Origin of the sequence: Azospirillum brasilense (assembly GCF_008365405.1) — a bacterium.
GTDB lineage: Bacteria > Pseudomonadota > Alphaproteobacteria > Azospirillales > Azospirillaceae > Azospirillum > Azospirillum brasilense_D.
The window spans coordinates 220,547-276,173 of record NZ_QOKV01000005.1; the positions used below are offsets into that span (position 1 = coordinate 220,547).

The window sequence follows — 55,627 nt, forward strand, 5'->3', positions numbered from 1 at the left end:
CCGTGGGTGAAACGTCACCGGGCGGTGGTGCCTTGCGCCTGCGGCAGGGCGGCGCCGGTGACCGGACAGGAGACGTGTTCGACTTTGTCCTTGACCTTCCAGCGGCTGGAAGGCGCAGGGTTCTTCCTGTGGCATCTCCGGCCCGGTCGAAAGTGCGGGGGACATTCCGACGCACTCCTTCTCCGACGCTTGGCAGGGATCGTTGCCGAAGCCATCTGTTGTTGCAGGGGCCTGGAAACGGTCGTAGGTTTCCATAAGGGTGCGGTGGGCACTGGGGTGCCGCACGGCTCCCACAAGATGAGGCAAACGCCATGTGGCGTGCGACGCGGTCGTCGGTGAGGAGGGTGGTGGTGAGCCTGCTGATGCTGGCCACGCTGCTCGTCTATGCCGCGCCGAGCCACGCCAACCTGGGGCCTCACCATGCGTCCCAGACTCCTCACGAGCACGTTCTGGTCGACAACCATGGCGACGCCATCGCGACCGTCCCGGACCACGAGCACAAGGAAGCTCCGTGTGGGGACCTTGGCCTGCTCGACGAAGGGGCCTGCTGCAGCGTCGCTCAGTGCATTACCATGCACGGAGGCCTCCCCGCTGCGATGGCCGAGGCGTTCACCCCGCGCCTGAACACGTCCCAGCATCTGCCTGCCCTGGCCACGCCGGACGGCATCGGCATCGACCCGGCTTTCCGCCCCCCGCTCTGACCATCTGACGCCACGAGTCCGCCCGCGCCCGACCTGAGCCTCGGCTCGGCGAAGGGCGCCGGTCCCGGCCCTCGTGCGCTTGGCTTTTGCGTCCCCGGCGCTCCCGCGTGGAGTCCGTCCGGGATGGCTCGAACCCGATGTTCAGATGGAGGACGCCATGTCGTCTCTCACCCGCAAGATGCTCCCGGTTCTCGCGCTGACCGCCATGATGTCGGTCGCCCAGGCCCAGACCACCACAGACCAAGACCACAACGCCCATCATCCGGACGGGGCCGCGGCCACGACGCAGGCCCAGCCCGCTCCGGCCCCCACCCCGGCCCCCACGCAGCCGACCCCGGGCGCGAAGCCCGGCGCGCCCGGCAACGCGCCGATGATGGGTCAGGGCATGGGCAGCGGCATCGTCGTCCAGCCCGGCGCCCAGGCGCAGGGTGGCCAGCCCGGCATGATGATGAACATGGACCAGATGCGCTCGATGATGGGCGGCATGTCGGGCCAGCAGGACGGCCAAGCCGGGATGATGGGGCCCGGGATGATGGGGCCCGGCATGATGTCCATGATGCGACAGATGATGATGGGCCAGCAGGGCGGAATGGGCTTGCCCTTCGAGCACGTCGAGGGCCGCATCGCGTTCCTGAAGGCCGAACTCAAGATCACCGACGCCCAAGCACCGCAGTGGAACGCCTTCGCCGACAGCCTGCGGGCGAACGCCAAGGCCCATCAGGCCATGCACGAGCAGATGACCAAAGGCGGCATGCCCTCCTCCTGGCCCGACCGGCTCGCTTTCCAGCAGAAGGCGCTGTCCACCCGGCTCGACGCCCTGAAGGCGCTGGAGTCCGCCGCCAAGCCGCTCTACGCCGTGCTGACCGACGAGCAGAAGGCGCTCGCGGACCGGCTGCTCCCCGGCCCCATGGGCATGATGTGAGGAGGCGGCCATGACGCACCACGAACACACCCTTCACGCTCCCGGGCCGCAGGCGCGCACGCCCTGGTACCGGACCTGGACCGGCTTGGCCGGACTCGGCGGTGCCGCCTTGGCGGCTGTGTACCTGTCGCTCTTCCACGTCGACCATGCGCTCGACGCGCTTCCGCTTCTCGTCCTGCTCCTGTGCCCGCTGATGCACCTGTTCATGCATGGCGGTCACGGGCATGGCGGCCACAGCGGGAACGGTGACACCGACCGGCCGAACAAGCGGGGCACGCCATGACGCACGAAGCCTCGGCCTACGGGCTTTGGATGCTGGTCGCCCTCAACTCGGCCATCTTCATCATCTTCGCCTTCAGCTTCGGCAAGCCGCAGTCGCCCCGGGACTGGCGGTCCTTCGGGGCGTTCAGCGCCTTCATCGTGGCCCTGTTCACCGAGATGTACGGCTTCCCGCTGACCATCTACCTGCTCTCGGGCTGGCTCCAGACCCGCTATCCGGGCCTCGACATCCTGTCGCACGACGCCGGGCACCTCTGGTCGACCGTCCTCGGCTTGGCGGGCAACCCGCACTTCAACGTGCTGCACATCCTCAGCAACCTGCTGATCCTGGGCGGCTTCGTCCTGCTCTCGGCGGCCTGGAAAGTGCTTCATGCGGCGCAGAAGCAAGACAGGCTCGCCACAACGGGCGTGTACGCCCATGTCCGGCACCCGCAGTACATCGCCTTCATCGGCATCCTGTTCGGCTTCCTGCTCCAGTGGCCGACCATCCTGACGCTGGCGATGTTCCCGCTGCTGGTCCTGATGTACATCCGTCTGGCCCGGTCCGAGGAGCGGGAAGCCCTCCGGGTGTTCGGCGCCGAGTACGAGCGTTACGCCGCGGTCACGCCGGGTTGGCTTCCGCGTCTCTCCTCCCGTGGGCCGAACCACCCCAGAGTGGGAGGGTCGTTCGGTGCGTGATTCTGGGTGGAAGCTCATGAAGCAAGCGGCGGCAACGACCGTCGCCGTGTGCCTGCTGGCGCTCCCGGCCGGAGCGCAGACGCTTCGGGACGCGGTCGAGGGCGCCTGGAAGCTCAATCCCGAGGTCAGGAGCCTGGAGGCCCAGAGGGCCGTGGCCACCGCCCGGCGCGGCGCCGGGGAGGCGCTGGTCCCGGCCGCCCCGGCGGTCACGCTGCGGCACACGAGCGACTACCTGAACCGGAACATCGGACGGCGCGAGTACGAGGCCGAACTCGGCGTCCCGCTCTGGCTGCCCGGCCAGGGAACGGCGACCGTCCGGGCGGGCGACGCGCTGCTGGCGCGCACCGACGCCGAGATCGCCGCGCGCCAGCTGGCGGTCGCCGGGGAGGTCCGGACGGCCCAGTGGCAGGTCGCGCTGGCCGAGCGCCGCGCCGAGCTCGCCCGGCAGCGCCTCAAGGTCGCCCGCCAATTGGAGGCCGACACCCGACGGACCGCCCGGGCCGGGGAGACCTCCGAGGCCGATCACCAGTTGGCCCGGGCCGAAGCCCTCTCCGTCGCCACGGACCTCCGCGACGAGGAACTGGCCCTGGAGGAGGCCCGCCAGGCGTTCCGGACGCTCACAGGGATGGCGCCGCCGAAGGCGGCACCGGAGCCGGACATCGGCGAACCGCCGCTCGACCGGCACCCGTCGCTTCTGGCGGCGCAGCTGGGCGTGCGGGCCGCGCAAGCCCAGCGCCAGCTGGTCGACCTGACGACGCGCGACAGCCCGGAGGTCGGGCTGATGGCTCGCCGCGAACGCGACAGCCGCGAGGAACGCTACGACACCGTGTTCGGCGTCTCCGTCCGCATCCCGTTCGCGGTCGAGGCCGTGAACGCGCCCAAGCGGGCCGAGGCGGCGACCGAGGTCGTCCGCTCCGAGGCCGAGCAGGCCAACGCGGCCCGCACGGTCGAGTCGGACATCCGGCAAGCCCGCCTCGCCCATCAGGCGGCGAGCGAGCGCCTGTCGTTCGCGCGCGACCGGGCTGCGGCCCTCAGGGCACGCCTGTCGAACATCGAGCGCGCCCGGAGGGCGGGCGAGATCAGCCTCGTCGAGCACGTGCGCGCCCAGGAGGCGGCCTTCGAGGCCGACCTCGCCCGCGCCACCGCCGAAATCCAGGTCAGCGCCGCACGCGCCCGTATGAACCAGTCCCTCGGAGTTCTTCCATGACCACCCGACGCCTTCTTGCCGCGACCGTCGTCGCCGCGAGCCTTGCCGCGCCGGTCGCCGCTCCCGCCCTCGCCCACGAGGGCCACGCCCATGGCAGCGAGGAGCCGAAGCCGGTCGTCACGACGGCCGCCCCCACCCTGGAAACGTCCTCGTCCGACTTCGAGCTCGTGGCGGTCGCCCGGGGAAAGACCCTGCTCGTCCATCTGGACCGCTTCGCCACCAACGAGCCCGTGAACGGCGCCACCATCGAGGTGAGCGCCGATGGCGAGGCCGCGACGGCCTCGCCCGTCTCCGGCGAGGAGGGCGTCTACCGCCTCGACCCGTCCTGGCTCTCCAAGCCGGGATCCCATGAAGTGACCGTCTCCATCACCGCGGCCGACGCGGCCGACCTGCTGATCGGTACCCTGGAGATCCCGGCAGATGCGGCTAAAGCACAGACCGGCGGTGCGCAGGGTGTTTCCGCCGTCCTCGGGCAGGTCCGGAACGATTCGGGCCTGATGCTGGGGGCGGTCATGGTCTTCCTGCTCGGGGTCCTGACCACCGTCGCCCTGACCCAGCGTGGACGCACGCGGACGGTCGCGGGCGCCGCGCTGGTCGGCCTCGGCCTGCTGTTGGCGAGCGGCGCCGCCTTCGCCCACGGCGGCGAGGACCACAGCCACGGCGACGAGGACAAGGGCAAAGCATCGGCGGCGGCCGTCCCGATGGGGGCGACCGGCGCTTCGGAGAGCCCGCGGCGCCTGCCGGACGGCAGCCTGTACGTGCCCAAGCCGTCGCAGCGCCTGCTGTCGGTCCGAACCATCGTTGCCAAGCCGCAGGAGGCGGCGCAGACGGTGCAGTTGATCGGCCAAGTGATCGCCGACCCCAACGGCGGCGGCCACGTCCAGGCCACGCAGAGCGGTCGCATCGAGCCGGGGGACAAGGGGCTGCCCTACGTCGGCCAGCGGGTCGAGGCCGGGCAGATCCTCGCCTACATCGCCCCCGCCGTGACCTTTGTGGACCGCAGCGGCATCCAGCAGCAGATCGCGACGGTCGAGCAGGAACTGGTCATCGCCGAATCCCGCCTCCAGCGGCTCCGGAAGCTGGAAGGCAGCGTGCCACAGCGCGACATCGAAGAGGCGGAGGCCAATCTCAACGGTCTGCGCAAGCGCCGGGCCGCTCTGTCCCCCGCGCTGACGACCAAGGAAGCCCTGCGGGCGCCCATCTCCGGGGTGGTCACGGCCAACAACATCAAGGCCGGACAGGTGGTCGAGGGGCGCGACCAGGTGCTGTTCGAGATCGTCGACCCGTCGCGGCTGATGGTTGAAGCGGTCGCCTTCGATCCCCGGGTGGCGAACGCCATCAAAGCGGCCACGGCGACGACAGCCGACGGCACCAGCCTATCCCTGGAACTCCTCGGCTCCAGTCTCGCGCTGCGCCAACAGGCGATCCCGCTGCTCTTCCGGATCGGCAATCCGCCGTCGGGGCTCGGCGTCGGCCAGCCGGTCCGGCTCGTCGCCCAGGTGCAGGGCACCGCGTCGGGCATCGTCCTGCCGCGGCAGAGCGTGGTGCGCAACGCCAGCGGCCAGCCCATCGTCTGGCAGCACGACACCCCGCAACGCTTCGTCGCCCGCCCGGTGCGCACGCAGCCCGTCGACGGCGACACGGTGCTGGTCCTGGCGGGCGTCGAGCCGGAGGCGCGCATCGTCACCGACGGCGCCGGTCTCCTCAACCAGATCCGGTGAGGAGCCCCCCGCCATGTTCAACTTCCTCGTCAACACCAGCCTGCGCAACCGGCTCTTCGTCCTGGCCGCCGCGGCGATCCTTGTCGTCTACGGCTCGTTCGTCCTCAAAGACCTGCCGATCGACGTCTTCCCCGACCTGAACAAGCCCACGGTCACGCTGATGACGGAGGCCGAGGGGCTGGCGCCGGAGGAGGTCGAGCAGTTGGTCTCCTTCCCGCTGGAAACGTCGATGAACGGCATGCCGGGCATCACCCGCGTGCGCTCGGTGTCCGGCGTCGGGCTCAGCATCGTCTTCGTCGAGTTCGATTGGGGCACGGACATCTACCGCAACCGCCAGCAGGTCGCCGAGCGGCTGGCCATCGTCCAGGGGCAGCTTCCGCCCAACGTCCGGCCGCAGATGGGGCCGATCTCCTCCATCATGGGCGAGATCATGCTGATCGCCATGTCCGGCGACGGCGTCGGCCCGATGGAGGTCCGTGAACTCGCCGACTGGGTGGTGCGGCCGCGGCTGCTCGCCATTCCCGGCGTCAGCCAGGTCATCCCGATCGGCGGGGAGATCCGGCAGTACCGCGTCGCGCCCGACCCGGCGCGGCTGCACGACCTGGAGATCACCACCGACGAACTGGTGAAGGCGCTGCAGCAGTTCTCGGCCAACACCGGCGGTGGCTTCATCGACCAACATTCCCAGGAGTACCTGATCCGCAACATCGGCCGGACGACCCGGCTGGAGGACCTCCGCAACCTCGTCGTCGCCTACAAGACGGGGCAGCCCATCCTGCTCCACCAGATCGCCGCCGTGGATTTCGCCGCCCGCGTGAAGCGCGGCGACGCGGGCGTCAACGGCAAGCCCGCCGTGATCCTGTCCGTCCAGAAGCAACCCGGCGCCGACACCACGACATTGACCGCCGAGGTGGAAGCCGCCCTGGGCGACTTGGCGAAGTTCCTGCCGAAGGGCGTCCACGCCGACGAGATCCTGTTCAAGCAGGCCAACTTCATCCAGACCTCCATCGGCAACGTGGAGAAGGTCCTGCTGGAGGCGGTTGCCGTCGTGGCGGTGATCCTCTTCCTGTTCCTGCTGAACGTGCGGACGACGTTCATCTCGCTGACCGCCATCCCGATCTCGATCCTGATCACCGTGCTGGTGTTCAAGGCGTTCGGCATGTCGATCAACACGATGACGCTGGGCGGCCTCGCCATCGCCATCGGCGAACTCGTCGACGACGCCGTGGTGGACGTTGAGAACATCTACCGGCGCCTCGGCGAGAACCGGCGGGCGGGCAACCCGCGGGGCATCCTGGAGGTGGTCGCCTCGGCCTCGCAGGAGGTGCGCTCGGGCATCGTCTACGCCACCATCATCATCATCCTGGTCTTCGTGCCGCTGTTTGCGTTGACCGGCATCGAGGGACGCCTCTTCGCCCCGCTGGGCGTTGCCTACATCGTCTCCATCCTGGCCAGCCTCGTCACCGCCATCACCGTCACGCCGGTGCTGTCCTACTACCTGCTTCCCAGGCTGAAGCGGCTAGAGGAGCACGACAGCTGGCTGGTCCGCAAGCTGAAGGCCGGGAACGCCCGGCTCCTGGGCTGGGCCTTCGCCAACCCGGGGACGCTGTTCGCCACGGTGGGGGCCGCCGTCCTGATCGCCGCGGCGACGGTGCCGAGCCTGCCGCGCGCCTTCCTGCCGCCGTTCAACGAGGGCACGCTGACCATCTCCATGGTGCTGAACCCCGGCATCTCGCTGGCCGAGTCCAACCGGGTCGGGCTGGCGGCGGAGAGGCTGATCATGCAGGTGCCCGAGGTGGCCTCCGTCGGGCGCCGCACCGGCCGCGCCGAACTCGATGAGCACGCCGAGGGCGTCCATTCCAGTGAGATTGATGTCGACCTGAAGCCGTCCGAACGCAGCCGGGCTGAGGTGCTGGCCGATGTCCGCGCCCGGCTGGCCGCCCTGCCGGTGTCGGTGAACATCGGCCAACCGATCTCGCACCGGCTCGATCACATGCTCTCCGGGGTCCGCGCCCAGATCGCGTTGAAGGTCTTCGGCGAGGATCTGGACACCCTGCGCAGCCTCGCCGGGCAGCTTCAGCAAAAGCTCGCAGTGGTTCCGGGACTGGTGGACCTCCAGATCGAGAAGCAGGTGCGCATCCCGCAGGTCCAGGTGGTCGTGGACTACGAGCGGGCGGCGCTCTACGGCGTCACCCCGTCCATGGCGACGGAGGCGCTGGAGAGCCTGTCCAACGGCCGCGTGGTGTCGGAGATCGTCGACGGCACGCGGCGTTTCGACGTCGTGCTGCGCCTGTCGGACGAGGATCGCACCACCAGCGGCCTGGCGAATCTGCTGGTCGAGACCCCGGCGGGCCGGGTGCCGCTCAGCCTGTTCGCCTCGGTCGAGGAGACGGACGGCCCCAACCAGATCCTCCGGGAGAACGGCAAGCGCCGCATCGTCATCCTCGGCAACTCCGACGGCCAGACGGACATGGCCCGGATCGTCGCGGGCATTCGCGACGTGGTCGCCCGGTCGCAGCTGCCGCCGGGCTACTTCACCAGCTTGGAAGGCACCTTCCAGGCGCAGGAGGAGGCGTCCAAGACCATCGCCGCGCTGTCGATGGTGTCGCTGGCGATGATCTTCCTGGTGCTCTACAGCCGGTACCGCTCGGCGGTGCTCGCTCTGATCATCATGGGCAACGTGCCGCTGGCCCTCATCGGCAGCGTCGCGGCGCTGTGGATCGCCGGACAGCCGCTGTCGGTGGCCTCAATGATCGGCTTCATCACGCTGACCGGCATCAGCACGCGCAACGGCATCCTGAAGATCAGCCATTACATCAACCTTGTCCTGCACGAGGGCGAGACCTTCGGCAAGGCTATGGTGATCCGGGGCAGCCAGGAGCGCCTGACACCCGTGCTGATGACCGCACTGTCGGCGGGCGTGGCGCTGGTGCCGCTGATGATCGGCGCCGACGCGCCGGGCAAGGAGATCCTGCACCCGGTCGCCGTCACCATCTTTGGCGGGCTGGTCAGCGCGACCCTGCTCGACACGGTCCTGACCCCGGTCCTCTTCCTCAAGCTCGGCGAGAAGCCGCTGAACCGTCTGGTCGCCGCCCAGGCCGGTTCGCTGCGTCCGGCCGAGGCCTACTGATCCCCCTCACCCGGTCCATCCAGAAGGAAACCACACCGTGAAGTTCTCGACCCTCCTCCTCGCCACCGCCCTCTTCACCGCCCCGGCCACGGCCTTCGCCGACGGCCCGAAGATTGGCCCGAACGGTGGCCAGCGCGCCGACGCGGGCCCCTACCACGTCGAAGTCGTGCTCAAGGGCAACGACGTCGTCCTGTACGTGACCGATGGTGCCGACAAGCCGGTCGATGTGACCGGCGCCAAGGCCGAGGCGACCGTCCTGGCGAACAAGCAGACCCAGAAGGTCGCGCTCGAACCCGCGGGCGCCAACGCCCTCAAGGGGCAGGCGAACCTCGGCGGCGCGCACGACAGCGTGAAGGTGGTCACCGCGCTGACCATGCCCGGCCAGAAGCCGGTGCAGGCCCGCTTCGAAATGGGCCACGCGGGTCACTGATACGGTCGGAAAATGATCGCTTTCATCATTCTCCAACCGTGAAACCCGGCAGATCAATGCTTTAGCATTGATCGAGAGGGTCATGCCGACGGCGCCTTCAGGTGCCGTCGGCATGAGATCGGCATGGGCGGCATCAGGATTTCCGCTCCATGCCGCCCCGCAAGCAAGGAGATGCGCGATGAGCGCCAAGAAGAAACTCGCCACGATGGCTGCCGCCCTGCTGGTCGGTGCCGTGGTCGCCGGACCGGTCTGGGCGGCCGAGACCCTCAAGCTGAACGAGGTCTCGCACCTCCACGGGATTGCCGTGGGCCCCGCAGACCCGTCGCGCCTGTATCTCGCCTCGCATCACGGCGTGTGGCTGACCAACCCCGACGGCACGGCCACGCGGGTATCCGACAACCGTTGGGACTACATGGGATTCACACCGAATCCGGCGCAGCCCGACGCCTTCTTCGCCAGCGGTCACCCGGAGAAGGGCGGGCACCTCGGCGTCCTCGTCTCGACCGATGGCGCGAAGACCTGGAAGCCGATCTCGGCGGGTGTGAACGGACCCGTGGACTTCCACGCCATGGACGTCAGCCCGGCCGACCCGACGGTGCTGTACGGGCACTACGGCAGCGTCCAGATCAGCCGCGACGCCGGGAAGACCTGGGAGGTGACCGGCAAGCCGCCCGCCGACATGTTCGACCTGGCGGCCTCCTCGAAGGACCCGAACACCGTGTACGGCGCCACGCGCGCCGGACTTATGGTGAGCCGCGACGCAGGCAGGACCTGGCAGGCCGCCCACATCGTGCGGCGCCCGGCGACCATGGTCACGACCACGAAGGACGGCGCCGCCTACGCCTACCAAGTCGGCACCGGTCTGCTCAAGACGACCGAGCCGAGCCTCGCGTGGCAACCGGTCAGCAACACCTTCGGTGACGCCGTCCTGCTGCACCTTGCGGTCGACCCGACCAACCCCGAGCGGCTCTACGCCGTGACCGACAAGAGCGCCATCCTGACCAGCCAGGACGGCGGCAAGACCTGGAAGCCGTTCCGGTCGTGATGTGCCGGGGGATGTGGTGATGAAGGCGATGAAGATTGGCGTTGGCTTGGCGATGGGTGCGGCGATCACGGTGGCTGGCGTCGTCCTGTTCGCTGGCCCCAAGGCAGGCGCCGATCCAACCGACGCCGCCCAGGTTGCCCAGGGCAAGGCGGTCTACGCGGAGCAGTGCGCGTCGTGCCACGGCGCGCGGCTCGAGGGCCAGCCGGAGTGGCAAAGCCGCAAGCCAGACGGCCGTCTGCCCGCGCCGCCGCACGACGCCTCCGGGCACACGTGGCACCACCCCGACGCCGACCTCTTCAAAATCACCAAGCAAGGCGTCGTTGAATTCGCCCCGCCCGGCTACGAGAGCGACATGCCCGCCTTCGGCGGCGTGCTGAGCGATGCCGAGATCTGGGCGGTCCTGGCCTTCATCAAGAGCTCCTGGCCCGAGGAGATCCGTCTTCGCCACGCCGCCCTGAGCGAACGCGCGAAGAAGTGAGGAGAGGACGCGAGCGGGCCACACAACGCGCTTGACCTTCCAGTCATTGGAAGGTGGAGCCTTGGTTTCATGGATGCCATCGCACGCCGGTGCCGGGAAGCGCGAACGAACGCGGAGGCACCGACGCCTGCATGCGAAGGGAGAAGCGAACATGAACGACCAGCACCGCAGCCACGCACACCATCCTGACCACCACAGTCACGGTGGGCACGACCACCACGCCGGTGCCGACGACCGGCCCAAGGTGAAGGACCCCGTGTGCGGCATGATGGTCGATCCCGAGCGGACCGGGCACCAAGCCGGGCATGGCGGCCAGACCTTCCACTTCTGCTCGGCGCGCTGCCACGACAAGTTCGTCGCCGACCCGGAGCGGTACCTGAAGCTGGAGGCAAAGCCCGCCGCTCCCGAGAAGGCCGCCCAGGCGTCGCCGCAGAAGGGCATGATCTACACCTGCCCGATGCACCCGGAGATCCGCCAGGAGGGGCCGGGCAACTGCCCGATCTGCGGCATGGCCCTGGAGCCGGTCGGAGCCACCCTTGCGGAAGGGCCCAACCCGGAACTCGTCGACATGACGCGGCGGTTCTGGATCGGCTTGGTCCTGAGCGTGCCGCTGCTGGTGCTGGAGATGGGCGGCCACATCCCGGGGCTTGGGCTCCATGACGTGGTGCCGCCCCGCGTCTCCGTCTGGGTGCAGTTCCTGTTGGCGACGCCGGTGGTGCTGTGGGCGGGTTGGCCACTGCTGGAGCGCGGCTGGCGGTCGTTCGTGAACCGCAGCCTGAACATGTTCAGCCTGATCGCGCTGGGCGTCGGAGTGGCCTACGTGTTCAGCCTGGTCGCGACGTTCCTGCCGGGCGTCTTCCCGCCGAGCTTCCGCGGCATGGACGGCGTGGTGGCCGTCTATTACGAGGCGGCCGCCGTCATCACGGTGCTGGTGCTGCTCGGGCAGGTGCTCGAGCTCCGCGCCCGCGAGCAGACCGGCGGCGCCATCCGCGCGCTGCTCAACCTCGCGCCCAAGACGGCGCGGCGCATCCGTACCGACGGCGAGGATGAGGAGGTGCCGCTCGAGGTGGTCCAGGTCGGCGACCGGCTGCGCGTCCGTCCCGGCGACGGCGTGCCTGTCGACGGCGAGGTCCTGGAGGGCCGCAGCGCCGTCGACGAGTCCATGGTCACCGGCGAGAGCATGCCGGTCGGGAAGGAGCCGGGCGCCAAGGTCATCGGCGGCACCGTGAACCAGACGGGCGCCCTGGTGATGCGCGCCGAGAAGGTTGGGTCCGACACCATGCTGTCGCGCATCGTCACCATGGTGGCCGAGGCCCAGCGCAGCCGGGCGCCCATCCAGCGCATGGCCGACGTGGTGTCTGGCTACTTCGTTCCGGCGGTGATCCTCGTGGCCGCCCTGGCCTTCGTCGCTTGGATGGTCTGGGGGCCGCAGCCCGCCTTCGCCTACGCGCTGATCGCGGCGGTCTCGGTGCTCATCATCGCCTGCCCTTGCGCGCTGGGGCTGGCGACGCCGATGTCGATCATGGTCGGTGTCGGCAAGGGGGCGACCGCGGGCGTCCTGATCAAGGACGCGGCGTCCCTTGAGCGGTTCGAGAAGGTCGACACGCTCGTCGTTGACAAGACCGGCACCCTGACCGAGGGCAAGCCAAAGGTGACCGCCGTGGTTCCGGCGCCGGGCATCGACGAGGCGGACCTTCTGACGCTGGCGGCGAGCCTGGAGCGGTCGAGCGAGCACCCGCTGGCGGCCGCCATCGTCGCCTCCGCCAAGGAACGGGGCCTGCCGCTGCGGGACGTCGCCGACTTCGGCTCCGTCACCGGCAAGGGCGTCGTCGGGACGGTCGGCGGGCGCACAGTGTCCCTCGGCAACGCCGCGATGATGCGGGACCAGGGTGTCGCGCTGGGCGACCTGGAAACGCGCGCCGACGACCTCCGGCGCGAGGGTGCCACCGCTCTCTTCGCCGCCATCGACGGCCAGCCGGGTGGCGTGATTGCGGTCGCCGACCCGATCAAGGCGACCACGCCGCATGCGCTGGAGACGCTCCGGAACGATGGTGTGCGGATCGTCATGCTGACCGGCGACAACCGGACCACGGCCGAGGCGGTGGCGCGTCGCCTGGGCATCGACGCGGTCGAGGCCGAGGTGCTGCCGGAGGACAAGAACCAGGTGGTGAAGCGGCTGAAGGCGCAGGGCCGGGTGGTGGCGATGGCCGGAGACGGCGTGAACGACGCCCCGGCGTTGGCCGAGGCCGACGTCGGCGTGGCGATGGGCACCGGCACCGAGGTCGCGATTCAGAGTGCCGGGGTGACGCTGGTGAAGGGGGATCTGGCGGGCATCGCACGGGCGCGGACTCTCAGCCGGGCAACGATGCGCAACATCCGGCAGAACCTGTTTCTGGCGTTCGTCTACAACGCGCTCGGCGTGCCGGTCGCGGCGGGTGTCTTCTACCCGCTGTTCGGGTGGACGCTGTCACCGATCATCGCCGCGTCCGCGATGGCCCTGAGTTCGGTGTCCGTGGTCGGGAACGCGCTGCGGCTGCGTAGGCTCAAATTGTAGGAGGATCGACGGGTGTCGCCCGCGCGAAGGCCGGACGCCGGTCTTCCCGGACCATGCTCCTGACCGTCATCCGTGGGTGTCGGGAATTCCCATTGGTATTGTCTGCCGAGTTCCTACCGCGGCCTGCTTTCCCGCGCATGGAAGGAACTGGGCTACCCGTTTGAACGCTGACCGGTTCGATCGGCATCGAGGGTCCTTCCAAGGGTTGTCAGGCGAGTCCGGATCCAGCACCTCCAACACGCGGTCCATAGCTTCGACCGGCGGCGCCTCTCTCTGGCCCACGCCATTCCACCCCTTCGTCAGCGGCACCTTGGCTTTCAGCCTGGCCACCATTTCGTCCAACTGCGCCTTGCGCTTCGACGCGGCCTCCAGATCGAGGTCATTGCTGCCCTCCTGTCCGAGCCATTGGGGGGAACGGGCAACGGTCCGCACTCGATTCGCCGTGGTATGCTGATGGACCGTTTTGGTGGTCACCGGCGCCCCCATACGGACCTGTTCGAGCGACACCACCTTGCGAGCATTCGTAGGCTTGGTACAGGCGTCACCGCCCACCTCGTCCAGATGCCGCACTGCTGCCCCGGCGACGCTGGCGACCTCGTGGCTCTTGAGGAATTGGCCGGAGAGCATCCGGCTTTCGATGTCGATGCCGGTCTCAGCAGCCCATTGATACAGGAACTTCAGGGACTGGCAGTTTGCCTGCAGGGCGTTGCTGGCCCGATGGGCGGTGCGCCGAATTGTCAGCCGCCAAGCGTTCCACCAGATAGGAGGCACGCCAACGGAAGCGATCAAGAGGGAGATTCGCTCCCCCTCCATCACGATGATGCGGACCTGAAGCCGTGCAATTCTTTACAGGCTTCCCCGGTAACAATCTCACAGGCAGAAAAACACCACAGCCGGTAAGGTATGCAACCGGGGAAACCAGTAAACACAAAGGCCTCAGGCTGGAAACCTCACACGACCACCCCTGGTAAGTTTTAGAACGGGATTTCGTCGTCCAGGTCGTCGTGCTTGGGCGGAGCACCGCCGCCGCTACGACCGCCACCACCGTAGCCGCCACCACCGCTGCCGCCGCCGCTGTAGCCACCGCCACCACCGCCGCCACCGCCGCCACCGCCGCCACGCGACTCGTAGCCGCCGCCGCCGTAACCGCCGCCGCCGCCACCTTCGCCCTCACGGCCGCCGGTGAAGTCGATCTCGGCGACACGCACCGACAGGCCGGCGCCGCGGGTGCCGTCGCGCTTCTCGAACTCGCGGAGCGTCACCTCACCGGAGATGACCACGGCCTTGCCCTTGGTCAGGTGCTGCGCCAGAGCCTCCGCACGGCGGCCCCAGATGGAGCAGTCCACCCACTGGGTGGTCTTGCGGTCGCCGAATCCGACGTCGTTGGCGACGCGGAAGCCCAGAACCTTTTCACCGCTCTGCGTGGAGCGAAGCTCGCCATCCGCGCCGAGGCGCCCCGTAAACGTCCATACATTCATCGCACGTGTCTCCTAGCGCGGGTTCCCGGTATCCCATCCGACCCGTTCGGGCGCCCGGCGGAAGGGCGTCCGGATACCGGGGGTGTCTGTTCGCAGGGCCGGTTTGATCCATGGATCGGTCCATGCCCCACCCTGCCTTGCGCTTCACAAAGCATGCGGAAAGGGCACGGGTCAACCGCCGCCGCGGAGCGCTTCGCCCCTTCCACCCGGATCAACCCGCCCACTCCGCGCGAAAGAGAACACTCCATGAACAAACATAGCAGAGAGAGTCCGTGCCGCCAACATATTCCTTGGTGGCTCTCCATCGTCGGCTCCATGGCATTCCCACACCGCGACCCTGGGTCCCGCAAGGCCGGAAAGGGACGCGTACCGGTGGCAAGTCGCCTGCGCGTGGCACATATCTGTCCGGGCTTTCGGAGCTTTTTTGGCGCCTTCCCTTCCCCTCCGGTTTCGGCTAAGAACACTCCATGAACAAGCACATCAGTGTCCGCGGCGCGCGGGAGCACAACCTCAAGAACGTCGATGTCGATCTGCCTCGGGACGAGCTGATCGTCATCACCGGCTTGTCGGGATCGGGCAAGTCATCGCTGGCGTTCGACACGATCTACGCGGAAGGCCAGCGGCGCTACGTCGAGAGCCTGTCGGCCTACGCGCGCCAGTTCCTGGAGCTGATGCAGAAGCCGGACGTCGACTCGATCGAGGGGCTGTCGCCGGCCATCTCGATCGAGCAGAAGACGACCTCGAAGAACCCGCGCTCCACCGTCGGCACGGTGACGGAGATCTACGACTACATGCGCCTGCTGTGGGCGCGGGTCGGCATCCCCTACTCTCCGGCCACCGGCCTGCCCATCGAGAGCCAGACGGTCAGCCAGATGGTCGACCGCATCCTGGCGATGCCGGAGGGCACGCGCCTGCTGCTGCTGGCGCCGCTGATCCGGGGCCGCAAGGGCGAGTACAAGAAGGAGATCCAGGACCTCCGCAAGCGCGGCTTCCAGCGCGTGCGCGTCGACGGCACGATGCACGAGATCGACGAGGTTCCGGCGCTCAACAAGAAGCTGAAGCACGACATCGACGTGGTGGTGGACCGCATCGTCGTCCGCGAGGGGCTGGGCAACCGGCTCGCCGATTCGCTGGAGACGGCGCTCGGCCTCGCCGACGGAATCGTCTTCGTCGAGGACGCCGAGTCGCACGAGCAGACCGTCTTCTCGCAGAAATTCGCCTGCCCGGTGTCCGGCTTCACAATCCCAGAGATCGAGCCGCGGCTGTTCTCCTTCAACAACCCGTTCGGCGCCTGCCCGGCCTGCGACGGGCTGGGCAGCAAGATCTACTTCGACCCCATGCTGGTCGTCCCGGACGAGCGGCTGTCGCTGAAGAAGGGCGCCATCGCCCCCTGGGCCGGCTCCTCCTCCCAGTATTACGTGCAGACTCTGGAGAGCATCGCCCAGCATTTCGGCGTCGCCATGGACACGCCGTGGGAGAAGCTGCCGGAGAAGGTCCGCCAGACCATCCTCTACGGTTCCGACGGCTCCGCCATCACGATGACCTACGACGACGGGCTGCGCAGCTACCAGACGAACAAGGCCTTCGAGGGCATCGTCAACAACCTGGAGCGCCGCTACCGCGAGACGGAAAGTGCCTACATGCGGGAGGAGTTGTCCAAGTACCAGTCCTCCCAGCCCTGCGAGACCTGCAAGGGCGCCCGCCTGAAGCCGGAGGCGCTGGCCGTCAAGGTGCACGGCCAGCACATCTCCCAGGCGGCGGAAATGTCCATCGCCGACGCGGCGACGTGGTTCAGCACGCTGAACGACCATCTGCGCCCGAAGGACAAGGAGATCGCCTACCGCATCCTCAAGGAGATCAACGAGCGGCTGGGCTTCCTCAACGCGGTGGGGCTGGAATACCTGACGCTCAGCCGCGGCTCCGGATCGCTGTCCGGCGGCGAGAGCCAGCGCATCCGCCTCGCCTCGCAGATCGGGTCCGGCCTGACCGGCGTTCTCTACGTGCTGGACGAGCCGTCGATCGGCCTGCACCAGCGCGACAACGACCGGCTGCTGGCGACGCTGAAGCGGCTGCGCGACCTCGGCAACACCGTGATCGTGGTCGAGCATGACGAGGACGCCATCCGCACCGCCGACTATCTGGTCGACATGGGCCCCGGCGCCGGCCAGCATGGCGGCACCGTGATCGCCCAGGGCACCCCGGCGGAGGTCCAGGCCAACCCCGACAGCGTCACCGCCCAGTTCCTCAACGGCACCCGCTTCGTGCCGGTGCCGGACCAGCGCCGCCCCGGCCACAAGGGCCAGTTCCTGGAGGTGAAGGGCGCGCGCGCCAACAACCTCCAGAACGTCTCGGCGCGCATCCCGATGGGCACCTTCACCTGCGTGACCGGCGTGTCGGGCGGCGGCAAGTCCACCCTGATCATCGAGACGCTCTACAAGGCGGTGGCGCGCAAGCTGATGGGGGCGCGCGAGCATCCGGCGGAGCATGACGAGCTGCTGGGGCTGGAGAATCTCGACAAGGTCATCGACATCGACCAGTCGCCGATCGGCCGCACCCCGCGCTCCAATCCGGCGACCTACACCGGCGCCTTCACCCCGATCCGCGACTGGTTCGCCGGCCTGCCCGAGGCCAAGGCTCGCGGCTATGGCCCCGGCCGCTTCTCCTTCAACGTGAAGGGCGGACGCTGCGAGGCGTGCCAGGGCGATGGCGTCATCAAGATCGAGATGCACTTCCTGCCCGACGTTTACGTCACCTGCGACGTCTGCCACGGCAAGCGCTACAACCGCGAGACGCTGGAAGTCACCTACCGCGACAAGACCATCGCCGACGTGCTCGACATGACGGTCGAGGAGGGCAAGGAGTTCTTCAAGGCCGTGCCCGGCATCCGCGACAAGATGGAGACGCTGGAGCGGGTGGGCCTCGGCTACATCCACATCGGCCAGCCCGCCACGACACTCTCCGGCGGCGAGGCGCAGCGGGTGAAGCTGTCCAAGGAGCTGAGCCGCCGGGCCACCGGCCGCACGCTCTACATCCTCGACGAACCGACCACCGGCCTGCATTTCGCCGACGTCGAGAAGCTGATGGAGGTGCTCCACGCGCTGGTCGACCAGGGCAACACGGTGCTGGTGATCGAGCACAATCTGGAGGTCATCAAGACCGCCGACTGGATCATCGACCTCGGCCCCGAGGGCGGCACCGGCGGCGGCGAGATCGTCGCGGAGGGCACCCCGGAAGACGTGGCGAAGGTCAAGCGGAGTTACACCGGCCAGTATCTGGCCCCTTACCTGAAGGCGAAGCCGAAAAGCCGAAAGAGGGCATGAAGTCGGGCCGGGGCCACCCCCGGCCTTTTTCTTCCGACCGACTTTTGTCCCGGAAACAAAGCCGCAGCGGGGGCGTTTCCTCTCCATCTTTCGCCAAACAGGATGGAGACGGAACATGTCCAGGACCATGATGTCCGGTGTGGCGCTGGCTTTCGGCGCGGCCCTGCTGGTCAGCGCCTGCGGTACCGACGAGTCCACCAGCACCACGACCACCACCACGACCACCTCGCCCGGCTACGGCAACTCCAGCCTGACCACCCCGCCGGCCAGCGGGTCGACCACCACCGAGCGCACGACGACGACCAAGAGCGAATAAGGACTGGTCGCGTCGGACTTAAGAGAAACGGCCGGCTCCGCACAGGTGGGACCGGCCGTTGTCTTGCCGATTCTTTGCTTGTTCGTCCTACCAACGTACAAGTTTCAAGCTCCCTCCGCTCGGTTAGGATTTCGAAGCGCGCCCAACGATGCGCGCCGGAACAGCCGAACAACGGAGGGAACCCCATGCGCACCCTGTTCGCGATCACGGCCGCCCTGATCGCGCTGGCCAGCCCGGCCCTGGCCGTCGAGGTCACGGAGTCGGCCACCCTGCCCTACCCGGTCGAGACGGTCTGGCAGCAGATCGGCCCCTTCTGCAACCTCGGCACCTGGCATCCGGCGGTGGAGAGCTGCACCCTGCGCCGGAAGGACGGCGCGGAGGAGCGCGTGCTGGCCCTCAAGGGCGGCGGCGCGATCGAGGAGCGGCTGCTCTCTTCCTCCGCCAGCAGCCACCGCATCCGCTACTCGATCCTGACCAGCCCCCTGCCGGTCAAGGACTACGAGGCTTCCCTGTCGGCCGAACCGGCGGGCAAGGGCACGCGCGTCGTTTGGACGGCGCGCTACACCTCGAACGGCGCCAGCGACGAGGAATCGCGCAAGGTGATCTCGGGCATCTTCACCTCGGGCTTCGACGGGCTGAAGCAGAAGCTCGCCCCCAAGTAAGTCACCGGTCTTCGGCGAAGCGGTCAGGATCGCCGGAACCAGCGCACGATCCTGGTCGCGATTCCGCGCCGTGGTCCGGGTTGGCCTTGCCGTGGCGACAATGACGGTCTACTTGTTCGGCAACTTTGCGAAAGTTGCTGATATGGTCGACACGTCCCTTTCCCCCGTTCACGTCATCGGCGGCGGCCTCGCCGGGTCCGAAGCCGCGTGGCAGCTCGCCCAGCGCGGCGTTCCCGTTGTGCTGCACGAGATGCGGCCCATCCGCCCGACCGAGGCGCACAGCACCGACCAGCTCGCCGAACTGGTGTGCTCCAACTCCTTCCGGTCGGACGACGCGGAGTACAACGCGGTCGGGCTGCTGCACGAGGAGATGCGGCGCTGCGGCTCGCTGATCCTGCGCTGCGCCGACGCGCACAAGGTGCCGGCCGGCGGCGCGCTGGCCATGGACCGCGACGGCTTCGCGGGCGCGGTGACCGAGGCGATCACCGGCCACCCGCTCATCACCGTGGAGCGCGGCGAGGTCACGGGCCTGCCGCCGGAGGCGTGGGACAGCGTCGTCATCGCCACCGGCCCCCTCACCTCCCCGCCGCTGGCCGAGGCCATCCGCGCCTTTACGGGTGAGGAGTCGCTGGCCTTCTTCGACGCCATCGCCCCCATCGTCTATCTGGAGAGCGTCGACCTGTCCAAGGCGTGGTTCCAGTCGCGCTACGACAAGCCCGGCCCCGGCGGCACCGGCAAGGACTACATCAACTGCGCCTTCGAGAAGGACGAATACCGCGCCTTCATCGACGCCCTGCTGACCGGCGAAACGGTGGACTTCAAGGAGTGGGAGAAGAGCACGCCCTACTTCGAAGGCTGCCTGCCCATCGAGGTGATGGCGGAGCGCGGGGTGGACACGCTGCGCTACGGCCCGATGAAGCCGGTCGGCCTGACCAACCCGCACAAGCCGGAACGCCGCCCCTACGCGGTGGTCCAGCTCCGCCAGGACAACGCGCTGGGCACGCTCTACAACCTCGTCGGCTTCCAGACCAAGCTGCGCCACGCCGAGCAGGCGCGGGTCTTCCGCATGATCCCCGGCCTGGAAAACGCGGAGTTCGCCCGGTTGGGCGGCCTGCACCGCAACACCTTCCTGAACAGCCCGCGCCTGCTGGACGGCGCTCTGCGGCTGAAGGCGCAGCCGCGCATCCGCTTCGCCGGGCAGGTGACCGGCTGCGAGGGCTATGTGGAGAGCGCCGCCGTCGGCCTGCTGGCCGGGCGCTTCGCCGCCGCCGAGCGTCTGGGCGGCGAGCCGTCCGCCCCGCCGGCCACCACGGCGCTGGGGGCGATCCTCGGCCACATCACCGGCGGCGCCAACGCCGACACCTACCAGCCGATGAACGTCAATTTCGGCCTGTTCCCGCCGGTGGACGAGCGCATCCGCGGCCGCGACCGCAAGCTGGCCTACACCCGCCGCGCGCTGGAAGATCTGGGCGGTTGGCTGGCCACCGCGCCCGGCGTCACCGCCTGAGGAACGGTGTTCCCGGTAAAATGTTACAAAACCATAATAAAGATCATAAGTGACGCTTAACCATCTCCGTGGAACACTTTCTTTCGAAAGAACAGGAAAGTCTTCCAACGGGATGGTTATGATTAAAACAAATTCATTGGTTGCCAAACAGGTGATCGTCATCGTGATGGTGACGATCGTTTCCCTGGCGGTGGGAATTGCAGCCCTCACCACCAAGAGCGGGTCGGACATCGAAACCCTGGCCTTCCAGAGCGGGGAGCAGCTTGGCCACCGTTACGGCGAGATGGTGCACGCCCGGTTGGGCACCGCGATGGAGGCCAGCCGCTTCATCGCGGCCTCCCTGGTCGGCCTGAAAGCCGCGGGCCGCGCCGACCGGGAGCAGCTCTCCACCTGGCTCAAGAGCATCGCCGAGGCCAACCCGGATTTCCTCGGCGTGTGGGTGGGGATGGAGCCGAACGCGCTGGACGGCCGCGACGCGGAGTTCGCCAACAAGCCGGGCTCCGACGCCTCCGGCCGGTTCCTCCCCTATTGGAACCGCGGGTCGGGGGCGGTCGCGCTGGAGTCCCTCGTCGGCTATGACGACCCGGGCTCCGACGGCGCCTATTATCAGATCCCCAAGCGCACCGGGCACGCCATGGTGGTGGAGCCCTACAGCTACATGGTCGCCGGCCGGAAGGTGCTGATGATCTCCATGTCCGTTCCGATCGTCGAGAACGGCCATGTCATCGGGGTCGCCGGCGTGGACCTGTCCACCGACGGCATCTGGTCCATGCTGAAAACGGTGAAGCCCTTCCACAGCGGGTCCATCCACCTGATTTCCAACGACGGCGTCTGGGCCGGTCACCCTGACGCCGAACAGATGGGGCAACCGATCGATAAATCGGACCCGGCGCTTGACGCCGCCAAACCGGCCATCCGCGCGGGCCGGAGTTTCGAGCAGATGTCGGTCGCCGATAGACAGCCCGTGAAGCAGCTGTTCCTGCCGGTAAAGGTCGCGGGAACGGAAACGCCCTGGTCCCTGCTGGTCAACCTGCCGCTCGACAAAATCAACGCCCCGGTCCGGGACCTGCGCAACGCCACAATCGTCGGCGGGCTGGTTCTGCTGGCCGCCCTGGTCGCCGCACTCCTGTTCGCCAGCCGCAGCATCGTCGGCCTGCCGTTGCGTCGCACCATCGCGACGCTGGACGCCGTGGTCGCCGGGGAGCGCGGCGTGGTCATCACCGATACCGGCCGCACCGACGAAATCGGCGCCATCAACAAGGCCCTGAAGCTCTTCCAGGACAACACCACCCGCATGGCGGAGCTGGAGGAGGAACGCCACCGCGAGGAGCAGCGCGCCGTCGAACGCCGCAAGCACGACCTCGCCGACGTCGCCAGCCGGTTCGAGGCGTCGGTGGGCGGCGTCGTGCGCAACGTGTCGGAACAGGCGGGCGCGATGCGCAGCACCGCGCAGAGTCTGTCGGCCATCGCCGCCCAGACCGACCGTCAGGCCGCCGCTGTGTCCACCGCCGCCGAGGAGGCCAGCCAGAACGTCCAGACGGTGGCCGCCGCGGCGGAGGAACTGAGCTGCTCCATCCGAGAGATCAACGAGCGGATAGGCCATTCCTCACAGATGGCCGCCGAGGCAGTGGCCGAGGTGGAGCGCACCAACAGCACGCTGGAGGGGTTGGCCGCCGCCGCTCAGAAGATCGGCGACGTGGTGAATCTGATCCAGGGCATCGCCGGGCAGACCAACCTCCTGGCGCTCAACGCCACCATCGAGGCCGCCCGCGCCGGGGAGGCCGGAAAAGGCTTCGCCGTCGTCGCCAGCGAGGTGAAGAATCTCGCCAACCAGACCGCCAAGGCGACGGAGGACATCTCGCGGCAGATCGCCGACATGCAGACCGTCAGCGGCACGGTGGTCGGCGTGATCCAGGCGGTGGGGCGGAGCATCATCGCCATCAACGAAACGATCACCGCCATCGCCGCCGCCGCGGAGCAGCAGGGCGCCGCCACCCAGGAGATCAGCCGCAACGTCCAGCAGGCGTCGATGGGCACCGCCGCCGTGTCGGTGAACATCGGCGGCGTGACCCAGGCGGCGGGCTCCACCGGCTCGATGGCCGATCAGGCGCTCAACGCCGCCGGCGACCTGTCCCGTGAGGCCGACCAGCTCCGCCAGGAGGTGGAACGGTTCGTGGCGATGATCCGCGCCGCCTGAGCGACAGGGGTCAGAACCTGCCGCGCAGCGCCGCCCAGGCCAGCTTGGCGTGGCGCAGCGGGTGGGGCATCAGCACCCGCGCGGCGAAGGGGTCATTGTCCTCCTTCGCCAGCGCGTCCAGATGCAGCCCGGCCAGCACCGCCGGCAGCAGAGCCGACAGGGCGGCGCGCGGTACGGAGCGGCGCAGCGCGCGGGCCTTCGCCAGATGGTCGCGGGCGGCCTCCGCCACCTCGCGCGCCACGGGGCGCAGTTCGGGGGTGGAGCGCAGCTCGAACAGGTCGCCCGGCTTGGCGCCGTGCGCCGCCATGCGGTCGGCGGGGAGAAGCTGGCGGTGCTGACGGGCGTGGAAGGGCACCGCCCGGACGATGCCGGCAAGCGCGTAGCCGATCCCGGCCTGACGGCCGGCCTCCATCGCCTCGGGCCCCTTCGCGCCGAGGATCTCCAGCGCGAGCTGGACGAGCGGCGCCCCGGTGACCTCCGCGTAGTTGACGAGGCAGGACAGGTTGGCCGGCGGCGTGTCGTCCAGGTCGGCCTCCCGCGCGTCGATCAGCCGGTCGAACAGGGAGCGGCTCAGCGCGCCCTCGTGCACGGCAGCGGCGAGCGGCTCCATCACCGCGTGCTTGGGCACCGCGCCGCCCTCGTAGATCTTGTCCAGCCCGTCGCGCCAGAATTGCAGCCGCATCTGGCCCAGCACCGGCTCGGTCACCACCTCGCGGGTCTTGGCGATCTCCAGATTGAATGCGTAGAGGGCGAACAGCGATTCGCGGCGCTCCGCCGGGGCGAAGAGGCAGGTCAGGAAGCGGTCGTTGTCATATTTCCGCACCTCCCGTCCGCAATAGGACAGGTCGGGGGTCGCCTTCGCCATGTGATGCCTGTTCTGGAAAAATGGGGGTGGCACGGTTTGGAAGCGGGGCAAAGCCCGCAAGCGCCTTATATTAGGCAGACAGGCTCTCCACACCAGCCCCGACGCGCAGCAGGCGGAACAATGGCCGATTTCAACGTCGCCCCCACCAAGCCCCGCAAACCCAGCCCGGTCGCCCGCAAGGACGCGGACTCGGAGAATTTTCCGGTCGCCTCGCGCCTGCTCCCGAAGCATCTCAGGCCGCATGTCATGGCCTTCTACCGGTTCGTCCGGCTGGGCGACGACATCGCCGACGATCCCGATCTCGAGCCGGAGACCAAGCTCGCCTATCTGGAGGCGCTGGAACGCTCGCTGACCACCGGGCAGGCCAAGCACGCCTATCTGAAGCCGGCGCTGGACCTGCGCGCCAGCCTGCAGGCGACCGGCGTCAGCGACCGCCACCCCCGGCAGGTGCTGCGCGCCTTCCGGCGCGACGCGGTGGGGGCGCGCTGCCACAGCTGGAGCGACCTGCTGCTCTACTGCCGCTTCTCCGCCAATCCGGTCGGGCGTTACCTGCTGGACCTGCATGGCGAGGGCGTGGCTGCCGGGCCGGCGTCCGACGCGCTGTGCACCGCCCTGCAGGTGCTGAACCACCTTCAGGACTGCCGGGAGGATTGGAGCCAGCTCGGCCGTTGCTACATCCCGCTGGTCTGGTTCGACGATTCGGCGATCAGCGTCGAGCGGCTGGTCGAAACGGAGAGCGACGCCAAGCTGCGCGCCATCTTCGACCGCACGCTGGAGCACACCGACCGCCTGCTGGAGCGCGCCGCCCCCCTGCCCGGCCTGATCCAGCACCGTGGGTTGCGGATGGAAGCCTCGGTGATCCTCAGCCTCGCCGAGTCGCTGGCGCAGCGGCTGCGCAGCCGCGACCCGCTGAAGAAGCGGGTGGTGCTCGGCACGCATCATAAGCTGTTCGCCACCGCACGCGGGCTGGCGCGCGCCATCGGGAGCAAATAGACTCCGCCCCCTTCGACCGCCACCACGTAGGACCGACGTATGCCGCAGCCATCGCTGGACTCGACGCAGAGCGACACCGCCGGCAGCCCGGCTGCCGCGGCGGCGGCGGTGACCGGGCGGTCGGGCAGCACCTTCTACTGGCCGATGCTGCTTCTCCCCCGCTCCAAGCGGGCGGCGATGTTCGCCATCTATGCCTTCTGCCGGCGGATCGACGACATCGCGGACGAGCCCGGAGACCCCGTTGAGAAGCGTGCGGCGCTCGACGCCTGGAGGACCGAGATCCGTGGCCTCTACGCCGGCGGCGCGCCGTCCAGTTCGCTGGGAGCCGCGCTGAAGGGCGCCATCGAGCGCTACGGCCTGCCGCGGGGCGAGCTGGAGGCGCTGATCGACGGCATGGCTATGGACATCCCGGCGGACGCCAGCGGTGGTGCCATCGGTGGCGACATCAGCGGCGGCATGACCGGCCCGGCGCTGCCAACCCTTCGGCTCTATTGCCGCCGCGTCGCCGGCGCGGTGGGCATGCTGGCGATTCGCGTGTTCGACCGGGCCGACGCCTCCACCGAGGCCTTCGCCCTGGCGCTGGGCGAGGCGTTGCAACTGACCAACATCCTGCGCGACCTGACCGAGGACGCCGAAATCGGCCGCCTCTACCTGCCGCGCGAACTGCTCGACGACGCCGGCATCGGCAGCTCCGACCCCGCCACGGTGCTCGCCCATCCCAACCTGCCCCAGACCTGCGAGGCGCTGGCGGTTCTGGCCGAGGAACGCTTCGCCGAGGCGCGCCAGGCTCTGACCGAGGGGCAGGCCGCCGGTCGGCGCGGCTCGCTGTGGGCGGCGGTCGCCATGATGGTGCTGTACCACCGGCTGCTGGTGCGCCTGCGCGCCCGGGGTTGGCGCGATCTCGACCGGCGGGTGCGGGTCGGCAAACGCGAATGCGCCCTGGTGGCCGTGCGCTGCGCGCTCGGCTATCCGCCCGCCGCCTGACGGGCCGGCTTGAGCACCGTCCACATCGTCGGCGCCGGCCTTGCCGGCCTGTCCGCCGCCGTCCGCCTGACCGAGGCCGGGCGGCGGGTCATCCTGCATGAAAGCGCGCCGCAGACCGGGGGACGCTGCCGCTCCTTTTACGACGCGACGCTGGATCGGGTGGTGGACAACGGCAACCATCTGGCGCTCAGCGGCAACCGGTCCCTGCTCGGCTATCTGGAGCGGGTCGGCGCCCGCGGCGCCCTGACCGAGCTGCGCCCCGCCGCCTTTCCCTTCCTCGACCTTGGCAACGGCGAGCGCTGGTGCCTGCGGCCCGGAGGATTGTGGCTGTTCGACAAGGCCCGCCGCGTGCCGGGAAGCCGCCCCGCCGACTACCTCGTTGCCCTGCGGACCCTGACTGCCGGTCCCGGAGCGGCGGTAGCCGACGCCCTGCCCGCCAACGGAGCGCTGTACGAACGCCTGTGGCGACCGCTGGCCGTGTCGGTGATGAACGGGGCGCCGGAGCGGGTGTCCGCCCGCCTGTTCGGGGCCGTGCTGCGGGAGACGCTGCTGCGCGGCGAGGCCGCCTGCCGGCCGCTGTTCGCCGCGAAGGGCCTGTCCGCCGCGCTGGTCGACCCCGCGGTGGCTTGGCTGGAACGGCACGGCGCCGAGCTTCGCACCGGCGCGCGGGTGGATGGGCTGGAACGCGCGGGGGATCGCATCGCCGCCCTGTCGGTGGATGGGGAGCGCGTCGCGCTTGGCGGCGACGACGCGGTGATCCTGGCGGTCCCGGCCTGGGTCGCCGGGCGCCTGCTTCCCGAAGCGCTGCCCGCATCCGCCCCGACCGCCGGGCGTGCCATCGTCAACGCCCACTTCCGCCTTCCTGCCTCGATCGACCTGCCGGGCGGCATGCCCTTTCTGGGATTGGTGGGCGGTACGGCGGACTGGCTGTTCCGGCGCGGCGACGTTTTGTCGGTGACGGTCAGTGACGCCGACGCGCTCGCCGTTCAGCCCGCCGAAACGGTCGCCACCGCCCTGTGGCGCGACGTGGCGACGGCGCTCGGCACACCCGACGCGGCCCTGCCGCCTTTCCGAATCATCAAGGAGCGCCGGGCGACTCCGGACCAGTCTCCTGTCCATGCGGCGAATCGCCCCGGTGCCCAAACCGCTTTGAAAAACCTCGTTCTGGCCGGCGATTGGACGAGGATGGGGCTTCCGGCGACACTCGAAGGTGCGGTGCGCTCCGGCGAGTTCGCCGCACGCGCGGTCCTGAACACAAGGATTACCACCTTTTCGCGCCTCGGCCTTTTTCCAGCCTTCACTTTGCCGCGCCGCGGGCCTATTTGAGCGGACGGAGGTGCCGCGCCGCCAAGGCGCGGGCCGAGATGGGACAATCCAAGAAGAGAGGGTAACTCAATGGCGTTCGAACTGCCGCCGCTCCCGTATGGCTATGATGCTCTGCAGCCGTTCATGTCGTCGGAGACGCTGCACCTGCACCACGACAAGCACCACCAGACCTACGTCACCAACCTGAACAACCTGACGAAGGACAGCCCCCTGGCCGACGCCAGCCTGGAAGACGTCATCAAGCAGAGCTACGGCGACGCCTCCAAGCAGGGCCTGTTCAACAACGCCGGTCAGGTGTGGAACCACACCTTCTACTGGCAGAGCATGAAGAAGAACGGTGGCGGCGCCATCCCGGGCGAGCTTGAGAAGCGCCTGATCGCCGACTTCGGCAGCGTCGACAAGTTCAAGGAAGAGTTCTCGAACGCCGCCATCACCCAGTTCGGCTCGGGCTGGGCCTGGCTGTACATCGACGGCGGCAAGCTGAAGGTCACCAAGACCTCCAACGCCGACACCCCGCTGGCCCAGGGCCACTTCCCGCTGCTGACCGCCGACGTGTGGGAGCACGCCTACTACGTCGACTACCAGAACCGCCGCGCGGACTTCGTGAAGGCGTTCCTGGAGAGCCTGGTGAACTGGGAATTCGTGGCCGAGCGCCTGTCGAAGGCCCCGGCCTGATCCTTCCCCGGATCGCCAGAACGGAAAAGGCCCCCGATCGGGGGCCTTTTTTCGTTCGGCTGGCTTACGCCGTCACACCGGCAGCAGCGCCGCCCCCACCCGCCGGCCTTCGGCCAGCAGGACGTTGTAGGTCCGGCAGGCCGCACCGGTGTCCATCACCTCGACCACCAGCCCGGCGTCGCGCAGGCTCTGGCGCAGAGCCTTGGGCAGAAGCTGCATCCGTGTGCCGGAGCCGAGCAGAAGGAACTCCACCCGCGGCTCGGCCTGGATGACGGGGGCGAAATCCTCCGCCGTCAGGGCAGCGAAGTCCTGGGGGCGCCAGGGCTGCGTGCGGTCGGGAAGGACCACCACCGCCCCGGTGCGCCATTGCCCGGACACGCAGAACTGCCCGTCCCCGTACCCGTCGATGACCTGACGGTCCGACGGGATGATCGGCGTGATGTCCGCCATCTCTTGTCCGTTCCTGCTTTTTTGTCGATCAGGGCGTCGGGTTGGCGGCCGGGGCCGCGTTCTCCGCCGGCGCGTTGCGGCGCAGCCGGTTTTCGCCCAGGAACAGCAAGATGGGGGCGGCGATGAAGATGGACGAGGAGGTCGCCAGGAAAATGCCGAAGATCAGCACGATGCCGAAGTCCTGCAACGCCTCGCCGCCGAAGAAGGCCAGCGGCAGGATCGACAGCAGCGTCGACATGGAAGTGCCCAGCGTGCGGTTCAGCGTCTCGTTGATCGAGCGGTCGATCAGCTCGCGCAGCGGCATCTTCTTGTAGATGCGCAGATTCTCGCGCATGCGGTCATAGACCACGACCTTGTCGTTGGTCGAATAGCCCATGATCGTCAGGATCGCCGCGATGGCCGTCAGGTTGAACTGCATTCCGGTGATCGCGTAGAAGCCGACCACCTTCGTCACGTCCAGAAGAAGCGTGACGATGGCGCCGAATCCGAACTGCCATTCGAAGCGGAACCAGATGTAGACGAGCATCGCCAGCAGCGCGAGGCCGAGCGCCAGCATGCCGTTGAAGAACAGTTCGCCGCTGACCGACGCGCCGACCGCCTCGACGCGGCGCACGGTGGTGCCGGGGATCTCCTGGGCGAGCGTCGCCCTCACCTTGTCGGCGGCCACCTGCTGCGCCGCGTCGTCGCCCGGCTGGCGCTCCAGCCGGATCAGCACGTCCTGGGGCGAGCCGAACTCCTGCAACGCCACCTGCCCCATGTTGAGCTGACCGAGCGTGTGGCGGAGCGAGGCGAAGTCGGCGGCCTGCGGTGTGCGCGCCTCGATGACGATGCCGCCGCGGAAGTCGATGCCGTAGTTCAGGCCGGGATAGAAGAACAGCACCACCGACGCGATCGACAGGAACGCCGACACGATCAGGCCGGCGTGTCGCCCGCGCATGAACTGGATGTTGGTGTTGTCAGGGACCAGACGAAGCCGGAACATGGGAATGACCTCTTACACCGGCAGGGCGGCCGGCCGCGTCTTGCGCAGCCAACTGACCATCATGAGACGCACGAGCACGGTTGCCGTGAACAGCGAAATCAGGATGCCGAAGGTGATGGTGACGGCGAAGCCCTTGATCGCGCCGGTGCCCAGCACGAACAGGATGGCCATCTTGATGGCGGTGGTCAGGTTGGCATCCACGATGGTGGAATAGGCGCGGCTGAAGCCGGCCTCGACGGAGCCGAAGACGCCGCGGCCCTTCTTGGTTTCCTCGCGGATGCGCTCGTTGATCAGGATGTTGGCGTCGACCGCAAGACCGAGCGACAGCAGGACGCCGGCAATGCCCGGCAGCGTCAGCGTCGCCTGGAGCAGCGACAGCGCGGCCAGCGTCAGGACGGTGTTGACCAGCAGGGCGAAGCAGGCGAAGGCCCCGAACAGGCCGTAGGCGGCGATCATGTAGGCGCAGACCAGCACGAAGCCGATCCCCACCGACATCAGGCCGGCGCGGATCGAATCGGCGCCGAGGTCGGGGCCGACCGTGCGCTCCTCGATCACCTTCAGCGGGGCCGGCAGCGCGCCGGCGCGCAGCAGGACGGCGAGATCGTTGGCGTCGGCGGCGGTGAAGCTGCCGCTGATCTGGCCGCGGCCGCCGGTGATCGGCTCGCGGATCACCGGAGCGCTGATGACCTTGTTGTCGAGCACGATGGCGAAGGGCCGGCCGACGTTGGCGCGGGTCACGTCGGCGAAGCGGCGGGCGCCGATGCTGTCGAATTCGAAATTGACCACCCACTCGCCGGTCTGCGGGTTGCTGCCCGCGGTGGCGTTGGTCAGGTTGGCGCCGTCCACCTCGACCTTCTTGCGGATGACGTAGGCGCTCTGCGCCCGCCCGCCTTCCGCCGAGGGCAGGATGTCGGTGCCCGGAGGGGCGCGGCCGGCGCTCGGGTCGGCGTTCATGTCGACCAGACGGAAGGTCATCTTCGCGGTGGTGCCGAGCAGCCGCTTCACGCGGTCCGGGTCCTCGACGCCGGGAAGCTGGACCAGGATGCGGTCGGCGCCCTGGCGGGCGATGGTCGGCTCGTTGACGCCGGTCTCGTCGATGCGGCGCCGCACGATCTCGATGGACTGCTCGATGGCCTGGGTGGCGCGCTCGCGCAGGGCGATCTCGCTGAGCCGGGCGGTAACGACGCCGCCGCCGGAGGTGACCTCCAGGTCGGGCTGGCCGCCGCCGAGCGGTCCGCCGCCGATGGTGTTGGCGAGCTGGCGCAGCGCCCGCACCGCCGTGTCGGCCTGCGCCGGGTCGCGGAGCTGCACGGTGATGCCGCGGTCGCCCGGGTTGATCGCCGTGTAGCCGACATTGTCGTTGCGCAGCTGGGTGCGCGCCGAATCGACCAGACCTTCGACGCGGTCACGGATGACCGCGCCCATGTCCACCTCGAGCAGCAGGTGCGACCCGCCGCGCAGGTCGAGGCCGAGGTTGACCCGGTTGTGCGCGTACCAGTTCGGCAGGGCCGACAACGTCTCGCGGCTGAAAAAATTCGGCAGCGTGAGGATGGTCCCGAGCACGCAGATCGCGACGATCAGAAAAATCTTCCAGCGCGGAAAATACAGCATTCGTAAACCAGTCCCGTTCGCTACCGGAGAACCGCGTTACTTGCGGTCCACGACCTTCTCGTCAGCCTTATCGTCGGCGCTCTTGGCCGGCTCGGACTTCGACAGCACGAGATTCACGGTGGAGCGCATGACGCGGACGCGGACGTTCTCGGCGATCTCGACCTGCAGCTCGTCTTCCGGGCCGACCTTGGTGATCGTGCCGATGATGCCGCCGCCGGTCACCACGCGGTCGCCGCGACGGATGGACTCCAGCATGCCCTTGTGTTCCTTCATCTTCTTCTGCTGCGGACGGATCAGCAGGAAATAGAAGACGACGAAAATCAGAATCAGCGGCAGGAACTGCACGATCATGTCGGCCCCACCGGCGGCGGGCGCGGCGGTCTGTGCATAGGCCGTCGAAACGAACATCTGGAGGCTCCCTGTGGTTTGGTTCCGAAGGCGCAGCGGGCGCTCGCGGACGCGGGGACTATAACGGTCCGGGCCGTCGATGCAATGGAATAGGGGTACGCCTGCCGGGCTTCAAGGGCTGCGGCTGTCCATCACGGCAAAGAGAAGCAGGAAGCGGCGCGTGCAGGGCGCCTCCACCGGCTCCACCCCATGAAAGGAACGGTCGGAGGGTGCGTAGGCCAGCAGATGGTTCGGCAGGAAGGGCGCGGTGCCGGCCAGTTCGAAACCCTCGCGCGGGAACCGCTCGGTCGAGCGCCCGGCGTTGGCGGTGAAGGACGGGTCGCGGGGCCGGTACAGCGCCGTTCCCAGATCGGGACGGCGGCCGTCCGCCGGCATGTAGAGCAGCATGGACAGGAAAGTGCCGAAGACGTCGGTGTGGGGCAGCATGGCGTGGCCCGCATGGTCTTCGACCAGCCGCGCGTAGACCATGGCCGGCCGGGCCGCGACGGACGTTTCCAGCTTGGCGGCGAGCGAAGGGAAGCGCGGCGCCAGCCGTGTCAGGGTTTCCGGCCCGAACAGGGAATCGCGGACCTCCCGCCAGATCGCTCCGGCTTCCGGCTCCATCTCCCTCAGATTGCGGTCGCTCAGGACCATCTGATAGCGCTGAGGAAGACTGTCCATTTGCAGGAGGGCCAGCGCCTCGAACCTCGGCCACTGGGCGACGGCGCGGGCGTAAAGGTCGGCCGGTAGGGCGTCCGGCACCACCAGATGCGGAAAGGGGTCCTCGCGAAGCGGCGTCTCCTCCAGCCGCCGCAGCACATGGGCGGCGCTCCCCGCCGGTTTCGGGAGATCGGTGGAACGTTTTGCGTGCATGGCCGGCCCTCGCTTCGCGCTTGGCGCACCATAGCGGCGCGCACGCCTCCCCCGCAAGCGCGCCTCCTTGTCCGGCGGCGCGCTTGCGGGTTAGGGTCGGCGCAACGAAACCGGAAGAAGCGCCTTGCAAAGGAACACGATGTCGGACGCCCACCTGCTGCCCCTGCTCACCCGCATCGCCGAGGCCCTGGAACGGCTCGCCCCGCCGCCGCCGGGCCGGCTGGACCTCGGCGCTGCCGACGCCTTCGTCTGGCACGCCGATCCCGACCGGCTGGAGCCCGTGCCCGCCGTCAACCGGGTCGAGATCGGCCTGCTGCGCGGCGTCGAGCGGCAGCGCGACATCCTGCTGGACAACACCACCCGCTTCGCCACCGGCCTGCCGGCCAACAACGCCCTGCTCTGGGGCTCGCGCGGCATGGGCAAAAGCTCGCTGGTCAAGTCGGTGCATGCCGCGGTGGCCCAGGAGCATCCCGGCACGCTGGCGCTGGTGGAGATCCACCGCGAGGACATCCCCACCCTGCCCCGCCTGCTCGCCCGGCTGAAGGACGAGCCGCGCCGCTTCATCCTGTTCTGCGACGACCTGTCCTTCGACCATGACGACGCGCACTACAAGTCGCTGAAGGCCGTTCTGGAGGGCGGGATCGAGGGGCGTCCGGAGAATGTGGTGTTCTATGCCACCTCCAACCGCCGCCACCTGATGCCGCGCGACATGATCGAGAACGAGCGCTCCACCGCCATCAACCCGGCGGAGGCGGTCGAGGAGAAGGTGTCGCTGTCCGACCGCTTCGGCCTGTGGCTGGGCTTCCACAACTGCGACCAGCCGACCTACTTCGCGATGATCGAGGGTTACGCCGCCCGCTTCGGGCTGGACATCCCGGCGGAGCAGCTGCGGGCCGAGGCCGTGGAATGGTCGGTGACCCGCGGCAGCCGCTCCGGCCGGGTGGCTTGGCAGTTCATCCAGGACCTGGCTGGCCGTCTGGAGAAGCCCCTTCGGTGACCCGCGGCTCCATGCGGTCGCGCGGGTCGACCGCCTGGCTGCCCTTGCGCAGTTCGAAGTGAAGCTGCGGGCTCGTCACCGATCCGGTCTGGCCGACCGTGCCGATGGCCTGCCCGCGCTTGACCGCCACGCCCCGCTCCACGTCGATGCGGTCGAGATGGGCGTAGGCGGTGATGAAGCCGTCCGAATGCTTGACCAGCAGCAGGTTGCCGAAGCCGCGGAGCTCGTTGCCGGCGTAGGCGATCACGCCGTTGTCGGCGGCGACCACCGTCGTTCCCTTGCTGGCGGCGATGTTCAGGCCGTCGTTGTGCAGACCGTCCGGCTTCGGTCCGAAGGTCGAGATCACCTTGCCCTTCACCGGCCAGAGCAGGCGCCCGGTGGCGCGCTGCGGCGTCGCCTGCTCCGCGGCCTTTGGCGGCGGGGGCGGAGCGGCGGCGACCTCCTGGGCCGGCGCCGGCGGCGGCGGCGGGACCGGAGCGGCTTCGACGACACGCGGCGCGGGTGCCGGCTCCGGAACGGCGGGCTTCTGGCCGGGCGGGCGCAGCGAGGTCGGAGCCTGCCCCGGCTGATAGAGGGGCGCCGCGGTCGCCACTTCCGGCGCGGCGGCCGGCTTGGCGCCGGGCACCGGGGCGAGGACGGTCGCGGTCTGCGAGGGGCTTTCCACCGGGGCCGGCGCAGCGGCGCCCGGAGGTGGCAGCTCCGCCGCCTGGATGGACCCGCGCGACACCTGCTTGACCGGTGCCGAGGCCACCACGCCGCCGACGGCGGCCCCCGCGCTGGAGGATGGGGTCTGGGCCACAGCGGTGCCGCCCGGAGCGTCACCACCCGGCAGGCGCAGCGGCTGCCCGGCCTGCACGGCGTAGGGCGCGGTCAGGCCATTGAGACGCGTCAGCTCGCTCATATCGGCGCTGAACATGCGGGAGATGCCGTAAAGCGTGTCGCCGCGCTGGACGATGTACTGGCGCGACACCGGCAGGACGAGACGCTGCCCCACCTGCAACTGATAAGGCGGCGACAGGTGATTGACCTCCAGCAGATCGCGCAGTGGCACGTTGTAGCGCCGCGACAGCGAATAGGCGGAGTCTCCGCGCTGCACGATCACCGCGCCGCCGATGGAATCCGGGGTGTTGGACACCGAGGTGACCGGTGCCAGATCGCCGGTGCGCTGCTGGCAGGCGGCGAGCAGCGGGATCACCACAAGCGCCGCGAGGAGGGCGCGCCCAACTACGCTGGATGTCACGCCGAACGGGTCGGCTACTCCGTTCCTGGCGGGGACGGAGGGTCGGACAGCAACGGTACGAAGCGGACGGGCCACAAGTCCTCCCGTGTAAGACCGGTTTCGGTCCGCCGGATGCGGACGACCCGCTGGCCGCGGTAGTCGCCCCCCAGCGGGATGACCATGACACCACCAACGGCGAGCTGATCCGTCAAGTCCTTTGGCGCATCGGGGCCTCCGGCGGCCGTGACCAGTATGCGCTCGAACGGCGCCTGTTCGGGCCAGCCCTTCGTCCCGTCGCCGTGGCGGGTCGTGATGTTGTTCAGGCGCAGCGCCTGGAATCGAGCCTCCGCCTCGGTCAGCAGCGGGCGCAGCCGTTCGACGGTGTAGACCCGCCGGCACAGCCGCGACAAAACCGCCGCCTGATAGCCGGAGCCGGTGCCGATCTCCAGCACCGTCTGCCGTTCCCCCAGTTCAAGCGCCTGGGTCATCAGCGCCACGATCAGCGGCTGGCTGATGGTCTGGCCGAGGTCAATGGGAAGCGCCGTGTCCTCCCACGCCTGATCCTGGAAGGGGTCAGGGACGAAGCGCTCGCGCGGGATTCGCTCGATCGCGGCCAGAACCCGGGTGTCGGTCACGCCATTGCGGCGCAACGCCATCAGAAGCCGGATCTTGCGTGCCTCGACCGTCACATTCTATCCATTCACCTCGGAGACAAACCTCATTCGAACGCGTGCCGCAGGGTCTGGAGCGTCGGCGTGTGCGTCAGATCCAGATAGACCGGCGTCACCGAAATACCCCCATGGAAGACCACATGGATGTCGGTGTCGGACGCCACGTCGGCCTCGCCACGCAGCGTCCCGATCCAGATATAGGGCTTGCCGCGCGGATCGACACGCTCCACCAGCTCGTCGCCGATCTTGCGCTTGCCGTGGCGGACGACCTGGATGCCGGTGACCCGGTCGGCCGGACAGGCCGGGAAGTTCACGTTCAGCAGGACGTATTTCGGCCAGGGCGTGGAGACGGCCTTGCGGATCACCTCCGCCCCCCAGCGCTCCGCCGCCGACCAGTCGATCTGGGCGCGATTCTCATAGTGCTGGCTGAGCGCGATGGCCGGAACGCCCAGCAGGGTCGCCTCCATGGCCGCCGCGATGGTGCCCGAATAGGTCACGTCCTCGCCGATGTTGGAGCCCTGGTTGACGCCGGACAGGACCAGCGTCGGACGGGCATCCTTCATGATGTGGTTGACGGCCAGCAGGACGCAGTCGGTCGGCGTGCCGTCCACTGTGTAGCGCCGCTCGTCCAGTTGGCGCAGCCGCAGCGGCCGGTTGATGGTCAGCGAGTGGCTGGCCGCCGACTGCTCCATCTCCGGCGCCACCACCCACACGTCGTCGGAAATGGAGCGGGCGATGGCCTCCAGCACTTTCAGGCCCGGCGCGTGGATGCCGTCGTCGTTGGTGACGAGGATGCGCGCGTTCGACAGGTCGAGCGGATGATCGAACATCAGGCGGTGATCCTTTCCAGCCCGCGCATGTAGGGCCGGAGCGCTTCGGGAACCAGGATGGAGCCGTCGGGCTGCTGGTAGTTCTCCAGCACCGCGATCAGGCAGCGACCGACCGCCACGCCCGAGCCGTTCAGCGTGTGGACGAACTGCGTCTGCTTCTCGCCCTTCGAGCGGCAGCGCGCCTTCATGCGGCGGGCCTGGAAGTCGCCGCAGTTCGAACAGCTCGAAATCTCGCGGTACATGTTCTGGCCGGGCAGCCAGACCTCGATGTCGAAGGTCTTGCGGGCGGAGAAGCCCATGTCGCCGGTGCACAGCGTCACCACCCGGTAGGGCAGTTCCAGCCGTTGCAGGATGGTCTCGGCGCACTGGGTCATGCGCAGGTGCTCCGCCTCCGACTGGTCCGGCGCGGTGACACTGACCATCTCGACCTTCCAGAACTGGTGCTGGCGGATCATGCCGCGGGTGTCGCGCCCCGCCGATCCGGCCTCGGCGCGGAAGCAGGGGGTCAGCGCGGTGTAGCGGTGGGGCAGCTCCTCCGTCGCCACGATCTGGTCGTTGACGAGGTTGGTCAGCGGCACTTCCGAGGTCGGGATCAGATAGTGATCGCCCGTGCGGAACAGGTCCTCCTCGAACTTCGGAAGCTGGCCGGTGCCGAACAGGGCGTTGTCGCGCACCATCAGGGGCGGCGCGATCTCGGTGTATCCGTGCTCGCCGGTGTGGATGTCCAGCATGAAGTCGGCGAGTGCGCGCTCCAGCCGGGCCAGCCCGCCCTTCAGGACGGTGAAGCGGGCGCCGGACATGCGCGAGGCCGCCTCGAAATCCATCAGGCCGAGCGCCTCGCCCAGCTCGAAATGCTGCTTGGCGTCGGCGATGGCCTTCGGCTCGCCCCAGCGGCGGATCTCGACATTGGCGGTCTCGTCCGGGCCTTCCGGCACATCGTCGGCGGGCAAGTTCGGAATGGAGGCGAGCAGGCTGTCCAACTCGGCGCCCAGCGCCTTCTCCTCCTCCTCGACCTGGGGCAGCCGCTCCTTGAGCTGCGCCATCTCGTCCATCAGCGACTGGGCGTCGCGGCCCTCCCGCTTGGCAAGGCCGATCTCCTTCGCCGCCTCGTTGCGGCGCGCCTGCATCTCTTGCAGCTGGGTCTGCGCGGCGCGGCGGCGCGAATCGAGGTCCAGCACCGTCGGCGACACCGGCTCAAGGCCCCGGCGGGCGAGGCCGCGGTCGAAGGATTCGGGGTTCTCACGGATGGCGCGAAGGTCGTGCATGGCTCACGGCGATACGGAATGGGTGGGAGGCTGGTTATAGTCCGCCGCCGGATGAAGGTCCAGAGGCGGAGCCGCACCGATGGGAAAGACCCTGAAATGATTGGTGTCCTATACTTATCGGTGGCGCCGGGAATGCGAATGCGTGCAGAACCCCGGAATCGATCCCTGCCCTCCCCACTCCGGACATGATCCTCGACACCCGCACTCTCATCATCGCCCTGGTGGGCATCGGCGTTCTGCTGTCCATCGCCGCTTTTCTGACTTGGAAAGCGCACCGCCACATCACCGCGCTGGCCTATTGGGCGGGGGGAGCGCTGGTCGGAGCCGGTGGATTGGCTCTTGTCTTGCTTTACGGGGTCTGGCCCCCTGCCGCCGTGATCCCGCTGAGCAACGCCATGGTGGCCGCCTCCTATCTGCTGAACTGGTTCGGGGTGCGCAGCTTCGCCGGATGGTCCATACCCTGGCGGAGCGGGCTGGCTCTGCTCGCCGCGCTGACCGCCGGCAATCTGTGGTTTGTGGTGATGACGAATGACGTGACGGCACGCATCCTGATCGGGTCCGCGGGCATTGCCGCCCTGTCGCTGTTGGCGGCCCTCAATCTGTGGCGGATGGCGGCGGCGGACAAGCCTCGGCGGGCGCAGCGGGTCACCGCCCTGGTGTTCCTGGCCCATGCCCTGTTCGTCTCCGGACGCGCCGTCCTGACGGCGATCGGCGGGCCTGTGGATGGCATTCTGACCCCCAGCTTGGTGCAGAGCGCCGGGTTCCTGGAAGCCATCCTGGCCGTCACCGGATGGGGCTTCGGCTTCCTCGCCATGACCAGCGAGCGGCTTCAGGCCGACCTGGACCGCATCGGCACCATCGACCCGCTGACCGGCGCCTACAATCGCCGGGCCTTCCTGAAGCATGCCGAGCGGGAACTGGCGCGGGCGCAGCGCAATGGGGCGCCGCTTACCCTGTTGCTGCTCGACCTCGACCGCTTCAAGCGGGTCAACGATACCTTCGGCCATCTGGCCGGCGACGCGCTTCTCCGGCTTTTCTCCGAGACCGTCACGGCACGGCTGCGCCGCACCGACCTGTTCGGGCGCTATGGCGGGGAAGAGTTCTGCCTTCTGCTTCCCGACACCGACCGCACCGGAGCGGCAACGCTGGCGGAGGCGCTGCGGCGCGACGTGGCGGCACGGCCTCTGCCCTTCCAAGGTCAGGAGATCGCCGCAAGCGTCAGCATCGGCATCGCCGCCTGCCGCAGCGGCGAGGATCTCGACGCGGCGCTGGCGGCCGCCGACCTGGCCCTGTACCGGGCCAAGCGGAACGGCCGCAATCAGGTGATGGTCGACGAAGCGACGGCGTAAGGAGCAAAGGGCCTTACGCCTGCTCCGCTTCCGTCTCGTCCGCGTCGCCGCGCGTCTTCTCGATGCGGCGGCCGATCAGGATCGACACCTCGTAGAGCGCCAGCAGCGGGATGGCGAGGCCGACCTGGCTGATGACGTCCGGCGGGGTCAGGATGGCCGCGACGACGAAGACGAACACGATGGCGTAGCGCCGCTTGGCGGCCAGAGTCTCCGTCGTCAACAGGCCGGCGCGGATCAGCAGGGTCAGCAGGACCGGAAGCTGGAAGGCCAGACCGAAGGCGAAGATCAGGTGCATCACGAGGCCGAGATACTCGCTGACGCGGGCCTCGAACTCGATCGGCAGGGCGCCGGCGTCCATCCCCGGGTGGAACTCGAACCCGAGGAAGAAGCGCCAGGCCAGCGGGAAGATGAAGTAATAGACCATCGCCCCGCCCAGGAAGAACAGGATCGGGGTGGCCACCAGGAAGGGCAGGAAGGCCTTGCGCTCGTGCTTGTAGAGGCCGGGCGCGACGAACATCCAGATCTGGCTGGCGACGATGGGGAAGGACAGGAAGCAGCCGGCCCAGAAGGCCACCTTCACATAGGTGAAGAAGGCTTCGGTCAGGCCGGTGTAGATCATCCGCCGCCCCTGCCCGGCCAGGATGTCGGCCAGGGGCTGGACCAGGAAGTTGTAGATGCGGTCCGAGAAGGCGTAGCACACGAAGAAGGCGATGAGGATCGCCAGCGTCGCGTACATCAGCCGGTTGCGCAGCTCGACCAGATGGTCGATCAGCGGCATCTTGCTTTCTTCGAGCTCGTCGTCGGACTCGCCGGTCATGCGCGTTTCGCCGGACACTGGGTCACGCCTGCTTGTTCGTGGTTGCCGCCGCAGCGGTGTCGGCGGAGGCCGGAACCGGCGGCTGGGCCGGGGCCGGGACGAACTCCGCGGGCGGAGCCGGAGGAAGCGGGGCCGTGACCGGCGGTTCGGTCGCCGGCTGCGGCTGGGCCGCCGTCACCTGCGGCGATCCGACGGGAGGCACGGGGGAAGCGATCGTCGGGGTCGGGCCATCCTCCGGCGGGCTGCCGTGATAGCCGTCAGCCCCGAGGTTGGCCCCCACGTCGAAGGCGCCCTTCAGTTCCCCCTTCGGATCGATCGTGTTCTCGACCATCTTCTGGAGGTTCGTATCGCGGACCTTCAGGGCCTCCTTGCGGAGCTCGTCAAGCTCCGCCTCGCGCATCATGTCGTCGATGTGGCCCTGGAAATCGCGCGCGACGACGCGCGCCTTCTTCACCCATTTTCCCAGGGTGTAGATGGCCTTGGGCAGGTCCTTCGGGCCGATCACCACGAGGGCGATGACCGCGATGACCATCAGTTCCGACCATGCGATGTCGAACATGGCTCCTCAGCCTTTCGAAGCGGCGCGGGAATGAAGGGCGCCGGACGGTCAGGTGCGGGCCGTCTCGTCCTTCTTCACGCCGGGGTCGGCAGCGGGCGGAACCGGGGCGGGCGGAACCGGATGGACCGAGGACACCGGCTGGGCCGGCGGAACCGGCTGGTTCGGCAGGACCTTGGAGTCGGCACCGGGAGCAGCACCCTCTTCCTCGTCCTTCAGGCCGGCCTTGAAGTTCTTGATGCCCTTGGCGAGGTCGCCCATGACCTTCGGCAGCTTGCCGGCGCCGAACAGAAGCAGGACGATCAGAAGGACGATGACCCAATGCCAGACGCTGGAGAATCCCATGACACACGTTTCCTGAACAGGCAGCCCAATGGCGGGGCGGCACTATGGCAGAAAGGTTCCCCTCCCGCAACGATCGGTCGGGCGGAACCGCTCAAACGACTAAGTGGGTGCACCGGCTGGAAAAACGAAGGCCTGACACAGGTCCATGCACACCGAAACGTGACTTTGTTCGGCGGGCAGGAACTGGCCCGGCATGCGGGAGTGCAGATGCACCGACCCGCCCTTCCCGTCCGGCACGTCGAGATGGACCAGGCTGGTGCGCCCCAGCAGGCGCGCCGCCATCACCCGCGCCAGGACCGGCAGGTCCCCGGCGGGAACCGTGGCGGCCGGCTGTGCCGACAGTTTCAGCGCCTCCGGGCGGATCAGCACCTCGACGGCGGAGCCCTCCGCGATCTCTGTGGGGATCGAACCGACCGGCGTGTCCACCGCCCCACTCTGCACGACGCCCGCCAGCCGGTTGACCTCGCCGAAGAACTCGGCGGCGAAAGCGTTGACCGGGCGGGTGTAGAGGTCCACCGGGTTGCCGACCTGAACAACCTGGCCGGCGCGCATCAGCGCGATGCGGTCGGCCAGGAACATGGCCTCCTCCGGGTCGTGGGTAACCAGCATGGTGGCGGCGCCGTTCTGCTTCAGCACGTGGAGCGTCTCGTCGCGCACCTGCTCGCGCAGCCGGGCGTCCAGGCCCGAGAAGGGCTCATCGAGGAGCAACACCGCCGGGTTCGGGGCGAGCGCGCGGGCCAGCGCCACGCGCTGCTGCTGCCCGCCGGACAGGTGGTGCGGGAAGGAATCGGCGTAGCCAGCCATGCCGACCTGCCCCAGCGACTCCAACGCGCGCTTGCGCTGCGCCTCGCCGGACAGGGCGGTCAGGCCGAAGCGCACGTTGTCGAGCACCGACAGATGCGGGAACAGCGCGTAATCCTGGAAGACGAGGCCGACGCCGCGACGTTCCGGCGGGACCGCGCCGCGTTCGTCCGCCACCACCGTGCCGCCGATCCGGACAGAGCCGGTCTGCACCGCCTCCAGCCCCGCCGCGATGCGCAGCAGCGAGGACTTGCCGCAGCCGGACGGGCCGCACAGGCAGACGATCTCCCCCGCCCCGATGGTCACGCTGACGTCGTCAACGGCGACGACGCGCCCGTAGCGGTGGGTGACGCCGTTCAGCGCCAGGGCCTCCACCGCAATGGCGGCGCCACTGCCCTGCGGGCCGAAGGCGTCGAGGTGCCGCCCGTTGGCCGGGAGCGTGACCGGCGCGGCCTCGCAGGGAGCGCCTTGCCGCGGATCGGTCCCGCGGCTGAACAGGGCAGACGCCTTGTCGCGCAGCGCATTGCGCAGGCCGGCCGGGCGGGGTTCGGAAACGGCGTCTCCGGTCGCGGAGAAAGAACGGGCGTGGGTGACGGACGGACGATCCATGGCAGTCCCAGTCTATGGCGGTCCCAGTCTGAAGCGGCCCGGGGGTCGTTTGATGGCGGTCGATTGACCTTAGTACCGGCGCGCCGACCCCGATGCAAATGGTTCTTATTTTCGAGCGTTCCGCTCAGGTATCGGAATCGTCAGCGTTTTCCGATGGTTCCGCGTCCTCCAGGCCGGCCCCGCCGATGCCCAGAAGCACGGGCCGCGAATCGAGCAGGCCGGCGGCGCGCAGATCCTCCACCCCCGGCAGGTCGCGCAGCGTCTCCAGCCCGAAATGGTCGAGGAAATAGTCGGTGGTGATCCAGGTCAGCGGGCGCCCCGGCGTCTCGCGGCGGCGGCCCGGCCGGATCCAGCCGTTCTCCATCAGGATGTCCAGCGTGCCCTTGCTGGTCGCCACACCGCGGATCGCCTCGATCTCGGCGCGGGTCACCGGCTGGTGGTAGGCGATGATCGCCAGCGTCTCGATGGCGGCGCGGGACAGCTTCTTGGAAACCTCCTCCTCCGGCCGCAGCAGCGGCGCGAGATCGAGCGCCGTGCGGAAGGACCAGCCGGCGCCGGTGCGGATCAGGTTCACCCCGCGCGCCGCGTAATGGACGCGCAATTCCTCCAACAGCGCCCGGACGTCGGCGTCGCGGGTCAACCGCTTGCCCAGGGTCTCCTCGTCCAGTGGGTCGGCGGAGGCGAACAGCAGAGCTTCCAGCAGGCGCAGATCGCGCAAGCGCTGCTCGACCTCCTCCGGGTTGTCGATCTCCTGGATCATGCCGTCGGGTCCGCTCATTCCTCGTCGCCCTGCTCATGCTGGTGCTCATGCCGGCGCGATGCCCGGCGGACGTAGATGGGGGAAAAGGCGCCGTCCTGGCGAAGCTCCACCCGGCCGGCCTTGGCCAGCTCCAGCGTCGCCGCGAAATGGGCGGCCAGCGCCGAGCGGGTCAGCAGCCCGCCGCGCACGCCGTCCGGCAGGAAGCTCGACAGGGTGGCCCAGTCCGGCATGCGGCCCAGCAGCTCGGACAGGCGGCGCACCGCGTCCTCCAGCGAATAGAGGCGCACCGGCTCGATGTGCAGGACGCCGCCCTCCTGGCGCTTCTTGTGCTCGCCGTAGGCCTTCAGCAGGTCGTAGAGCGTGACCTGGAAGACCGACTTTCGCAGGATGTCGAGATCCTCCGGCGCGCCGCGGGCGAAGCGGTCAATCCCGAGCTGCGGGCGGGCGAACAGCTTGGCCGCCGCCCCCTTCATCGCCTCCAGCCGCTGGAGCTGGAAGGCCAGCGCCGCCGCCATGTCCTCGCCCGACGGCTCCTCGTCCTCGACCTCCGGGATCAGCAGGCGGGACTTGAGATAAGCCAGCCACGCCGCCATGACGAGATAGTCCGCCGCCAGCTCCAGCCGCACCTTCCGCGCCTCGGCGATGAAGGCGAGATACTGGTCGGCGAGCTGGAGGATGGAGATCTTCGTCAAGTCCACCTTCTGCTCACGCCCCAGCGCCAGCAGCATGTCGAGCGGCCCCTCGAATCCGTCCAGGACGAGGACGAGCTGTTCCGCCGGGCTGGCCGCCTCGGCGCCCTCGTCCTCATGATCCGGGGGTTTCCTGCCGACCATGCCGTCAGTTGCCGCTGAGGATGCGGATCAGCTCGATCATGTAATCGACCGGCGGGCCGAGCACCCAGGAGAAGACGCTGAGGTCCATGCCCAGCTCCCGCCCGATGAAGGGCAGAAGGAAGAAGGCGCCGATCAGGATCAGCATGCCGTACTTCTCCAGCCGGGCCAGCGGGAAGGCCAGCGCGTCGGGCAGGATGCCCACGGCCACGCGCCCGCCGTCGAGCGGCGGCAGCGGGATCATGTTGAAGACCATCAGCACGACGTTGACCAGGACCGACACCTCCAGCGCGGCGCGGACCCACATCTCGGTCGCCCCTCCCTGCGGGCTGGTGAAGCCCCAGATGATCGCCGAGACCAGCGCCAGCACGAAATTCACCCCCGGCCCGGCCAGCGCCACCCACACCATGTCGCGGCGCGGGTGGTGCAGGCGCCCGAAATTCACCGGCACCGGCTTGGCCCAGCCGAAGACGAAGCCCGTGGTGAAATACATCACCGCCGGCAACACCACCGTGCCCAGCGGGTCGATGTGGCGGAGCGGGTTCAGCGTCACCCGGCCCAGCCGCCATGCCGTGTCGTCGCCACGCCACATCGCCACGAAGCCGTGCGCCGCCTCGTGCATCGTGATGGCGAGGATCGCGGGGATGGCGACCGCGAAGATCATCGGTATGCGGTCGATCAGACCTTCCAGCACGCGCATCTCTCCCGTTGCGCCCCCCGAATTCGCCGGGGAAGCCTAAGCATGGCTCTAAACCTGGGGCGTTCCCAGCAATTCCGCCAGACGCGCCCGCAGGTCGTCGGCGTCCACCGGCTGCGCCGGGCCGCGCAGCGCCTCTGCCCGCTCCCAACGGCGGACGGCTTCCGCGCCCATCGCCGGAACGCCCTCGGCCACCGCCACCATCTCCTCCATCACGCCGTTGCAATGGAGCACGACGTCCAGCCCGGCGGCGAGGACCGCTTCCGCGCGGCCGCGCATGCCTCCGGCCAGCGCGCCCATCGACAGGTCGTCGCTGAACAGCAGCCCGTCGAAGCCGATGGGGGCGCCGCGCACCACCTCGCGCACCACCACCGCCGAGGTGCTGGCGGGCTGGTCCGGGTCGATGGCCTTCAGCACCACATGCGCGACCATGCCGAGCGGCATGTCGGCCAACGCGCGGAAGGGCGCGAAGTCGGTGGCCTCCAGCGCCGCGCGCGGGGCGTCCACCACCGGCAGTTCGGCGTGGCTGTCGGCGAAGGCCCGGCCATGGCCGGGCAGATGCTTGACGACCGGCAACACGCCGCCGGCCATCAGCCCCTCGCAGGTCGCCCGCGCCAGATCCGCCACGCGGGCCGGATCGCCGCAAAAGGCGCGGTCGCCGATGATGTCGTGGGCGCCCTCCACCGGCACGTCGCAGACCGGGGCGCAATCCACCGTCACGCCGCAGTCCGCCAGCATCAGCGCCAGCAGCCGGGCGTTGATGCGGGCGGCCTCCCGCCCGGCGGCGGCGTCGCGGGCTGCAAGGTCGCCGAAAGCGCGCATCGGCGGAAAAGCCGGCCAGTGCGGCGGGCGCATGCGGGCCACCCGACCGCCCTCCTGGTCGATCAGCACGGGGGCGTCGGCGCGGCCCACCGCCGCGCGCATCTCTGCCACCAGCGCACGCACCTGTTCCGGCGTGTCGCAATTGCGCCGGAACAGGATGAAGCCCAGCGGATCGGCGTCGCGGAAGAAGGCGCGCTCGTCCGCGGTCAGCACGGTGCCGGCGGCGCCGAACACCACCGCACGGTGAGGCGCAGGATGGGCCGCGCGACGAGGTCCGGACGCGTTTCGGGCGTTCGGCAAAGCCGGATCAGGGACGGACAACCACACACCCCACATTCTGGGACTTGAGCTGGGCGCAGACCGACTTGGCGCGCTCCTCGTCGAGGCCGACGCCCTGGATGCGGTAGAAGATGCCCTTCTCGCCCAGATCGGCCTTGGCGACCTGCATCGACAGCCCGCCGAGCGCCGCGCCGTAGCGGCTGGTCAGGCGTTTCCATTCCGTCGAGGCCTCGGCCTCGCTGCGCACCGCGGCGAGCTGGACGCGCCAGTTTCCCCCACCCGACGCCTTCGCCGGAACGGGGGCCGGCTGCGGAGCCGGGGCGGCGGCCACCGGCGGTGCGGGCTGGGGCTTCGCGGGTGCCGCAGCAGGAGGTGTCTGGGCCTGCGGCGGAGCCGGAGCCGGCTTGGCCGCCGGCGGCGGAGCCGGAATTGCGGCTACGGCGGGCGGCGGGGCCGGAGCGGCGGCGGGCGGCGCAGCTCCCTCCCCGTCCTGGCGCGGGACCGTGGTGGTCGAACCCGGCGGGGGCGGCGGCAGTTGGGCCACCGCGGGGGCCTCCGGCAGGGTCGGCGACGGAGGCACCTGGGGAGCGACGACCGGCCGCGGCAGCGGCTCCTCCGGCGGCGGCAGCAGGCGTTCGATCTGTGACTTCGACCCGCGGTCGTTCAGCCGCTCGTACACCAACTTGTCCTGGTGCGGCACTTCCATGCCGCCGGGCTGCTCCGGACGGGCCTTGGTCGGCGCGCTGTCGGCCATCAACAACGGCGGGCCGCCGTCCGGCGTGCTCTGCCCCTTGCCGCTGTAGACGACGACGATCGCGCCGGCGAAGGCCACGATGCCGACCACCGCCAGACCGAGGCCGAGCAGACCGCGCCGACCTCCCCGCTGCGGCGGCGTGCCGTAGGGATCGCTGGCGTGGTTGACATCGCCCTCATACCTCATGACCGCATTTCCTCCACCGGTTCCACGCCCATCACGGCGAGACCGGAGGCGATCACCGTGGCGACCGCGCTGACCAGCGCCAGACGGGCCACCGTCACCTCCTCGTCGCCGTCGATCAGGAAGCGCAGGCTGGTGTCGTCGCGGCCCTTGTTCCACAGGGCGTGGAAGTCGCTGGCAAGGTCGTAGAGGTAGAAGGCCACGCGGTGCGGCTCGTGCGCCTCGGCGGCGGACTCGACCAGACGCGGCCAGGTCGCCATGCGCTTGGCCAGCGCCATCTCCTCCTCGCTGTCGAGACGGGCAAGGTTGGCCTTGGCGGCCAGCGCCGCCAGCGACAGGTCGGCCCTCGGCAGCGCCGTCGCGGCGTGGCGCAGGACCGAGCGGCAGCGGGCGTGGGCGTACTGCACGTAGAAGACCGGGTTGTCCTTCGACTGCTCGACGACCTTGGCGAAGTCGAAGTCCAGCGTCTGGTCGTTGCGCCGGGTCAGCATGATGAAGCGGACGACGTCGCGGCCGACCTCCTCGATCACGTCGCGCAGCGTCACGAAGGTGCCGGCGCGCTTGGACATCTTCACCGGCTCGCCGTTCTTCATCAGATGGACGAGCTGGCACAGCTTCACGTCCAGCGACGCCTTGCCCTCGGTGATCGCCGTGGTCGCCGCCTGCATGCGCTTGACGTAGCCGCCATGGTCGGCGCCCCACACGTCGATCTGCAGGTCGAAGCCGCGGCGGTGCTTGTCGTAGTGGTAAGCGATGTCGTTGGAGAAGTAGGTGAAGGAGCCGTCCGACTTCTTCAGCGGACGGTCGACGTCGTCGCCGAAGTCGGTGGACTTGAACAGGGTCTGCGGGCGCGGCTCCCAGTCGTCGGGCTTCTTGCCCTTCGGCGGCTCCAGCACGCCGACATAGATCAGGCCGCGGTCCTCCAGCGCCTTCAGCGCCGTGTCCACCGCCCCGGCCTTCACCAGCGCGCGCTCGGAGCTGTAGACGTCCATGCGGACGCCGAGGACGCCGAGGTCCTCCTTGATCCATTCCATGATGGTGGCGATGGCGAAGTCGCGGCAGGCCGGCAGCCAGTCGGCCTCGTCCGCGCCGACCCATTTGTTGCCGTCCCGCTCGGCCAGGGCCTGCCCGACCTCCTTCAGATACTCGCCGGGATAGAGGCCCGCCGGAATCTCGCCGATGTCTTCGCCCAACGCCTCGCGGTAGCGCAGGAAGGTGGAGCGGCCCAGCACGTCGACCTGGGCGCCGGCGTCGTTGATGTAATATTCGCGGCTGACGGCGTAGCCGGCCTTCTCCAGCAGCGCGGCCAGCGCGTCGCCGAAGACGGCGCCACGGCCGTGGGCCGCGTGCAGCGGGCCGGTGGGGTTGGCCGACACGTATTCGACGTTCACCGGACGCTGGCCGCCCAGCGCGCTCTCGCCGTAGGCGGTGCCGGCGGTCAGCACGTCGCGGATGCGGTCGCGCCAGACGTCGGCTGTCAGGCGCAGGTTCACGAAGCCCGGACCGGCGATCTCGGCGCTCGCCACGTCGGGGCGGGTCTTCAGCTTCGCCACCAGCAGCTCGGCCAGGGCGCGGGGCGGCTTGCCTGCCGGCTTGGCCAGGATCATCGCCGCGTTGGTCGACAGGTCGCCGTGCGCCGCCTCGCGCGGCGGCTCCACCGTCAGGCGCGCGGTGTCGAGCCCCGCCGGGATCTGGCCCTCGGCGGCCAGCTCGTCCAGCAGCTTGCGGATGTCGTTCTCGAAGACCTTGAAGATGTTCATCGGTTCAATTCTTGCTTTAGGTCTGGGCCGGTTAGGTCTTGGCCGTTCAGGTCTTGGCGTCCATGTCGAACAGGCGGGCGTATTCGGCGAGCGCGTAGCGGTCGGTCATCCCGGCGATGTAGTCGGCGACCAGCCTCGCCAGCACTGTCCGGTCCCCGTGCCCGCCCTGTCTGGCGATCTCCTCCTGCCATTGCGTCGGCAGGGTGTTCGGCTCGGCCAGGAACAGGTCGAACAGGGCGGTGACCACCCGCTTGCACTTGCTCATTTCCCGGTTCACCCGGTAATGGCGGTACATGCGCTGTTTCAGGAAGGCGCGCAAGGGCCGCTGCGCCTCGACCATCGCGGGGGAGAAGCTGACGACCGCCTCCGGCAGGGCGCGCAGCTCGGCGGCGCTGCCCGGACGGTGGCGGTCCAGCCGCTCCCGCGTCTCGGCCAGCAGGTCGACGATCATGTTGTTGATCATCCGCCGGATCGTCTCGTGGATCAGGCGGGAGCGCTCCAGCCCCGGATAGCGGTCGCAGACCTGCCGCACCACCGGGCCGACCAGCGGCAGCTCCGCCACCTCGTCCACCGTGAACAGGCCGGCGCGCAGCCCGTCGTCGATGTCGTGGTTGTTGTAGGCGATGTCGTCGGCCAGGGCCGCCACCTGCGCCTCGGCGCCCGGGTTGGTGTGAAGCTCCAGGTCGCAGCGCTCCTGGAAGGCGGCCAGGGTCGTCGGCAGCCTTTCACCATCGCGAAGAGGCAGCAGCGGGCCGTTGTGCTTGACCACGCCCTCCAGCGCTTCCCAGGTCAGGTTCAGCCCGTCGAAATCGGCGTAACGCCGCTCCAGCATCGTCAGGATGCGCAGCGTCTGGTCGTTGTGGGCGAAACCGCCATAGGGCGCCATGCAGGCGTTCAGCGCGTCCTCTCCGGCATGGCCGAATGGGGTGTGGCCGAGATCGTGGGCGAGCGCCACCGCCTCCGCCAGATCCTCGTTCAGCCCCAGCGCGCGGCTGATCGAGCGGGCGATCTGCGCCACCTCCAGGCTGTGGGTCAGGCGTGTGCGGAAATAGTCGCCCTCGTGATAGACGAAGACCTGCGTCTTGTACTTCAGCTTGCGGAAGGCGCCGGAATGCACGATGCGGTCGCGGTCGCGCTGGTAGCACGAGCGCGTCGGGCTTTCCGGCTCCGGGAACAGCCGGCCGCGCGTCTGTGCGGGGTCGCAGCCATAGGGCGCCGGGCGATCCTGGAAGAAGTCCGCCGTCATGGCGCGGACACTACCGACGCAAACCGCGCTGTGCAACGGCGAAGGCGGAGACCCGCCGAGACATCCGGCAGCCGCAAGCATGCATTCGGGCACAGGCGAACCGCAGGTCAGGCATGAGTTCGCCGGACATGCCTTTGACGAAAGGCGGACGCACCCTTACATTCGTCATCGTGTCGTCTGTCCCGCGAAACACCCCCGCGAAACACCGAGGTCCGTCCCATGCCCGACACCGCCCTTCCCGCCACCGCGCAAGAGGGTGCGCGCGTTCTCGCCGTGTCCGACAGCGCCGCCAAGCGCGTCGCCTTCCTGATCGAGCACGAGGGTGACCCGGCCCTGATGCTGCGCCTGACGGTGTCGGGCGGCGGCTGCTCCGGCTTCCAGTACGGCTTCGCCTTCGACGCCACGGCGAACGAGGACGACCATGTCTTCGAGAAGAACGGCGTGAAGGTCGTCACCGACGACGCCTCGCTGGACCTGCTGGCTGGCTCCACCCTCGATTATGTCGAGGACCTGATGGGGGCCGCCTTCCAGATCAAGAACCCGAACGCTACGGCCTCCTGCGGCTGCGGCAACTCCTTCGCCGCCTGACGGGTCCTTTTTTCCCCCTGGCCTTTGCCGAACAAGAAGAACACGACGTGAAGATCGCCACCTGGAACGTCAACTCGGCGAAGGCCCGCCTTCCGCTGATCACCGACTGGCTACGCGCGGAGTCCCCGGACGTCGCGCTGCTCCAGGAGATCAAGTGCGAGACCGCGGCCTTTCCCCGCGCGGCCTTCGAGGAACTCGGCTACCACGTCACGCCGGTGGGGCAGAAGTCCTACAACGGCGTGGCGTTCCTCTCCAAGGAGCCGCATGAGGATGTGCTGACCCGCCTGCCCGGCGAGCCGGAGGACGAGCAGGCCCGCTATGTCGAGGCCACGGTGGGCGGCGTGCGCATCGCCTCGCTCTATCTGCCCAACGGCAACCCCCTCGGGACGGAGAAGTTCGCCTATAAGCTCCGCTGGATGGACCGCCTGCACGCCCACGCCCGCGGTCTGCTGGAGCAGGAAATCCCTTTCGTCCTGGGCGGCGACTACAACATCATCCCGGAGCCGCGCGACGTCTTCGACCCGGTGGCCTTCGCCGGCGACGCCCTGTTCCAGCCCGAATCGCGGGCGAAATTCCGCGCCCTGCTGAATCTGGGTCTGACCGAAGCCTACCGCGCCCTTCACGACGACGACCACGCCTACACATTCTGGGACTATCAGGCGGGCTGCTGGCCGCGGGACCTGGGGTTGCGCATCGATCACTTCCTGCTATCCCCGCAGGCCGCCGACCGTCTGGTGGAGTGCCGCATCGACCGCCGACCGCGCGGCGCGGAAAAAGCGTCCGACCACACGCCGGTCCTGCTCGATCTGCGCGACGGGTCAGACATTTCTTAAATTTTTTCACGGATCCTCAAGGCCGACTCGGAAACCGAGCGAGCGTCCATCCGCGGGGAGAGGCGGCAAGACGATGGTCTGGGGACAGGACAGCGGCCGCAGAGCGATCGAAGAGCTGCTGACGGCCATCGAGCAGCAGGCCGGCGAAGCGGTCGCACTGGGGGCGCGCGCGCAGCGCGACATTGAGGAAGACCGCTTTTCCTCGTTCCTGGGCTTCCGCCGCAAGGTGGAGGAGGTGCGCGCCCTCGTCGCGCTGACGGAAGAGCGCCTGACGACCGTCAACACGGCGAAGCTGTCCGACCTGCGCACGGAGTTCGAGCGGATCGACCTTCTCCTGACCGGCCTGCTGGCCCGCGCCACCCGGAACTATTTCGAACGGATGCGGGAGGATCAGGCGCTCCCCATCGGCGCCCGCGAACTGTTCGAACCGGAGTTGAAGATCATCGAGGAGATGCGCACCAAGCTGGACCGTCCGCACTATGCGGGGCGTGTGTCGGCCACGGTGATCGAGGATCTGGAGGCGACCGGCGTCATGATCCGCAAGGTCATCAGCCGCGCGCCGAGCCTGCCCGACTTCTCCGACTCCCCAACGCCGCCGAAGCCTACGAAGCGACTGTCAAACTTGGGGCGCCCGATCCGGATGTGACGCCGTCATGATTAACGTTGGGGTTCGTTGCATAGCGGGGCTCAAAAGCGAGTTGACCCCGGAACAGGGACACGGCATGTTCCCCCCGCTTCCGATCCGCAGCAAGCGGAGAGCCGAGATCAGGCTCCGATTTGGGGATCAGAGCGGGGATCAGCAGGCGATGGTCCCCGAATGCGCAGGGCGCCGCTCCTGATGCATTGCTTTGGATGGGTGGCCGAGCGGTTTAAGGCTCCAGTCTTGAAAACTGGCGTGGGGGCAACTCCACCGTGGGTTCGAATCCCACCCCATCCGCCAATTCCTTCTTCGCCGAATTTCGCTGAACCCCGCCAAACCCGCATGTTTGCTGGCTTTTAGCCCGGCACCTCCTTCGCCAAGCATCGCCCTTGACCGCCGGAAGCCGCCCCCTGATGATGGGTAGGATAGCGGGTAGCGCCTCGTACCCATCACCGCCATCCTGACGCTGCTCCGTTACCCATCAAAGGATACCCATCAACACGGGGCTAACCTGCTGATCCGGAGCAGAAAATGCCGAAAAAAGCCGCCGGCCTAACAGCTCGAAAAGTTGAAACGATTCGGACCCCTGGCCTCTTCGCCGATGGCAATGGCCTCTACCTCCAGGTCACCGCCACGGGGGCCAAGACCTGGATTTTCCGCTACTCCATAGGCGGGAAGCGAAGGGACATGGGGCTGGGCTCGACTACCGTTGTCAGCCTCGCGCAGGCCCGAGACAAGGCCGTAGAAGCGAAGAAGGTCGTAGCGGCGGGAACTGACCCGCTCGAAGCCAGGAAGGCTCAGGAGGCCGCGCGAGCGCTGGAGGCGGCCCGTGCCGTGACATTCAAAGAGTGCGCGGCCAGCTATATCGAATCCATGCAGGCCGGATGGAAGAGCACCAAGCATGGGGCGCAATGGACGTCGACACTCGAAACCTATGCCTATCCGTTGATCGGGAGCCTACCCATCAACGTCATCGACACCAACCTCGTGCTCAAGGTTCTGGAACCGATCTGGACCACCAAGACGGAGACGGCCAGCCGGGTCCGTGGGCGCATCGAATCGATTCTCGACTACGCCAAGGTCCGCGGGCATCGGTCCGGCGAGAACCCAGCCCGGTGGCGCGGCCACCTCGACCACATCTTGCCCGCCAAGAACGATGTGGTGAAGGTCGAGCATCACGCCGCCCTGCCCTACGCCTCGATGCCGTCGTTCTGGCCGAAGCTCCAGGTTCAGGACGGCATGGGAGCGCGGGCGCTGGAACTGGCCATCTTGACCGCCACACGAACCAACGAGGTTCTGGGCGCGAAATGGTCTGAGATCGATGTGGAGAGGCGGGTTTGGATCATCCCACCAGAGCGGATGAAGCCAGGTGTCGAACATCGGGTGCCGCTGACGGAACCGACCCTCGCACTGCTGAGGAAGATGGGCGCGATCCGGAGGGGAGAGCTGGTGTTCACCGGGCAGACCAAGGACCGCCCGCTTTCCAACATGGCGATGAACATGACGCTCCGCAGGATGAAGCTGGACGTCACCCCTCATGGATTCCGCAGCACGTTCCGGACCTGGGTTGCCGAGAAGACCCATTTCCCAGACGACGTGGCGGAGGCAGCGTTATCCCATACACAGGGCAACAAGGTGGTGGCCGCCTATCAGCGCGGGGATCTGTTCGAAAAGCGGCGCCTGCTGATGCAGGCGTGGGCACAGTTCGTTACCGGCTTGGACGGGAAAACCGAACAGGCCGATGGGTAGCGCCCCACCGTGGGGCAAACCCCTCTCCTCCGTGAAGCCGGTTCTTGCCATCGTGGCAAGAACCCCTTGGTTCAGACGACCGGTTCCTGAAAAGTCAGGAGCCGGCGCAACTCCCTCAAAAGTGAGGGAGCTGATTTTGTTCCGTTGTGGGATATCCCGGCACGGTCCCCACTCGATTCCGCTTGCAGCCTTCCTTGCCCCATCGGCTCGCAGCCAGGGTGTCCGCACTATGGAGCCCCCTCTCGCAGCCGCCGGCCATGGCGACGGGGAAGCCGCCACCGCCCCTTCACCGAGCTGAGGGGCAACCCATTGGCCGCCCAGCGAACCCGGTCAACGGCCGTTGCCGATCCGTCGCCACGGTCGATGGATCGGGTGCCGCACCGTCACGGACGGCGGTGTAATCCGTCACGAATCCGTTCACAATCCGTGACGGACTCACAACGGACAGCTTGCACCTCGATCACAGTCCATCGTCATGCCCGTGAGCTTGCCGGCCCTGCCCAGGCCGGCGCTGCGAGCGTACCGAATGTCACAGACCAGCCGGCGCGTCATGCCCGGCCGGCTTTTCTATGCGAGGTAACCATGAGCAAGCTCGAACCGCTGCGCCCGGCCGTCGAGGTGCTGGACCTTCGCCTGTCGGAAGGGACCGGGCAGACGCTGGCCATTGCCGTCGTTCAGGTGGGGCCGGTGGAGATCCGTAACGTGTGGGTGACCGACCGGGACGGGCGGCTGTTCGTGCGGCTGCCGGGCACCCTCATGAGGAAGCGGCTGAAGCCGGCCGTCTGCCTTGATGAGCCGGTGTTTCTGGAGCTGGTAGACTCGGTGCTGGCGGAGTACCGGGTGGCGACCGGGGCGGACCCGTGGGGCGACGTGCGATCGGCATCGAGGCCGCCCTTGCGAGTCGGCTGAGAGTTGGGTAGTGCCTCAGTTTGAATTCCGTTTGTAGGCGAACGCAGTGCAAAGGGCGCTCCCATCGAACCACGCGTTCCTAATCGAGCCGCGCGTTCCTATATGCTTAGCGGAAAGCATGGAGACGCTGAGTATGGGCACGCGAGAAACCTACACCGAAAAGCTGGCATGTCCCAAGTGCGGGACGACGGGTTCCGCGAAGCTAGAGGAGAACGCAAACCCTCTGCATCGCGGCAACCGACTGGACCGTAAGGTCATCGAGATCAATGGACCCTTCCAGGCAGAACCAAAGCTTGATGCTCCTATTCGCTGCGCGCAGTGCGATGCCGTCGTGCTGGACTGAGAGGATCGCATGCCTAAAGGACCACAGGGCTAGCAGCGCCCCGGTGACGTGATCGGGGCGGCCATCATGGTTGCCAAGATCGCAACCGGTGAAGCGGGCCGTACAAGAAGAAGACCACGGAGACGGCAAAGTGATCCGCCGCGCTTCCTCCCAGCGCCAGAAGCCGAAAGGGGTCGCCGTCACACCGACTGCGGCCCCTTCGGATTCTCAGCCCCGAAAATTCAAACTGAGGCACTACCGAATCATCTGCCTCATGAGGGTTGCCCACCGACAGCCGGCTATGGCCGTGGGCCGCATCCTGGCCGGCGATACCGGCCCGAGCATCTACAGCACCGAGGAACGCCCTGACGGGTTCCTGATGATCTGAGGTGGACCATGGCCGCGAGAATGAAGCTCCCCCCGCCACGCCCGCTGGCGCAGATCTACGCTGCTGACGCAACGCCGGTTGAGGTGGCTCACCTGCGCTCAATGCTGCCCCGGCTTGTGACGGCGCGGAACCGTGGCGAGCCGGTGGGCGAGTTGCTGAAGCACGTCGAGGCGCAGCTTGCGATTCTTGACGCACGATGAGGGGCAGGGAGAGGGCCTCAACAGTACCGACGAGAGGCCGGAGGGGTTCTTGGTGGTGTGAGAGGGGGCGATCGGAGTGGGCATTCACCTTGGTCAAAGCTCGCGCATCCAAAGCGCGCGATTCGGTACCACAGCGATCCGATGAAGCTGTCGTGTAATGGCTTGGGCACATACGCGCATATTCAATTACCCCAGGGAATCGCTTGTCGGACCCGAATCTGGGTGGATTAGGGGCGATGATCTTGCCTTTCCAAGAGTATGTGTGGAACACGAGAGTGATTTCTCGTCTCTTGGGATGCCCTCTATGATCATTTCTCTTGATGCCTATGTCGTGCGTGTTCGAGAGGTTCGCAAGAATTCTGCGAAGCCACTAGGCTTCTACGACGGGAAAAGTTCGTTATTAAACCGTGTTCATGGCTATATGAACCGGTTTTCGAGTAAATTCGTTAGAATACCGTATTTAGAGAAGTCCATAAAAGTCGAGAAGCTGAATATAAATGGCGACGAACTCCGCGGTGTGATGAAGGTTGGGCAGTTTGGATTTGCTGGCGATATCATTGATACTCAAACCGGCGACACCGTCTATGAAAAGAAAAAAACTGACGCTGATCCAATTCCCTATTTTTTTCATTAAGATTGCCGCCAAAGGGAGATCGGGGGATACTTGTCCTGCAGCGATCGGGTCTTGGTGGCATTAAGAGCCTTTTTGACCTTGTGGTTGTTGACCGCTTTGCTGCAGACCACAATGGATTGATTATGACTATCAATCCTTTAACGCCCCATGAGGTGCTGAAAGACTATATTCAGAGAGGCCGCATAGACGAGGTATCGCTTGTGCGGCATTCGATCGCTTCGGACATCGCAGACCAATTTGGAGGGGCTTCTTACGAAGAGGCCGGAGCTATAGAAATTAGCATAAAGCCGAAAAGAAGAGGATTTTTCGATAAAGACGGAATTATGGAGGTTCTGGAGGGCGCTCGCGACATCAAATCGCTTTATGATCTCCATGACTTCCATTATGATACGATTAAGACTAAGGTAGTCGTTGACGGTGTTACTCGGACGTTTGATATTGTGCAGCCGAAAAGATTTCGAGCCTCTGTCAATGTGACGCGTGACGTGAGTGTGGGAGCGGATGGGCACCCTGATTACAACAGCTTGGTCATCGTCTCTGACTCGGTAATTCGCGGCATGGCGCGAAAGGCGGGGATAGTGTTATGAGTGCAAAAATAAATGCGTGGTGCATAGTTCAAGATCACCTTGATACATTAAACGATGAAAGCAATCAGAAGCGATCAGCTTCTGATATTGGTGATTGCTCACCGGGCTGGCTGAGCGGGTGCCGCCAGCTGGGCGTTGCGCGCATTGGGGGTGGTTGGCGATGCCGGTGTTGCGTTGCGCGGCCGGACATGAGTCAAAGGCGGGATGACGGTTCCG

General features: G+C 68.0%; 54 protein-coding genes and 1 tRNA gene. 31 read left to right on the forward strand and 24 right to left on the reverse strand.

Annotation, left to right across the window (positions count from 1 at the left end):
- Positions 1-350 precede the first annotated feature (350 nt).
- From DS837_RS11395 to DS837_RS11445, 11 genes are all read left to right on the forward strand, one after another.
- Positions 351-701, forward strand: coding sequence for a hypothetical protein (locus DS837_RS11395; RefSeq protein WP_149164842.1), 351 nt, complete (start codon positions 351-353; stop codon positions 699-701).
- 157 nt (positions 702-858) lie between these two features.
- The gene (locus tag DS837_RS11400) at positions 859-1,623 is read left to right on the forward strand and encodes a Spy/CpxP family protein refolding chaperone (protein WP_170295830.1); all 765 of its coding nucleotides are present in this window, start codon (positions 859-861) and stop codon (positions 1,621-1,623) included.
- 10 nt (positions 1,624-1,633) lie between these two features.
- Entirely contained in the window at positions 1,634-1,906 is a 273-nt protein-coding gene (locus DS837_RS11405; protein ID WP_149164844.1) for a DUF2933 domain-containing protein, read from the forward strand.
- The gene (locus tag DS837_RS11410) at positions 1,903-2,580 is read left to right on the forward strand and encodes a methyltransferase family protein (RefSeq protein WP_149164845.1); all 678 of its coding nucleotides are present in this window, start codon (positions 1,903-1,905) and stop codon (positions 2,578-2,580) included. Before DS837_RS11405 ends, DS837_RS11410 begins: the two co-directional genes overlap by 4 nt.
- A gap of 16 nt (positions 2,581-2,596) precedes the next feature.
- The gene (locus DS837_RS11415; protein WP_149164846.1) at positions 2,597-3,787 is read left to right on the forward strand and encodes a TolC family protein; all 1,191 of its coding nucleotides are present in this window, start codon (positions 2,597-2,599) and stop codon (positions 3,785-3,787) included.
- On the forward strand, positions 3,784-5,508 hold the full coding sequence (locus tag DS837_RS11420) for an efflux RND transporter periplasmic adaptor subunit (RefSeq protein WP_149164847.1): 1,725 nt from the start codon (positions 3,784-3,786) through the stop codon (positions 5,506-5,508). The genes DS837_RS11415 and DS837_RS11420 overlap by 4 nt, the downstream gene beginning before the upstream one ends.
- Before the next feature lie 13 nt (positions 5,509-5,521).
- Positions 5,522-8,638, forward strand: a complete 3,117-nt coding sequence (locus DS837_RS11425) for an efflux RND transporter permease subunit (RefSeq protein ID WP_149164848.1) — start codon at positions 5,522-5,524, stop codon at positions 8,636-8,638.
- A gap of 37 nt (positions 8,639-8,675) precedes the next feature.
- The gene (locus DS837_RS11430) at positions 8,676-9,068 is read left to right on the forward strand and encodes a hypothetical protein (RefSeq protein WP_149164849.1); all 393 of its coding nucleotides are present in this window, start codon (positions 8,676-8,678) and stop codon (positions 9,066-9,068) included.
- A 178-nt stretch (positions 9,069-9,246) separates the two neighbouring features.
- Positions 9,247-10,113 (forward strand): F510_1955 family glycosylhydrolase, encoded by an 867-nt coding sequence (locus DS837_RS11435; protein ID WP_170295831.1) that lies wholly within the window; start codon positions 9,247-9,249, stop codon positions 10,111-10,113.
- A gap of 19 nt (positions 10,114-10,132) precedes the next feature.
- Entirely contained in the window at positions 10,133-10,591 is a 459-nt protein-coding gene (locus tag DS837_RS11440) for a c-type cytochrome (protein WP_149164851.1), read from the forward strand.
- Positions 10,592-10,742: 151 nt separating this feature from the next.
- Positions 10,743-13,145: a heavy metal translocating P-type ATPase gene (locus DS837_RS11445; protein ID WP_149164852.1), complete on the forward strand. Its 2,403-nt coding sequence runs from the start codon at positions 10,743-10,745 to the stop codon at positions 13,143-13,145.
- A gap of 66 nt (positions 13,146-13,211) precedes the next feature.
- On the opposite strand, the gene DS837_RS11450 is transcribed toward DS837_RS11445, so the two are convergent.
- Positions 13,212-13,934 carry a hypothetical protein gene (locus DS837_RS11450; protein WP_149164853.1) on the reverse strand — a complete coding sequence of 241 codons (723 nt, stop codon included), beginning with the start codon at positions 13,932-13,934 and terminating at the stop codon, positions 13,212-13,214.
- A gap of 185 nt (positions 13,935-14,119) precedes the next feature.
- Positions 14,120-14,623 carry a single-stranded DNA-binding protein gene (locus DS837_RS11455; RefSeq protein WP_149164854.1) on the reverse strand — a complete coding sequence of 168 codons (504 nt, stop codon included), beginning with the start codon at positions 14,621-14,623 and terminating at the stop codon, positions 14,120-14,122.
- A 467-nt stretch (positions 14,624-15,090) separates the two neighbouring features.
- Here DS837_RS11455 and uvrA point away from each other — a divergent pair, with 467 nt between their 5' ends.
- The 5 genes from uvrA (at position 15,091) to DS837_RS11485 (ending at position 22,625) form a co-directional block, all read left to right on the forward strand.
- Entirely contained in the window at positions 15,091-17,943 is a 2,853-nt protein-coding gene (gene uvrA, locus DS837_RS11460; protein ID WP_149164855.1) for an excinuclease ABC subunit UvrA, read from the forward strand.
- Positions 17,944-18,058: 115 nt separating this feature from the next.
- On the forward strand, positions 18,059-18,259 hold the full coding sequence (locus DS837_RS11465; protein ID WP_149164856.1) for a hypothetical protein: 201 nt from the start codon (positions 18,059-18,061) through the stop codon (positions 18,257-18,259).
- 185 nt (positions 18,260-18,444) lie between these two features.
- Positions 18,445-18,921 (forward strand): SRPBCC family protein, encoded by a 477-nt coding sequence (locus tag DS837_RS11475; protein WP_149164858.1) that lies wholly within the window; start codon positions 18,445-18,447, stop codon positions 18,919-18,921.
- 142 nt (positions 18,922-19,063) lie between these two features.
- Positions 19,064-20,428, forward strand: coding sequence for a methylenetetrahydrofolate--tRNA-(uracil(54)-C(5))-methyltransferase (FADH(2)-oxidizing) TrmFO (gene trmFO, locus DS837_RS11480; protein WP_149164859.1), 1,365 nt, complete (start codon positions 19,064-19,066; stop codon positions 20,426-20,428).
- A gap of 136 nt (positions 20,429-20,564) precedes the next feature.
- The gene (locus DS837_RS11485; RefSeq protein ID WP_247889873.1) at positions 20,565-22,625 is read left to right on the forward strand and encodes a methyl-accepting chemotaxis protein; all 2,061 of its coding nucleotides are present in this window, start codon (positions 20,565-20,567) and stop codon (positions 22,623-22,625) included.
- 10 nt (positions 22,626-22,635) lie between these two features.
- Here the strand turns inward: DS837_RS11485 and DS837_RS11490 are convergent, their stop codons facing one another.
- The gene (locus DS837_RS11490) at positions 22,636-23,490 is read right to left on the reverse strand and encodes a phytoene/squalene synthase family protein (RefSeq protein ID WP_149164861.1); all 855 of its coding nucleotides are present in this window, start codon (positions 23,488-23,490) and stop codon (positions 22,636-22,638) included.
- Positions 23,491-23,610: 120 nt separating this feature from the next.
- Here DS837_RS11490 and DS837_RS11495 point away from each other — a divergent pair, with 120 nt between their 5' ends.
- From DS837_RS11495 to DS837_RS11510, 4 genes are all read left to right on the forward strand, one after another.
- On the forward strand, positions 23,611-24,483 hold the full coding sequence (locus DS837_RS11495) for a squalene/phytoene synthase family protein (protein WP_014197277.1): 873 nt from the start codon (positions 23,611-23,613) through the stop codon (positions 24,481-24,483).
- Between the two features lie 39 nt (positions 24,484-24,522).
- A complete protein-coding gene (locus DS837_RS11500) occupies positions 24,523-25,467 on the forward strand; it encodes a squalene/phytoene synthase family protein (RefSeq protein ID WP_149164862.1) in 945 nt (314 codons plus the stop codon).
- Between the two features lie 9 nt (positions 25,468-25,476).
- Entirely contained in the window at positions 25,477-26,793 is a 1,317-nt protein-coding gene (gene hpnE, locus DS837_RS11505) for a hydroxysqualene dehydroxylase HpnE (RefSeq protein ID WP_149164863.1), read from the forward strand.
- 69 nt (positions 26,794-26,862) lie between these two features.
- Entirely contained in the window at positions 26,863-27,468 is a 606-nt protein-coding gene (locus DS837_RS11510; RefSeq protein ID WP_014197280.1) for a superoxide dismutase, read from the forward strand.
- 72 nt (positions 27,469-27,540) lie between these two features.
- On the opposite strand, the gene DS837_RS11515 is transcribed toward DS837_RS11510, so the two are convergent.
- The 5 genes from DS837_RS11515 to DS837_RS11530 all read right to left on the reverse strand — a co-directional run bounded on the left by DS837_RS11515 (position 27,541) and on the right by DS837_RS11530 (position 31,771).
- Positions 27,541-27,918: an Mth938-like domain-containing protein gene (locus DS837_RS11515; RefSeq protein WP_149164864.1), complete on the reverse strand. Its 378-nt coding sequence runs from the start codon at positions 27,916-27,918 to the stop codon at positions 27,541-27,543.
- A 28-nt stretch (positions 27,919-27,946) separates the two neighbouring features.
- Entirely contained in the window at positions 27,947-28,900 is a 954-nt protein-coding gene (secF, locus tag DS837_RS32650; RefSeq protein ID WP_237906041.1) for a protein translocase subunit SecF, read from the reverse strand.
- A 12-nt stretch (positions 28,901-28,912) separates the two neighbouring features.
- Entirely contained in the window at positions 28,913-30,511 is a 1,599-nt protein-coding gene (gene secD / locus DS837_RS32655; protein WP_247889874.1) for a protein translocase subunit SecD, read from the reverse strand.
- Between the two features lie 36 nt (positions 30,512-30,547).
- Complete coding sequence (gene yajC / locus DS837_RS11525; protein WP_149164865.1) at positions 30,548-30,919, reverse strand: preprotein translocase subunit YajC; 372 nt, start codon at positions 30,917-30,919, stop codon at positions 30,548-30,550.
- A 111-nt stretch (positions 30,920-31,030) separates the two neighbouring features.
- Positions 31,031-31,771: a hypothetical protein gene (locus DS837_RS11530; protein ID WP_149164866.1), complete on the reverse strand. Its 741-nt coding sequence runs from the start codon at positions 31,769-31,771 to the stop codon at positions 31,031-31,033.
- A 139-nt stretch (positions 31,772-31,910) separates the two neighbouring features.
- Here DS837_RS11530 and DS837_RS11535 point away from each other — a divergent pair, with 139 nt between their 5' ends.
- Positions 31,911-32,768: an ATP-binding protein gene (locus DS837_RS11535; protein ID WP_149164867.1), complete on the forward strand. Its 858-nt coding sequence runs from the start codon at positions 31,911-31,913 to the stop codon at positions 32,766-32,768.
- On the opposite strand, the gene DS837_RS11540 is transcribed toward DS837_RS11535, so the two are convergent.
- The 4 genes from DS837_RS11540 to serS are packed head-to-tail and all read right to left on the reverse strand — an operon-like array spanning position 32,725 to position 36,753.
- The gene (locus tag DS837_RS11540; RefSeq protein WP_149164868.1) at positions 32,725-34,008 is read right to left on the reverse strand and encodes a LysM peptidoglycan-binding domain-containing M23 family metallopeptidase; all 1,284 of its coding nucleotides are present in this window, start codon (positions 34,006-34,008) and stop codon (positions 32,725-32,727) included. The two genes, DS837_RS11535 and DS837_RS11540, sit on opposite strands and share 44 nt — an antisense overlap.
- A 14-nt stretch (positions 34,009-34,022) precedes the next feature.
- Positions 34,023-34,676, reverse strand: coding sequence for a protein-L-isoaspartate(D-aspartate) O-methyltransferase (locus DS837_RS11545; protein WP_149164869.1), 654 nt, complete (start codon positions 34,674-34,676; stop codon positions 34,023-34,025).
- A 29-nt stretch (positions 34,677-34,705) separates the two neighbouring features.
- Positions 34,706-35,488, reverse strand: coding sequence for a 5'/3'-nucleotidase SurE (gene surE / locus DS837_RS11550; protein ID WP_149164870.1), 783 nt, complete (start codon positions 35,486-35,488; stop codon positions 34,706-34,708).
- Complete coding sequence (serS, locus tag DS837_RS11555; protein ID WP_149164871.1) at positions 35,488-36,753, reverse strand: serine--tRNA ligase; 1,266 nt, start codon at positions 36,751-36,753, stop codon at positions 35,488-35,490. Before serS ends, surE begins: the two co-directional genes overlap by 1 nt.
- A 185-nt stretch (positions 36,754-36,938) precedes the next feature.
- On the opposite strand from serS, the gene DS837_RS11560 reads away from it, so the two are divergent.
- On the forward strand, positions 36,939-38,102 hold the full coding sequence (locus DS837_RS11560; RefSeq protein WP_149164872.1) for a GGDEF domain-containing protein: 1,164 nt from the start codon (positions 36,939-36,941) through the stop codon (positions 38,100-38,102).
- A 13-nt stretch (positions 38,103-38,115) separates the two neighbouring features.
- Here DS837_RS11560 and tatC read toward each other — a convergent pair whose 3' ends face one another.
- The 11 genes from tatC to DS837_RS11615 form a co-directional block, all read right to left on the reverse strand.
- The gene (gene tatC, locus DS837_RS11565) at positions 38,116-38,919 is read right to left on the reverse strand and encodes a twin-arginine translocase subunit TatC (RefSeq protein WP_149164873.1); all 804 of its coding nucleotides are present in this window, start codon (positions 38,917-38,919) and stop codon (positions 38,116-38,118) included.
- A gap of 22 nt (positions 38,920-38,941) precedes the next feature.
- The gene (tatB, locus tag DS837_RS11570; RefSeq protein ID WP_149164874.1) at positions 38,942-39,478 is read right to left on the reverse strand and encodes a Sec-independent protein translocase protein TatB; all 537 of its coding nucleotides are present in this window, start codon (positions 39,476-39,478) and stop codon (positions 38,942-38,944) included.
- Positions 39,479-39,526: 48 nt separating this feature from the next.
- Complete coding sequence (locus DS837_RS11575; protein ID WP_137141115.1) at positions 39,527-39,820, reverse strand: twin-arginine translocase TatA/TatE family subunit; 294 nt, start codon at positions 39,818-39,820, stop codon at positions 39,527-39,529.
- Positions 39,821-39,919: 99 nt separating this feature from the next.
- Complete coding sequence (locus DS837_RS11580) at positions 39,920-41,230, reverse strand: ABC transporter ATP-binding protein (protein ID WP_211102188.1); 1,311 nt, start codon at positions 41,228-41,230, stop codon at positions 39,920-39,922.
- A 124-nt stretch (positions 41,231-41,354) separates the two neighbouring features.
- Positions 41,355-42,008 (reverse strand): SMC-Scp complex subunit ScpB, encoded by a 654-nt coding sequence (scpB, locus tag DS837_RS11585; protein WP_149164875.1) that lies wholly within the window; start codon positions 42,006-42,008, stop codon positions 41,355-41,357.
- Positions 42,005-42,823: a segregation and condensation protein A gene (locus DS837_RS11590; protein WP_149164876.1), complete on the reverse strand. Its 819-nt coding sequence runs from the start codon at positions 42,821-42,823 to the stop codon at positions 42,005-42,007. Before DS837_RS11590 ends, scpB begins: the two co-directional genes overlap by 4 nt.
- Positions 42,824-42,827: 4 nt before the next feature.
- A complete protein-coding gene (locus tag DS837_RS11595; RefSeq protein ID WP_109072618.1) occupies positions 42,828-43,514 on the reverse strand; it encodes a site-2 protease family protein in 687 nt (228 codons plus the stop codon).
- Positions 43,515-43,568: 54 nt separating this feature from the next.
- A complete protein-coding gene (nagZ, locus tag DS837_RS11600) occupies positions 43,569-44,573 on the reverse strand; it encodes a beta-N-acetylhexosaminidase (RefSeq protein WP_247889875.1) in 1,005 nt (334 codons plus the stop codon).
- 73 nt (positions 44,574-44,646) lie between these two features.
- Complete coding sequence (locus DS837_RS11605; protein WP_149164878.1) at positions 44,647-45,558, reverse strand: SPOR domain-containing protein; 912 nt, start codon at positions 45,556-45,558, stop codon at positions 44,647-44,649.
- A complete protein-coding gene (argS, locus tag DS837_RS11610) occupies positions 45,555-47,315 on the reverse strand; it encodes an arginine--tRNA ligase (RefSeq protein WP_149164879.1) in 1,761 nt (586 codons plus the stop codon). Before argS ends, DS837_RS11605 begins: the two co-directional genes overlap by 4 nt.
- 46 nt (positions 47,316-47,361) lie before the next feature.
- A complete protein-coding gene (locus DS837_RS11615) occupies positions 47,362-48,561 on the reverse strand; it encodes a deoxyguanosinetriphosphate triphosphohydrolase (protein WP_149164880.1) in 1,200 nt (399 codons plus the stop codon).
- A gap of 219 nt (positions 48,562-48,780) precedes the next feature.
- Between DS837_RS11615 and erpA the strand changes: the two genes are divergently transcribed.
- The 9 genes from erpA to DS837_RS11660 all read left to right on the forward strand — a co-directional run bounded on the left by erpA (position 48,781) and on the right by DS837_RS11660 (position 55,411).
- The gene (gene erpA / locus DS837_RS11620; protein WP_145623718.1) at positions 48,781-49,149 is read left to right on the forward strand and encodes an iron-sulfur cluster insertion protein ErpA; all 369 of its coding nucleotides are present in this window, start codon (positions 48,781-48,783) and stop codon (positions 49,147-49,149) included.
- A gap of 47 nt (positions 49,150-49,196) precedes the next feature.
- Complete coding sequence (locus DS837_RS11625; RefSeq protein WP_149164881.1) at positions 49,197-49,982, forward strand: exodeoxyribonuclease III; 786 nt, start codon at positions 49,197-49,199, stop codon at positions 49,980-49,982.
- Between the two features lie 73 nt (positions 49,983-50,055).
- Positions 50,056-50,628 (forward strand): hypothetical protein, encoded by a 573-nt coding sequence (locus DS837_RS11630; RefSeq protein ID WP_149164882.1) that lies wholly within the window; start codon positions 50,056-50,058, stop codon positions 50,626-50,628.
- Positions 50,629-50,832: 204 nt separating this feature from the next.
- A tRNA-Ser gene (locus DS837_RS11635) sits at positions 50,833-50,922 on the forward strand.
- Positions 50,923-51,153: 231 nt separating this feature from the next.
- Positions 51,154-52,371: a tyrosine-type recombinase/integrase gene (locus tag DS837_RS11640; protein WP_149164883.1), complete on the forward strand. Its 1,218-nt coding sequence runs from the start codon at positions 51,154-51,156 to the stop codon at positions 52,369-52,371.
- A gap of 582 nt (positions 52,372-52,953) precedes the next feature.
- Positions 52,954-53,280, forward strand: coding sequence for a hypothetical protein (locus DS837_RS11645; protein WP_149164884.1), 327 nt, complete (start codon positions 52,954-52,956; stop codon positions 53,278-53,280).
- A 118-nt stretch (positions 53,281-53,398) separates the two neighbouring features.
- On the forward strand, positions 53,399-53,623 hold the full coding sequence (locus tag DS837_RS11650; RefSeq protein ID WP_149164885.1) for a hypothetical protein: 225 nt from the start codon (positions 53,399-53,401) through the stop codon (positions 53,621-53,623).
- An 871-nt stretch (positions 53,624-54,494) separates the two neighbouring features.
- Positions 54,495-54,824 carry a hypothetical protein gene (locus tag DS837_RS11655; protein ID WP_149164886.1) on the forward strand — a complete coding sequence of 110 codons (330 nt, stop codon included), beginning with the start codon at positions 54,495-54,497 and terminating at the stop codon, positions 54,822-54,824.
- 80 nt (positions 54,825-54,904) lie between these two features.
- A complete protein-coding gene (locus DS837_RS11660) occupies positions 54,905-55,411 on the forward strand; it encodes a hypothetical protein (protein ID WP_170295834.1) in 507 nt (168 codons plus the stop codon).
- Here DS837_RS11660 and DS837_RS32375 read toward each other — a convergent pair.
- Positions 55,406-55,627: hypothetical protein (locus tag DS837_RS32375; protein ID WP_211102190.1), on the reverse strand; the 222-nt coding region annotated here is incomplete at its 5' end. The two genes, DS837_RS11660 and DS837_RS32375, sit on opposite strands and share 6 nt — an antisense overlap.

Coding starts and splice junctions, on each gene's coding strand:
- DS837_RS11575 (WP_137141115.1), bottom strand. CDS start 39,820: ATGGGATTCTCCAGCGTCTGGCATTGGGTCATCGTCCTTCTGATCGTC.
- erpA (WP_145623718.1), top strand. CDS start 48,781: ATGCCCGACACCGCCCTTCCCGCCACCGCGCAAGAGGGTGCGCGCGTT.
- DS837_RS11510 (WP_014197280.1), top strand. CDS start 26,863: ATGGCGTTCGAACTGCCGCCGCTCCCGTATGGCTATGATGCTCTGCAG.
- DS837_RS11580 (WP_211102188.1), bottom strand. CDS start 41,230: ATGGATCGTCCGTCCGTCACCCACGCCCGTTCTTTCTCCGCGACCGGA.
- DS837_RS11405 (WP_149164844.1), top strand. CDS start 1,634: ATGACGCACCACGAACACACCCTTCACGCTCCCGGGCCGCAGGCGCGC.
- DS837_RS11420 (WP_149164847.1), top strand. CDS start 3,784: ATGACCACCCGACGCCTTCTTGCCGCGACCGTCGTCGCCGCGAGCCTT.
- DS837_RS11500 (WP_149164862.1), top strand. CDS start 24,523: ATGCCGCAGCCATCGCTGGACTCGACGCAGAGCGACACCGCCGGCAGC.
- DS837_RS11440 (WP_149164851.1), top strand. CDS start 10,133: ATGAAGGCGATGAAGATTGGCGTTGGCTTGGCGATGGGTGCGGCGATC.
- DS837_RS11615 (WP_149164880.1), bottom strand. CDS start 48,561: ATGACGGCGGACTTCTTCCAGGATCGCCCGGCGCCCTATGGCTGCGAC.
- DS837_RS11605 (WP_149164878.1), bottom strand. CDS start 45,558: ATGAGGTATGAGGGCGATGTCAACCACGCCAGCGATCCCTACGGCACG.
- DS837_RS11455 (WP_149164854.1), bottom strand. CDS start 14,623: ATGAATGTATGGACGTTTACGGGGCGCCTCGGCGCGGATGGCGAGCTT.
- DS837_RS11655 (WP_149164886.1), top strand. CDS start 54,495: ATGATCATTTCTCTTGATGCCTATGTCGTGCGTGTTCGAGAGGTTCGC.
- DS837_RS11425 (WP_149164848.1), top strand. CDS start 5,522: ATGTTCAACTTCCTCGTCAACACCAGCCTGCGCAACCGGCTCTTCGTC.
- scpB (WP_149164875.1), bottom strand. CDS start 42,008: ATGAGCGGACCCGACGGCATGATCCAGGAGATCGACAACCCGGAGGAG.
- DS837_RS11650 (WP_149164885.1), top strand. CDS start 53,399: ATGGAGACGCTGAGTATGGGCACGCGAGAAACCTACACCGAAAAGCTG.
- secF (WP_237906041.1), bottom strand. CDS start 28,900: ATGTTCCGGCTTCGTCTGGTCCCTGACAACACCAACATCCAGTTCATG.
- DS837_RS11435 (WP_170295831.1), top strand. CDS start 9,247: ATGAGCGCCAAGAAGAAACTCGCCACGATGGCTGCCGCCCTGCTGGTC.
- DS837_RS11490 (WP_149164861.1), bottom strand. CDS start 23,490: ATGGCGAAGGCGACCCCCGACCTGTCCTATTGCGGACGGGAGGTGCGG.
- DS837_RS11400 (WP_170295830.1), top strand. CDS start 859: ATGTCGTCTCTCACCCGCAAGATGCTCCCGGTTCTCGCGCTGACCGCC.
- DS837_RS11475 (WP_149164858.1), top strand. CDS start 18,445: ATGCGCACCCTGTTCGCGATCACGGCCGCCCTGATCGCGCTGGCCAGC.
- argS (WP_149164879.1), bottom strand. CDS start 47,315: ATGAACATCTTCAAGGTCTTCGAGAACGACATCCGCAAGCTGCTGGAC.
- DS837_RS11535 (WP_149164867.1), top strand. CDS start 31,911: ATGTCGGACGCCCACCTGCTGCCCCTGCTCACCCGCATCGCCGAGGCC.
- serS (WP_149164871.1), bottom strand. CDS start 36,753: ATGCACGACCTTCGCGCCATCCGTGAGAACCCCGAATCCTTCGACCGC.
- DS837_RS11445 (WP_149164852.1), top strand. CDS start 10,743: ATGAACGACCAGCACCGCAGCCACGCACACCATCCTGACCACCACAGT.
- yajC (WP_149164865.1), bottom strand. CDS start 30,919: ATGTTCGTTTCGACGGCCTATGCACAGACCGCCGCGCCCGCCGCCGGT.
- DS837_RS11645 (WP_149164884.1), top strand. CDS start 52,954: ATGAGCAAGCTCGAACCGCTGCGCCCGGCCGTCGAGGTGCTGGACCTT.
- DS837_RS11590 (WP_149164876.1), bottom strand. CDS start 42,823: ATGGTCGGCAGGAAACCCCCGGATCATGAGGACGAGGGCGCCGAGGCG.
- tatC (WP_149164873.1), bottom strand. CDS start 38,919: ATGACCGGCGAGTCCGACGACGAGCTCGAAGAAAGCAAGATGCCGCTG.
- DS837_RS11630 (WP_149164882.1), top strand. CDS start 50,056: ATGGTCTGGGGACAGGACAGCGGCCGCAGAGCGATCGAAGAGCTGCTG.
- DS837_RS11465 (WP_149164856.1), top strand. CDS start 18,059: ATGTCCAGGACCATGATGTCCGGTGTGGCGCTGGCTTTCGGCGCGGCC.
- DS837_RS11530 (WP_149164866.1), bottom strand. CDS start 31,771: ATGCACGCAAAACGTTCCACCGATCTCCCGAAACCGGCGGGGAGCGCC.
- DS837_RS11560 (WP_149164872.1), top strand. CDS start 36,939: ATGATCCTCGACACCCGCACTCTCATCATCGCCCTGGTGGGCATCGGC.
- surE (WP_149164870.1), bottom strand. CDS start 35,488: ATGTTCGATCATCCGCTCGACCTGTCGAACGCGCGCATCCTCGTCACC.
- DS837_RS11640 (WP_149164883.1), top strand. CDS start 51,154: ATGCCGAAAAAAGCCGCCGGCCTAACAGCTCGAAAAGTTGAAACGATT.
- DS837_RS11515 (WP_149164864.1), bottom strand. CDS start 27,918: ATGGCGGACATCACGCCGATCATCCCGTCGGACCGTCAGGTCATCGAC.
- DS837_RS11495 (WP_014197277.1), top strand. CDS start 23,611: ATGGCCGATTTCAACGTCGCCCCCACCAAGCCCCGCAAACCCAGCCCG.
- uvrA (WP_149164855.1), top strand. CDS start 15,091: ATGAACAAGCACATCAGTGTCCGCGGCGCGCGGGAGCACAACCTCAAG.
- tatB (WP_149164874.1), bottom strand. CDS start 39,478: ATGTTCGACATCGCATGGTCGGAACTGATGGTCATCGCGGTCATCGCC.
- trmFO (WP_149164859.1), top strand. CDS start 19,064: ATGGTCGACACGTCCCTTTCCCCCGTTCACGTCATCGGCGGCGGCCTC.
- secD (WP_247889874.1), bottom strand. CDS start 30,511: ATGCTGTATTTTCCGCGCTGGAAGATTTTTCTGATCGTCGCGATCTGC.
- DS837_RS11410 (WP_149164845.1), top strand. CDS start 1,903: ATGACGCACGAAGCCTCGGCCTACGGGCTTTGGATGCTGGTCGCCCTC.
- DS837_RS11415 (WP_149164846.1), top strand. CDS start 2,597: ATGAAGCAAGCGGCGGCAACGACCGTCGCCGTGTGCCTGCTGGCGCTC.